Source organism: Bacillus sp. cl96, from assembly GCF_900100505.1.
Lineage (GTDB): Bacteria > Bacillota > Bacilli > Bacillales > Bacillaceae_G > Bacillus_A > Bacillus_A cereus.
This window is the reverse complement of sequence record NZ_FNDM01000012.1, coordinates 115,343-173,013: the sequence shown is the minus strand read 5'-3', so window position 1 is coordinate 173,013 and position 57,671 is coordinate 115,343. Positions and strand designations below refer to the sequence as shown.

Below are 57,671 nucleotides of genomic sequence, written 5' to 3'. Positions count from 1 at the left end.
TATACAGTTCCTACGAGTATTATATTTGCTTTGTTTCTTGCATTGATTGCAAATGGAAAGGTAAGAGGTATTGGGTTATTCCGAGTTCTGTTTTCTTCGACGATGGGAATATCAGTAGCTGCTAGTGCAGTGATTTGGCTATTTTTATTTCATCCAAGTGTAGGATTATTTAATAATATATTAGCCTCTATGAACCTTCCTGCAATCGCATGGTTAACGAGTCCGGACTGGGCACTATTCTCTGTATCAGTTACAACAGTTTGGGTGAATACAGGTTTTGCATTTTTAGTTATATTAGGTGGTTTACAAAATATTGATACGTCTTTATATGAGAGTGCATCTATAGATGGCGCTAGTTATTTATATAAGCTTCGCCGTGTTACATTACCGATGCTATCACCAACTTTATTCTTTATTGTAACAGTAACATTAATTAGTGCGTTCCAAAGCTTTGGACAAATTGATATTTTAACGCACGGTGGACCAAATGATGCAACGAATTTAATTGTGTACTCGATTTACAAAGAGGCGTTTGTGAATCATCAATTTGGAACAGCGAGTGCACAAGCGATGGTATTATTTGTTTTCATTTTCGTTGCTACATTACTTCAATTTAAGTTTGCTGAGAGAAAGGTGCATTATAAATGATTGTTAAACAGTGGAAACAAAATTTCCTATTATACATGCTACTCATTATTAGTGCAGTGATGGTATTTTTTCCTGTACTGTATGCATTTTTAATAAGCTTTATGACACCAGACGATATTCAAATGAGAAGGTTATTTCCGACCCAGTTTACTTTTGATAATTTCATTAATATTTTTCAAAAAGTACCGCTTTTTACATACTTATATAACAGTTTAATTGTATCGACAGTCGTTATGATTGGACAACTTATCGTATCAAGTTTAGCAGCTTATGCTTTTGTTTTTCTTCAGTTTAAAGGGAGAAACTTAATTTTCTTCCTGTTTATTTCAACGATGCTTATTCCGTGGGAAGCAACGATGGTGCCTAACTTTTTAACGATTCAAAACTTTGGCTGGATCAATAGTTTCGCCGGGATGACAGTGCCGTTTTTTGCAACAGCTTTCGGTATTTTCTTGTTACGCCAACATTTTATGACACTCCCGAATGAACTGAAAGAAGCTGCTTTTATTGAAGGGATTGGAAATATAAGATTTTTATTCAGCGTTGTAATACCGTATTGTAAAACGAGTTTTATTACGCTTGGAGTATATAGCTTTTTAACAACATGGAATATGTATTTATGGCCACTTTTAGTGACCACTGATGAAAAAGTAAGAACAGTGCAAATCGGTGTAAAGCAGCTTCAGTCTCAAGAAGTTGCAACTGATTGGGGAAGCGTAATGGCCGGTGTTACGGTTATCGTTATTCCAACATTGATTTTACTATTTTTAGGGCAAAAGCAATTACAACAAGGATTAACAAAAGGTGCAATTAAATAACTAAGAGAAGGTGGGATTTAAATGAGTCTAGTTAAAAAAGGTGCTGCTCTATTAATGGTAGCAACAATGGCATTATCTAGTGCAGCTTGTTCAAATAGTAAAACAGAGGGAAAACCTGAAGCACAGGCAAAAGTAGCACCAGTTGAAAAAAATGGTGATAAAACTGTAATTCGCTTCTGGCATGCGATGGGTGGAAAAACACAAGGAGTATTAGATGGTCTTGTTGCAGACTATAATAAGTCGCAAAATAAATATGAGATAAAGGCAGAGTTCCAAGGGACATATGAAGAGTCTTTAACGAAATTTAGAACGATGTCTGCAACGAAAGAAGCGCCAGCTCTTGTTCAATCGAGTGAAATTACAACGAAATATATGATTGATAGTAAAAAAATCACACCAATTGATAGCTGGATAAAAAAAGATAAGTACGATACGTCAAAATTAGAAAAAGCAATTACAAATTATTATTCAGTTGATGGAAAAATGTATTCTATGCCATTTAATTCATCTACACCAGTATTAATTTATAATAAAGATGCTTTCGCAAAGGCGGGCTTAGATCCAGAGAAAGCTCCAAAAACATATGCGGAATTACAAGAAGCAGCGAAAAAGTTAACGATTAAAGAAGGCGGAAATGTAAAACAATATGGATTCTCCATGCTTAACTACGGTTGGTTCTTTGAAGAATTGTTAGCGACACAAGGTGCTTTATATGTAGATAACGAAAACGGTCGTAAGGATGCTGCAAAGAAGGCGGTATTCAACGGTAAAGAAGGACAGAAAGTATTTGGAATGTTAGATGATTTAAATAAGGCTGGCGCCCTTGGAAAGTATGGAGCAAGTTGGGATGATATTCGTGCCGCGTTCCAATCTGGACAAGTTGCTATGTATTTAGATTCTTCAGCAGGTGTTCGTGATTTAATCGATGCATCTAAGTTTAATGTAGGTGTTTCATATATTCCGTATCCAGAGGATTCGAAACAAAATGGTGTTGTTATTGGTGGAGCATCATTATGGATGACGAATATGGTTTCAGAAGAAACGCAACAAGGTGCTTGGGACTTTATGAAATATTTAACGAAGCCAGACGTACAAGCAAAATGGCATACTGCAACAGGTTATTTCTCAATTAATCCAGATGCATATAATGAGCCATTAGTAAAAGAGCAATATGAAAAATATCCACAGTTGAAAGTAACAGTAGATCAATTGCAAGCGACGAAGCAATCTCCAGCAACACAAGGGGCTTTAATTAGTGTATTCCCAGAATCACGAGATGCAGTTGTAAAAGCATTAGAAGCGATGTATGACGGGAAGAATAGTAAAGAAGCGTTAGATGAAGCTGCCAAAGCAACAGATAGAGCAATTAGCATTTCAGCTCGTACGAGTCAAAAATAAGAGAAAGCCGTATCCTTAAAAGGGATACGGCTTTCTTTATAGGGAGATAAGGGATCAAAGAAATGATGAAGTCTTATCTCTTTTATATGAGTAAAGGGTCTAGAGTGAATGTTGTCCTTTTCATTATTTATTTAACTCCATTGCGACTTGTTTACCATTTACGAAAACCTCTACTACCGCTACTACAACTTCCATTACTTTTTTCATCTCTTATCTCTCCTTATTTTTTGTTTCATTTCTTACTCTCAGTATAAGGAAATACAGTAATTACAACTATCGAATTGGATGACAAGAGACTTACATTGTTGTAAGGATAATAGTTTAGTTTGTAATAAAGTGAAACTGTAATCAGTGGAGGGCTTACTGCCCGTTAATGCGGGATTTCAATTCTGAACTTTCTGTCGTTTTGAACTATAATTAGAAAGAGGGGGGATAATATGAAAAGAATTCTTGTTATTAGTGATATTCATGGAGAGATAGAAAAGTTCGAACAGTTATTGGAAGAAGCTCAATATGATGCGAAACAGGATCAATTAATCTTACTGGGAGATTATGTAGATCGTGGTCCAAATGCGCGTGCTGTAATTGAAAAGGTAAGAGAATTGAAAAAAGAGGGAGCACTCATTTTAAAAGGAAATCATGAAGATATGATGATTAAGGCGTTAACGACAAATGAGGAACGTTCATGGAACCATTGGATAAAAAGAAATGGTGGAGATAAGACATTATATAGCTATGGATTTGTAGAAGAAGATATTGCGGTTAATGAGAAAGACTTCCAAAAACCGATTTTACACTCTCGTGTATTAGAGGAACATATAAAGTTTATTCAAGAATTAGATCATTACATTGAAACAGAAGAGTATATATTTGTACATGCTGGGGTTGAACCGATGAAACGAGTTTCTGAATCTGAACCATATACATTAATGTGGATCCGTAATGAATTTCATAATGGATATAGCGGTGAAAAGGTTGTTGTATTTGGGCATACGGAAACAAAAACGCTTCATGGTAGTGAGGATTGCGGAGTGTATTTTGGTAGTAATCGTATTATTGGGATTGATGGCGGGGCTGTGTATGGCGGTCAGCTAAATTGTTTAGAGTTGCCGAGTAAAAAGGTATATGTAATAAAAAATTGAAAGAGATAAGAGGAATCTTATTTCTTTCAATTTTTTATTAAGCTAAATTTAAGACAAAGTTTTTATAATAAAACTTCAAAATTTTAGAAGGAAATAGTTAAAAATGAAATTACGTAATGTAACTACATTCTTTTGTTATAAAGAGAAGAAATGTAATAATAAATAGAATTGAACTATTTGATGGAAGGTGAGAGCATGCGTTTACTTGTAGTAGAAGATAATGCTTCGTTATTAGAGTCTATCGTACAAATTTTACGTGATGAATTTGAAGTAGATACGGCAATAAATGGAGAAGATGGATTGTTTTTAGCTCTTCAAAATATATATGATGCAATTTTGCTGGATGTGATGATGCCAGGGATGGACGGATTTGAAGTGATTCAAAAAATACGAGATGAAAAGATTGAAACACCAGTCCTGTTTTTGACAGCGAGAGATTCTTTAGAAGATCGGGTGAAGGGATTGGACTTTGGTGGAGATGACTATATTGTTAAGCCATTTCAGGCCCCTGAATTAAAAGCGAGAATTCGTGCTTTACTACGCAGAAGTGGTAGTTTAACAACGCAGCAAACAATTCGTTATAAAGGGATTGAATTATTCGGAAAAGATAAAGACGTTCAAGTAGATGGACAAAGTATTAAGTTGACATTGAAACAATATGAGCTACTAGAGTATCTCATTCAAAATAGCGGGAAGATTTTAATGCGTGAACAAATTTTTGATCGTGTTTGGGGATTTGATTCAGATACTACAGTAGCGATTGTAGAAGTATATGTGCATCATTTGCGTAAAAAATTAGAACCATTCGGTTATCAGAAAGATATTCAAACCGTTCGAGGTATTGGATATATATTAAAAGAACAATGAAAAAAGGAAGTATGTTTCAAAAAACACGCATTCGTTTGACTATAGTGAACTCATTAGTATTTATTCTATTAATAGGTATATTAGGTAGTATTATTTATTCATACACATATAAGCGTATTTATAATGAAGTGGATCAATCTATAAAAATGATGGCTCAGTATAGAGAAAAATTAGATGTTAAAATACCACCAAGAAAACGCATGGAGAATATCCAAATTGGAGATCCGCGAGTAACTAGAATAACTTGGAATGGAAAAATAGTGAAAATAGAGGGCGATAACCGTAAATTCCGTTCTATTTTTGAAGAGAATTTGGAAAGTTTTTCTCCCGAAAAATTAAAGGAGTTACAAGATATTGAAGTACAAGGACGATATTTTAGAGCATTTTCGCTTCAAAAAGATGGAGAAATAGTTCAAATCGTGCGAGATATAACAGCGGAAGAAGGAATGTTAAATACTTTATTTTTAATTCTCGTTATAGGTTGTAGCATAGGAAGCCTCTGTGCGATAGGTATTGGCTTTTTCCTAGCTGGTAGAGCACTTATACCTATTCAAAGTTCATGGGAGAAACAGCAGCAATTCGTTTCTGATGCATCACATGAACTCAGGACACCACTTGCAGTTATTCAATCAAAAACGGATGTTTTATTCCAGTCACCATCCGCTACGATAGAAGAAAAAGCGATGGATATTTCTACAATTTCAAAAGAATGTAGGCGGTTATCGAAACTCGTTAGTAATTTATTATTGCTAGCACGTTCTGATTCTAATCAAATTGAGATGGATAAGAAAACATTTGAACTTGATAAATTGTTAGAAGAAATAGTAGCTCCATATAAAGAGATTGCTTCTTATCAAGAAAAAGAAATGATGCTAAAAGTAGAACGTGGTGTATCTTTTATGGCTGATAGAGAGCGGATTCATCAAATGATGGTCATACAGTTAGATAATGCGATGAAGTATACAAACGAAGGTGGGCATATTCAAATTGATTGCACGCAAACGAGTAGTTCAATTCGCATACAGGTGAAAGATGACGGGATAGGAGTGAAAGAAGAAGATATTCCGAAATTATTTGATCGTTTTTATCAAGGGGATAAAGCAAGAAGTACGTCAGAAGGAGCTGGATTAGGTCTTTCAATCGCAAATTGGATTGTAGAAAAGCATTACGGAAAAATATCAGTAGAGAGCAAATGGGGAGATGGCACTTGTTTTGAAGTGATTTTCCCTAAAAACCAAAAAATATAAGTAAGAAGACGACCTTGTTTTTACAGGGTCGTCTTTTTTTAAGGTAAAGTTAAGAAACTATTTATATTATGTATGGCATCAAGAAAGTTCGTTACATGAAGAAGAGACTAGGTGTATGTGAGTGGGGTTTATCAATCATAATGTTATCTCAAGCAGCGATGAGATGTATGTATAGTATTAAAAAAACTAGGGGAATGATGGGAAAGAAAGTATAAGAGGGAGGAATTAATTTTGAAAAAGAAAATGATGACGGTATTCACTATTGGAGTAATGAGTTTAAGTATATTAGGGGGTGCCTCTCCTTCTGAAACACAAAAAGGAAAGACAGATTACACGCAGCGCAGTAAAGAACAATTGAACAATGGTAAGATACATGCAGTGCATACAGAAGAAAAAGCAGAGAAACTAGGTATTGAAACGGAAGGAAAAGAACAAATTACACTAGAAAAAGAAATTCATGAAACAGAAGTAGGAAGGGAAGCAGAGCAGTTAGGCATATCGATTGAAGGAAAAGATGTTGGGACGCTGTCAGAAGAAATCTATGAAACAAAAGTAAAGCAAGAAGCGTTGAAGCTAGGTATATCTATAGAGAATACATCAATTGTAGATTTAATTACTCAAATTAATGCGATTAAAATTAAAGATGAAGCAGATAAATTAGGTATTTCGACAGATGGAAAAGAAATCGAAGACATCGCGGAAGAAATCTACGGAAAGAAAGTAAGAGAAGAAGCAGAAAAGCTAGACATTTCTCAAAAAGGAAAAGAAATTGAAGAGTTAGCACAAGAAGTGTACGAACAAAAAGTACAAGAAGAAGCAAAAAAACATCATATTGATTTGTATGGTAAAGATATATATCAAATATTAAGAGAAATTAATGAACAAAAGGTGCTACAAATGGCAGATGAGCTTAATATGGATAAAATGAATATGAATATTCAAGAGTTAGCGGAAAAGATAAAAAAAGATCAGCCTGAAAAAGGAAAAGAACTAAATTTTGTACCGATGGTACGAACGGATGCTGACGCATTTTATTCTTATTTAACGAATTAATAAGGGTGTGAAAGCGATAAGAAAATTGAAGTGGTATATATGTACAGCTTTACTAGGTGCAGCAATATGGAGTGTATATACAAATGGAATTCCAAAGTATGTAGAGAAGTTAACATTCTCAAATATACAAAGAGGAAAAGAAACGGAGTTTAGTAATAACGATGAAAAAGTCATCTTATCAAATGTTCCCTTAATTCAGCAGTTACCAGAATTGGATAGAGGCTGTGAAGTGACGAGTTTAGCGATGATGTTACAATACGCTGGTGTTTCAGTGGATAAGATGACATTAGCAAATGAAATAAAAAAAGTTGATTTTATAGACGATGGTGTGCGCGGGAATCCAAATGAAGGATTTGTAGGTAATATTTATACATTTTCTGAATCGGGATATGGTGTATATCATGGGCCACTTTTTCAGTTAGCGGAAAAATATTTACCTAATAAAGCTGTAGACTTAACAGGGAAGAATATAGAAGAAATTTATAAGAGTATAAAAGCAGGGCAACCTGTAGTCATGATCACAAATGCAACATTTGCACCATTAGATGCAGATGAATTTACTACATGGGAAACAAATAGTGGAGATGTTTCTATTACGTATAATGAACATTGTATTGTACTTATCGGGTATGATCAGGAATCTGTATATATTCGAGATCCACTTGAGGGTAGCTTAGATGTAAAAGTACCGAGAGAAACCTTTGAACAGGCATGGGCGCAAATGGGAAGTCAGGCAATTAGTTATGTAAAGAGCGTCAAATAAATTAGGACGAAGAGTTTTAGTAATATGACTATAAGGCGAAGGATAAAGATTTGAGGATTATAAGAGAAGTTTTATAGAGTATAAGCTGTTAAGAAATAAGAGAACTTTAGTATATATAATGCTAAAGTTCTCTTATTTTTATGATTAAAATACGTATAAGGAGTGAATATGCAAAAATGCATAATTGACGAAAAATTTACATGTTATCATTATATATTGTTTTATATATGTTAATTGTATAAAATGACACAAGTATCCACATTACATAAAGGAGGCTTATTATGCAAAAAATATTTAACCGGGTTAAATGTATGAGTATCAAGAAAAAATTAATCATTTCATTTTTTCTAATTTTAACTATACCAGGACTTATTATCGGTGGTGTTTCATATCAAACTGCCAAAACAAATTTTGAACAACAAATCACAGGTAAAGCAAAGGAAAACATTTCGATTTTAAATACTGTTATTTCTCAAAATATAGAAGAGAAATTTGTTGATGCAGCATACTTTGCAGACATCTTAACAGAGGATACATATCCAAACGGACAAGAAGAAATAGTAAGAACGAAGTTAGCGCAATATATAAAACTTCATCCAGAAGTAGAAGGTATTTATATTGGAACAGAGACGGGAAAGTTTATAAGAGAACCATTTATCCAAATGGCTGATGGGTATAATCCAACAGATAGATCTTGGTATAAAGAAGCACATGAAAATAAAGGGAAAGTAATTGTTACTGCACCATATCAATCAGCATCTACAAAAAATATGGTAGTGACAATTGCAAAAGAAGTAAAAGATGGTAAAGGTGTTATAGGAATTAATTTAAACTTAGATAACATCTTAAAAATTTCCAAAATGATTAACATTGGTGAAAAAGGTTATGCAGTTATTTTAGATCAAAATAAGCAAATTGTTAGTCATCCATCTAGAAAACCAGGTGCAAAAGTTACTGATCCTTGGATTAAACCAATTTATGAAGATAAACAAGGAAATGTGTCTTATACAGAACAAGATGATAAAAAGAATTTAATCTTTGCAACAAATGAGAAAACGGGCTGGAAAGTAGTTGGCGTTATGTTCGATGAAGAAATTACCCAAGCTGCCAGTCCAGTGTTTTATAAGACTTTGATTGTCATTGCTATCGCTATTGCATTTGGTAGTATATTAATTTATTTCATTACAAAGTCTATTACAAGGCCATTACGAAAAATAGCTGAATCGGCATATAAAATTAGTAAGGGAGATTTAACAGAGAAAATTACAATCCATTCCAAGGATGACATAGGGAAATTAGGGAATTCATTTAATGAAATGTCTACGTCTTTACAAGATGTTATTACCCAAATTAGCTTTTCAGCAGAACATGTTGCAGCATCGGCAGAAGAGTTAACAGCGAGCGTACAGCAAGCAAATGATGCGACAGATCAAATTACAATTGCAATGGAACAAGTATCAGGTGGGGCTGAATCACAAAGTCAAGGTGTTGAAGAAGGTGCGGCTACATTGCAACAAGTAAATACAGCAATTCAAGATGTAACTGGAAGCGCAGAGTCAATTTCTATTTCCTCATTACATGCGCGAGAAAGAGCTGAAGAGGGAGAAGATTTAGTTGAACAAACTGCAAAACAAATGCAGTCTATTTCTAGGTCGGTATCCGAGTCAGATGCTATTATTAAACTTCTTGATGAGAAATCAAAGCAAGTAGGAGCTATTTCTGAAGCAATTCAAAACATCGCAACTCAAACAAACTTATTAGCTTTAAATGCGGCTATTGAAGCAGCAAGAGCAGGTGAACAGGGACGAGGATTTGCTATTGTAGCAGATGAGGTTAGAAAATTAGCAGAGCAATCAGGAGAGTCATCTGGAGAGATTGCAAATTTAATTGCAGAAATTAAGGCGGATATTGAACATACTGTTAAGGCGATGGATAATGTGAATGGAGAAGTTCAACAGGGCCTTGATGTTGTAACAAAAACGAAAGTAAGTTTTACGGAAATTTTAAGTTCTACTACACATATTGTTTCTCAAGTTAATCAAATGGTAGAAACAACGAAGAGAATTGCTGGAGATGCAAATGAAGTGACAAATGCTATTGATGAAATTGCAGCTGCTGCAGAAGAAAATACAGCTAGTATGCAAAGTGTTGCAGCTTCAACAGAAGAACAGGTTAATTCCATGGAGGAAATTAGTTCAGCTTCGCAAAACTTAGCTGAGATGGCAGAAGAACTACAAGCGATGACTAGTAAATTTAAAGTATAATAACAGCAGATAAGTAAGGTGAAAATAATATCACCTTACTTATTTTTCTATTCAGCAATTAGGGGAGTCATTAACGGGATGAAAAAAAGAAGAAGACTATGGAATTTATGGAAAACGATTACATTGTTAGTTTGTACAGTTGTAATTTTTTCTTTACTTGTGACAGATATATTAATTAGTCATAATGTAGAACGGACGACGGAGGATAGCCAAGCAGAGAAGGCAAAAACAATTGCACACATTGTGGCGAATGATTCGATTGTAATCGATGGTTTGGTTGGGAAAGCAGATACCTCTGCAATCCAAACGTATACAAATAGAATATTACAAAACACAGGTGTTCAGTTTATTGTAGTTATGGACATGAATGGAATAAGAAAGTCACATCCAAATCCTCAAAAAATAGGGCATCATTTTATTGGGGGAGATGAAGGGCCTGCATTGAAAGGAAAAGAACATGTATCGTTAGCAGAAGGAACTTTAGGTATTTCCATGCGAGTGTTTGTACCAATATTTTCTGAAACAGGTGAACAACTTGGAGCTGTGGCTGTTGGTATTTCAGCAGATAATGTAAAAGAGAGAGTTAAGGAAAGTAGACATATCATTTATATTGGTGTCGGAGTTGGTGTATTAGTCGGAATTATAGGAGCAATATTGCTAGCTAGACATATAAAGAAAAGTTTATTCGGTCTTGAGCCGCACAGGATAGCAAAAATTCTTGAAGAAAGAAATACGATGCTACAATCTGTAAAGGAAGGTATTATTGCTGTAGATAAAGAGGCTAGAGTAACATTAATTAATAATGAAGCGAAACGTCTATTTAAAAAAAGCGGACTTGAAGAAGATTTTATCGGTAAAGATGTTGAGTTGTATATGCCAAATTCACGTATAAAAGAAGTATTGCAAACGGGAGAAGTACAATTAAACGAAGAACAAAATATTTATGGAATTACGATTGTGACGAATCGAGTTCCTTTATATGTAAAAGGAGAAATAGTTGGTGCAATTGCAACATTTCGTGATAAAACAGAGATTAGAAAACTAGCAGAGGAACTAACTGGTATTAGACTATATGCAGAAGCATTACGGGCACAATCTCATGAGTTTATGAATAAGATGCATGTCGTATTAGGGCTTACACATATGAAGCAGTATGAAGAATTACAGAAGTATATAAGCGGCATGGTATCAGAGCATCAATATGAAATTGGTGGAGTTATGAAAAGAATAAAAAGTCCAGTATTTGCTGGTTTTTTACTAGGTAAGCTCAGCTATGCTAGAGAGAAAAATATAAAATTAATTATAAGTGAAGATTCTTATATGCCGGAAATAGATGATGAAAGTATTACTCATGAACTTATTACGATTGTCGGAAATTTAATTGATAATGCATTAGAGGCAGTTACGAATTGTGAAAAGAAGCGAGTTGAAGTTAAGATACAACATGGGGATATACTAACTATTACAGTACAAGATACGGGAAAAGGTATACAAGAAAAAGAAATAGAGCAATTATTTACGAAAGGTTATTCCACAAAGGGAGATAACCGCGGTTATGGTTTGTATCTTGTAAAAGAAAGTATACAGCGAATAAATGGGGAAATTCATATGCATTCATTAGTAGGTAAGGGAACAACGATAACAATTGAAATACTTAAAGGTAGGGATGAGAGGCAAATATGATTAAAGTTTTAATTGTAGAAGATGACCCGATGGTAGCAATGCTAAATACGCATTATTTAGAGCAAGTAGGAGGATGTGAACTTGTTCAAGCAGTTAACTCAGTAAAGTCGGCGATCGAAATATTAGAGAAATCACGAGTAGATTTAGTTTTACTTGATATTTTTATGCCTGAAGAGACTGGTTTTGAGCTTTTAATGTATATCCGGAACCAAGAAAAAGAAATTGATATTATAATGATTTCAGCTGTACATGATATGGGAAGTATTAAAAAAGCATTACAATATGGTGTAGTAGATTATTTAATTAAACCATTTACATTTGAACGATTTAAAGAGGCATTAACTATATATCGAGAAAAACTTACTTTCATGAAAGAACAACAAAAAATTAGTCAATCGGAATTAGATTCGTTAATTTTACAAAAAGAAAAAAGGGAGCCTACTGTCACGAAAGAGCTTCCGAAAGGGTTAACGAAGCAAACGTTGCAATTAATTTGGCAGAAGATCGAGTCGTTGAATGGAAGAGTGTTTACAACAGATGAAATGGCACAATTAGTTGGAATTTCAAGAGTTTCTATTCGAAAATATGTAATGTTTTTGACTGACATTGGAGTGTTAGAAAACGAAATGATGTACCAACATGTGGGCAGACCTGTAAGTAAATTAAGATGTGTTGATCAAAAGAAAATAGAGTTTTACGTATAAGCGACTTAATATAAGTCGCTTATACTTTTTTTAATTACAAAATCAATTACAAAACTTACAAAAACTATTTTTACTATTGAAAGCGTTTTAATATTGTTATTAAGAAAACGAGGGGGTGCCATATGGGAATTCAAAAGAATGTGGAAGCGGTATCATTTTCTGAAGGAAATGAAGTACAAAGAGAATCTTTCGCTTCTAAAATTATGAATGTAAAAATCGGTGTTATACCTTTACCGTTATATGTAATATTGGCTGCTATTATTTATGGGGCATCTGTATATAATAAATTGCCAGCAGATATGATTGGTGGATTTGCAGTTATTATGATCATGGGGATTTTCTTAGGCGATATTGGGATGAGAATTCCAATTTTAAAAAATATCGGCGGTCCAGCAATACTTTCGTTATTTATTCCATCATTACTTGTATTTTTTAACTGGATGAATCCAGCTTCAATGGAAGCTGCGACTATGTTAATGAAAAAATCGAACTTTTTATATTTATATATTTCTTGTTTAGTAGTCGGAAGTATTTTAGGAATGAACCGTAAAGTGTTAGTACAAGGTTTCGTTCGTATGTTTATTCCTTTAGTAGTAGGGACGTTAGCTTCTGTAGCAGTAGGGTTATTGGTCGGTTCATTATTTGGATTTGAAATGAAGCACACATTCTTCTTTATCATCGTACCAATTGTGAGTGGTGGTATCGGGGAAGGGATTTTACCATTGTCGCTAGCTTATAGTGATATTTTAAATGAATCATCAGCGACGTTTGTATCACAGCTTATTCCAGCAGCTATTATTGGAAATATGTTCGCAATTGTAAGTGCAGGGTATATGAAGCGTTTAGGTGAGAAGAAACCGGAGCTTAGTGGTAACGGTGTATTAGTGAAAACAGACAATCAAGCAGAATTATTAAAAGAACAAAATACAGAGAAGCCAATTGACTTCTCATTAATGGGAGCAGGTTTATTAATTGCGTGTACGTTCTTCATCTTTGGAGGATTTGCTTCTAAGTTCATCGGTATTCCTGGGGCAATCATTATGATTTTTTCAGCAGCACTTGTGAAATACTTTAAATTAATGCCAGCAAAAATGGAGCAAGGAGCATTCCATTTATATAAATTTATTTCGAAGAATTTAACTTGGCCTTTAATGGTTGGATTAGGATTGCTATATATTCCGTTAAAAGACGTAGCAGCAGTTCTTTCAGTAGGATATGTTGTTGTGTGCGCATCGGTTGTTCTTACAATGGTAGCATCAGGTTTTCTTGTAGGGAAAGTGATGAAGATGTATCCAGTTGAATCGGCGATTGTAACTGGATGTCATAGCGGTTTAGGCGGAACTGGAGATGTTGCTATTTTATCGGCTTCAAATCGTATGGAATTAATGCCGTTCGCGCAAATTTCAACTCGTTTAGGCGGGGCGGCAATGGTTGTAACGGCGACAATATTATTAAAAATGTTTTCATGATCAAACAAGCTAGCTATATTCATATAGCTAGCTTGTCAAATTAAGGGGAGATTATAAGTATGTTAGCAAATCAAATTAATGAAAGATCATTGTTATTGCATAAAGAATTAGTAGGGAAAATTGAAATTACAAGTAAAGTGGAGGTAAATTCAGCGGATGATTTAAGCCTGACGTATACACCAGGTGTAGCGGAGTCGTGTAAAGCAATTGCGGCAGATGAAGAAACAGTGTATGACTATACAGCACGTGGCAATATGGTGGCAGTTGTTTCAGATGGAACAGCGGTACTCGGTTTAGGAAACATTGGACCGAAAGCGGCTATGCCTGTTATGGAAGGAAAAAGTATTTTGTTTAAGAAGTTTGCGAATGTAGATGCTTTCCCATTATGTTTAGGCACAACGGATGTAGATGAAATCGTTACCCTTGTAAAAAATTTAGAGCCTACATTTGCAGGGATTAATTTAGAAGATATTGCAGCACCGCGTTGTTTTGAAATTGAAAAACGATTAAAAGAAGAAACGAATATTCCTGTATTCCATGATGATCAACATGGAACAGCTATTGTCGTTTTAGCAGCTGTTATTAATGCATTAAAAGTTGTTAGCAAACAAATGGATAATGTGAAAATCGTTATTAACGGTGCGGGTTCGGCAGGAATTGCAATTGGAAAATTATTATTAAAGGCTGGTGCAAAGCACATTACGTTAGTTAGCCTAGAAGGTATTGTTTGTGAAGGTGAAACATGGATGAACGAAGCACAAATTGAAGTTTCAAAAAAGACAAATCGTGAACATGTGCGTGGAACGTTAAAAGAAGCAATTCACCAAGCTGATATTTTTATTGGCGTATCTGCTCCTAACGTATTAACGAAAGAACTTGTACAGACGATGAATGAGAAAGCAATTGTGTTTGCAATGGCGAATCCAATTCCAGAAATCTTCCCTGAGGATGCATTAGAGGCTGGGGCAGCTGTAGTAGGAACTGGACGCTCGGATTATGCGAATCAAGTAAATAATGTATTGGCGTTTCCCGGAATATTCCGCGGTGCGTTAGATGTGCGCGCAACTGATATTACAGAAGAGATGAAATTAGCGGCAGCATATGGGATCGCTAACATCATTACTGATGAAGAACGTAATGCGAATTATGTAATCCCGAATCCATTAGATAAAAGAGTTGTTCCAAGTGTTGCAGAAGCAGTAGCGAAAGCAGCTATTGATTCAGGCGTGGCACAAATTACGAAAATACCACGTTATTAATAGCGAAAAGCAGTGCCTAAAAGGCACTGCTTTTTTGAGATAAGAAATCAAAATAATGAAGAAGTGTAGAATTATTTATGTTTCTTCACTATTTATTTAATTCCATTGCAACTTGTTTACCATTCACTAAAACCTCAGTTACTGCTACGATCACTTCTATCATTTTTTTCATCTCTCATCTCTCCTCGTTTCATTTCTTATTTTAAGTATAAGAGAAGAGAGATAATTCAACTATCGAAGTACATGACGTAGAAATTACATTGTTGTAAGAAAGTGGTTTATTTTTGTCACTTTACTCAGCAGTGATTACAAACTGATCATAATATTTTTCATTCACATATATATTTAATAACCATAATCCAGATGAAGGTAGTGACATAGTGAGAGGGAGTTCGTTTGTAGTAGAATCGATTGTATTTGAAGTAGTCCAAGTTTGTTTGGAAGTTTCTTTTTGAAAGAGTACTTGTGTCGGAGTTACAGATCCTTGTTTTAGCGCAATAATAGACAATTTTCCAGTTGGTATTTCAGAATCTAGAAAGTGCCACATTATTTCATTTTGTTCATTTGCGATAATAGGACTATCAGCCATTGCGACTTTACCTTCGATGCCTTTTAAAGGCATTTTTCCTTCTACGAAAGAAGGTGTTTCTTCCCAATTTACATCTTTTAAAACACTAAGGTGAAAGAAGGAAGGTGCGTTCACTTGAGTGGATGACGTTGCTATTACGTCTTTTTTTTGTTCTTTTGAATCCGGTTGCGTTTGTGTGCATCCAGTGATGAGGAAGGAGAGAAGTAGCATAGTTCCGATTTTTTTCATGGTGCCACACTCCTAGTTTTTATTGTTAGTGTAATTGTATTTGCTAGAAGGCGGGACAATTCCTTTAAAGTATAAAAAGAGGTCGTAAGTTTTGTACGACCTCTTTTGACATTTTTATCCCGTAAAAGCCCGATTGGTGTAGGTTAATAATTAGTGGGAGATAGTCCCCACTAATTAAAGTTTCATTTTATATTTGTTCCGTTGTATAGGTTGGTTCGGTTTCTTTTTGAGGCATCGTCAAAAAAATAACGGACAGAACGATACATACGCCGCCTAATAATTGATATGTTCCAAAAGATTCATTTAGCCAAGTGATTGAAACGATGGCAGCTACAAGGGGTTCAATGCTAGATAAAATGCTTGTTTCTGTTGCTGCTAAATATTTAAGACTACCGATATATAGAAGGAAAGAAATGGTACCACTAATAATGATAAGAATAAGCATAGAAAAAGTTTTTAGTGTAAGGGTTTGTGAAAATTGATTCCACCCGAATGAACGATTATAAATAAGTAGTGCAATTCCTCCGATTAACATCCCCCAACCAATTACTACAGTTGTCCCGCATTCTTTAATGAGAGAAGCCGGATGAAGGGTATAAAATGCAAATCCGATTGCTGTTAATAGTCCAAAAATAATAGCTTCTTTGGATAAAACAATATTTTCAATTGAGCCATTTGTAATAATAAAGTATGTTCCTATTAGCGCGGCTATAATTGCGAATAGTTGCATGGAAGCAGGGAATTTTCTTTGTTCAAATGCAACATACATGGTAATAAGAACAGGACCTAGAAATTGAAATAGCGTTGCTGTGACTGCATTACTAATATGAACCGTTTCGATAAAGGCGTATTGCGCACCGAGCATGCCGAGAATAGAAAAAATAATAAGTTGTATAGAATATCTAGGGTGTTTCCAAATTTGAAATATATTTTGTTTCTTTATAAGTAAGAAAGACAAAATAAATATTCCTGCAAGCAACAATCGAATTGTTAAAAAATCAATTGAGGATACATTAGTATGCTGAAATAGCCACTGAATCATTGGACCAGATAATCCCCATAATGTAGCCCCTGTAATAATCATAATAAGTCCGATACGTCTACCATTGTTCATTATCATGTTTCTCCTCTCCGGTATTTGATTTTTTATGTGTGACATGATAATAGGAATTATATATAACTTCTGGTACTGTAAAAAGTATCAGATTTTAGTTTTATTAAGGGGTCAGATACTATGTTAGAATTAACGCCTAATTTAAATATGAATAGTAAAAAGGCATTATATGTGCAATTGTATGAGTATATAAAAAAAGAGATTAAAGATGGATCAATTGTCCCTTTTACGAAATTACCGGCTAAGCGAAAGTTAGCGATACATTTACAAGTAAGTAAAAATACAGTAGAGGCAGCGTACGAACAATTACTGGCAGAAGGTTATATTGAGTCGATATCGAGAAAAGGTTATTTTGTATGCAAGATTGAGCAAATGGCTCATGTAGAGGATAGCGGAGAGAGAATAGAAGAAGTACCGTTTCAGGAGAAGAGTTATAAATTTGATTTTACACAAACAGGAATTGATACAAATGCTTTTCCATTCAATATGTATCGGAAAATTGTAAATGAAATATGGCAGCCGCATAATAACGAACTTCTCTTTCTAGGACACCCTCAAGGAGAAGCGAGCTTAAGAGAAGAGATTACGAATTATTTGTATGAATCTAGAGGTGTACGTTGTTCAGCTAGTCAAATTGTATTAGGAGCGGGAACACAAATATTAGTGAAACTATTGTTTCAATTGTTAAAGGGAAGCAATTATGCAGTTGAAAACCCAGGATATCATAGAAAGATGGTTGTTTTTGAACAGGGAGAAGCAAGAGTCCAAATGTTATCTTTAGATAGAGATGGAATTTGTATTGCAGATTTAGAAAATAGCAATGCGAATGTTGTATTTGTTACACCTTCCCATCAGTTTCCATATGGAATGATTATGCCTATTACGAGAAGGATGCAGCTTTTACAATGGGCCAAGAAAGAAGAGAGCAGGTATATTATTGAAGATGATTATGATAGTGAATTTCGCTATTCTGGAAAGCCTATACCGGCGCTGCAAGGGTTAGATACAGAGGGGAAAGTTATTTATATGGGGACGCTATCTAAAGCATTATTACCATCGCTACGGATGAGCTATATGGTGTTGCCGAAGAAATTAATTAAAAAGTATCAACAGCAATATTTATTTTATACACAAAGTGTTTCAAGAATGGACCAAGAAGTGATTAGAAGATTTTTAAATGAAGGCTATTGGGAAAAACATATTCATAAAATGCGTGTCGTCTACCGAAAGAAGAGAGATCGACTTGTTTTTGAAATAGAGAAGTATTTCTCTAATCGTGTTGAAGTGATAGGAGAAGATTCAGGATTACACATTTTATTAAAAGTGCATAATGGAATGCGGGAAGAAGAATTAATTCAAGAAGCTGCGAAACATAGTATCAAAATATATCCTGTGTCTACGTACTATAAAGACGATACTGCACCTGAAAATGTAGTTTTACTTGGGTTTGCGATATTATCAGAGGAAGAAATTGCGAAAGCGATTCAATTATTACACACGGCATGGTTTACAAGAAAGTAAAAAACATCCTCCAAACATGAGGATGTTTTTTATTATTTATTTTCATCTAAGAATAAGACCATATGCTCTTCGTCCCAATATTGTCCGTTATATTTTAATGAACGTTCTTGTACACCGAATGTTTTAAAACCTAATGATTCATAAAGTTTTTTCGCTCCATCGTTGCCAACAACAACATCAAGCATAACTTGTTCTACTTCTAAAGATTTAGCAAGCTCAAGACATTCTTTAATAAGTGCTTTTCCTGCTCCAAGTCCGCGCGCTTTTGGAGATACATATACAGAACCGATTTTAGCTTTATGTTCTTGTTTTACATATGGTTTCGTTTCCAGTGTTGCAACCCCGATTAATTTTCCATCTTTAAATGCACCTAGCGTATAGTTTTCATCTTGTGCTAATTTTTGTGCTTTATATTCAATCGCACACTCTTTATTAATAATATCTTCATAAGAAGAGCTGAATGCTTCAGGGTTTTGCTTTAATCCTTCTACGCGAAGTTCTAAGTAAATTTCTGCTTCGTCTTTTGTTAATACATGGATATCCAATTATATCACCCTCCAAATCTTTGCAAATGTACCTTTATTTTATATTGAAATAAGAATAATTTCAAAAGCTTAGCTTATATGAGCTGTTTTTATGAACAAAATAACACCAGTAGTGTTTACTACTACTGGTGTTTTCACACGCATATTATTCAAAAGGTAGCTCGATTATAAAGTTTGTTCCCGCTCCTAATTGGCTTGTTACTAGAATAGAACCGTTATGCAATTCTACAATTTCCTTTGCAACAGCTAGCCCGATACCTTTTCCGCCTGTAGCTCGTGTTCTAGATTTATCGACACGATAAAAACGGTCAAATATATGCGGGATATCTTCTTCAGGAATACCTTCACCTTCATCTTGTACACTTATTGTAAAAGAATCTGTTTCCATGAGTACACGTATCGTAATGGCTGTGTTTTCTGGCGAATGTTGATAAGCGTTGTGTAATAAATTTAACATAACTTGTTCCATACGTCTTTCGTCTATACAAACTTCTAAATCATCTTTGCAATATACATGAAGTTGCATTTGCTTATTTGTTAATGTTGTTTTTGTTTTTTCTACCATTCGTTCTAAAAATGGCTGAAGAAGCACTTTTTGTTTTTTTATAACAAATTGGTGTTGTTCTAATTGTACAAGCATAAATAAATCTTGGACGAGATCGGTTACACTATCCGTTTCATCCTCAATAATTTGTAAGTATTCTTCTCGCTCCTCTTTTGTTAAAGAGTCTCTCTTTGCTACCTTCGCATAACCTTTCATATAGGTCAATGGAGTTAATAGTTCATGAGCGACACTAGCGAGAAATTCATTGCGCTCTTTTTTCATATACGTAAGTTCACTCGATAAATCTTCAATTGTTTTTGCTAAACTTCCGAGTTCATCATTTCGTTTAATACCTAATTGAATTGGCTTGTTTAATTTTGACATTTTTTCTGTCGCTCTCTTCATTTTTACAAGTGGTTCTGTAATAACGCGTGAAAAAACAAAGACAGAAATTGTTGTTAAAATAATTGTTAAAACGCTAATGATAAGAAATTGGTTCATGAGTTTAAGTAACATATTTTCTAGGAAAGATGTTTTTAATAACATATATAGCTTTCCTTGAAACTTTGTTGTGTTAAGTGGGCTTACTGTTGTGATGAACTTTGATTTTTTCCAGTTCCTTTCAACGACCAATCCGCCGTCTGGGACAGTTTCTGTTTTACAAGTAAGTTGTTTTTGCATATCTTTTGTTACGGGTTCTGAGGTGGAAATAATTTTGCCGTTATGGTCAGTAATAATGATAGCTATATCGGAGTTAGAAATTGATTCCGATTCAACTAAGTGTGCAGCCTCATTCGTAATATCGAACTCAGGGTACACAGGACGTTTAGGATTTTTATTATGTTCAGCGTGTTTCATTTCTTTATAATATTCATCCCGTCTCTCGCGGCTTTTAATTTTTTTACTATAGCGATTACCTTTCTCTAAAAGAGCATCTGTTTCCTCTACAATACGCATTTTTGAAAGGCTTTTATAAAAAGATACGAAAGCAATTGTTTCAATACATAAAGCTAATATTAAAAAGTATGTCCCAATTTTAAGGGAAAGTTTACTCATTTTTTCACCATACCTTATTCATAATAAAGAGTCAGTGGTATACGATTTCCCACTGACCGAAGTAATTATTCACTTTTCCATTTATATCCGACTTTATAGACCGTTTCTAGGTAATCTTCAATCGGAAATCCTTTTTTGCGTAGTTTATCACGGATATTACGAATGTGTGAGTCAATTGTTCTATATTCGATATCTGTTTCATAGCCCCAAATTTTTTCGATTAAATCATCTCGGCTATAAGCACGGTTTGTATTTTGTAAAAATAGTCCGAGTAACGAAAATTCGATAGGAGTTAATGAGATTTTTTCATCATAAACTGTGACAGTATGTTTCGTTTTATCCCACTCAATACCATTGAAACTAACAAAGCCATCTTTTTTTGTACGGCGTAATATAGCCTCGATTCGTGCGACTAATACATGCTCATCAAATGGTTTTGTAATATAATCATCTGCGCCCATCGTGAGGCCTTTCACCATATCGTAGTTTTGGTTGCGAGCTGTTAACATAATGATAGGAACGTTGGAAATTTGACGAATTTGATAGCAAGTATCCCATCCATCCATACTTGGCATCATAACATCTAATAAAATAATATCGAATTCTTTTTGTTCGATTAATTTTAGTGCTTCAAGGCCAGAGGTAGCTTTCATACAAAAATAGCCGCGAGGGCTTAAGAACAGATCTAATAATCGTAACATACGTTCTTCATCGTCTACTAATAAAATTTTTACCATAATCTTGTGCACCCCAAACTGTTCATTCTACTTGTATAGTTTACATGAAAATAATAAAAAACTCTTTTTATGTGATTGAATGGAGGGCTGATTTTTTCGCTCAGAGTAATTGACATAAAAAATGCACTAGTTTTGCACAACTATTTTTTATAATAGAAAACGTAGCGACACAAAATACCCTATGTTGCGACATAACGTCATGTCATTTTATTTATAAAATGACAATTCCATTCTATTGTGTATGTGAGATAGAGAGGGTTTTCGTATTCACCTCGCATCGGATAAGAAAAATTTCCTATCTCACACTTTTTTTAAAAGGAGATCATACACATGAATTCAAAAGAAGAAATTTCAAAAAAAGAAAAGCAAGATCGTAATACGGTTGTCATGTGCGTTGCCGTATCTATGGTTATTATTATAAGTTGCGTAAATAAAATTTTGGGGATTTTATAATATAAAAAAAGCTGATTGCTTCTTAAGAAGCAACCAGCTTTTTTCATTGTTAGGGGGAGTGTTCATATAATAAACCAAGGTAAAATTGCTAATCCAGAAGTTACAATTGCTGTAGTAAATATTAAAAGCATAGCTCGTTTGTTTTGTTTCATGTCACATTCTCCTCTACATATCAAGTACATGCGATCAGCGTGGGATGTAGTTCCCCACTGAGTAAAGTTTCACTTTATATTTTTAGTATAATGAATGGAAAGGTTTGGTACGATCGATAAAGGTGACATGAAGATTACATTGTTGTAATGAAAAAACATCTTTCTTATTAAGAAAGATGTTTTTGGAAAACTCCCCCACTGAGTAAAGTTTCACCTTATATTGAAGTATTAATCATTTAAGAACAGAACCATATGTTCCTCGTCCCAATATTGACCGTTATGTTTTAATGAACGCTCTTGTACGCCGTAAGTTTGGAAACCTAATGATTCATATAATTTTTTGGCACCAGCGTTACCAACTACAACATCGAGCATAAGTTGTTCTACATGTAATTTATCGGCATTTTCAATAATTGCTTTAATAAGAGCTCGTCCTGCTCCAAGGCCACGCGCTTTTGGGGAAACGAAAACGGAACCGATTTTTGCTTTATGTTCTTGTTTAATAAAAGGCTTTGTTTCTAAAGTAGCAATGCCGATTAAATCATCATCTTTGAAGACCCCTAGAGTATACTTATCCGGATTGCTTAATCGTTTTGCCATAGCAGCTACAGGATCCTCATGTTTCAAAACATCTTCATAGGAAGAGCTAAAAGCTTCCGGGTTCTTCGTTAAACCTTCCATACAAACTTTTAAATATATTTCTGCGTCCTCTGTCGTTAATAAGCGAATTTCCATAGTTGTAACCTCCTTGGTCGATTTCAAATAAAATAAATCCATTACTTTTATAAGAGTGTGTATGTGTTTTGTTAGCAGTCTCTTTTAATTTGTAAAAGAATGAAAAGATATATGCTACAATGTTTTGTTTTTTAATATGTAATGAAATTATATATTAACTTTATTAACTATTCAAGTCTTTAATATATTACATTTTCATAACTAAAATAACTCCTCAATTGAGGAGTTATTTTAGTTATTCGATTGATAACCATCAATTCGATGTGGATGTGTGTAAATATTGCAGGATTCATTTCTGATAAATCCTACGACTGTAATGCCTAAATCGTGAGCGAGTTGCAATGCTAGTTTTGTTGGGGCAGATTTAGATAGAACAATTTCACATCCGATTTTTGAAACTTTGAGTAAAATTTCAGATGAAATACGTCCGCTAAATGCGATAATTTTTCCTTTAACAGATATATCGTTGCGCAAACAATGACCATATATTTTATCTAATGCATTATGTCTGCCAATATCCATTCTTGATAGGAGGATTTTGTTTCGATCACAGAGCGCGGTATTGTGAACACCGCCGGTTTGGCGAAAGGTAGTGGAAGATTGTTGTAACGTATTCATTAAGTAAAAGCATTCTTCAGGAGTCATTTTTACATGTATATCATGTAAGTCTTTTGCTTTTGCCGCATCGTTGACGAAAATAAAACCTTGTCTACCTTTTCCGCAGCAAGAAGTGATGTATCGTTTATTATATAAAGTTTGATAGAGCGGATTCACTTTTGATGATTTTACATGGACAATTCCGTTATCTTTTTGAACCCATATTTCTTCAACATCGTTATAGGAAGAAATAATCCCCTCAGAAATTAAAAAACCAATTACCATATCTTCAATATAATTTGGTGTGCATACGACTGTTACATATTCTTCACCATTCAATTTAATAGTAATAGGAGATTCTGTAACAATCTCATCCAGTTGTTTTGAAAATGTACCAGATTGATAACGTACAATTGTATAAGTCTCTTGCGTAGGCCCCATATTTAATTCCCCTTTTATATGTATTTCTCTCCCACATTTATCATAAAACAATGGGAAAAATAAAAACACCTATTAACAAGAAGATCACAGATTATTTTGGTTATTATTGTATATGTACGATATAATAGAACTGTAGAATAGTGATATTTTCAAGCTTTCGTAGTTATACCTTATAACATCTAGAATCGACTTCATAAGAAAGTATTTGGGTAGAGCGTTTCAAAAATATGTACAGTAATGCGATTTTGAAAACGGATTCATGATTGTGTTGTACAGTTGGTTGTAAGGAGAGGGGAAACTATGGCAGAACAGACAGTCCGTGTAACCGTCGATGGTAAAGAATTTTCTGCATCAGGTGAAAAGACGATACTACAATTATTTAACGAGAGTAATTTGGAACATCCTCAAATTTGTCATGTACCAGAAGTAGATCCAATTCAAACTTGTGATACGTGTATTGTAGAAGTAAATGGAAAGTTATTGCGTGCTTGTTCAACGAAATTAGAGAACGGTATGCATATCGAAAGACAGTCCCAGCGTGCAAAAGAGGCACAGACTGAGGCAATGGATCGAATATTAGAGAATCATCTACTGTATTGTACCGTTTGTGATAACAATAATGGTAACTGTAAAGTCCACAATACAGTACATATGATGGGAATTGAGGAACAGAAATATCCGTATGAGCCAAAAGTAAGTGCGTGTGAAGTGGATATGTCACATCCGTTTTATCGATATGATCCAAATCAATGTATTGCTTGTGGACAGTGTGTAGAAGTATGTCAAAACTTACAAGTGAATGAAACTATATCGATAGACTGGAGCTTAGACCGTCCACGTGTTATATGGGACAATGGTGTAAGTATAAATGACTCATCTTGTGTAAGTTGCGGGCAATGTGTAACAGTATGTCCATGTAATGCGTTGATGGAGAAATCAATGTTAGGTGAAGCTGGATTCATGACAGGATTGAAACCGGATGTGTTAGATCCGATGATTGATTTTGTAAAGGATGTAGAGCCGGGATATAGTAGTATTTTAGCAGTTTCAGAAGTAGAGGCTGCGATGCGTAAGACGAAAGTGAATAAAACAAAAACAGTTTGTACATTTTGTGGTGTAGGTTGTTCATTTGAAGTATGGACGAAAGACCGCCACATTTTGAAAGTGCAGCCTGTTTCAGATGCGCCGGTTAACGGTATTTCAACATGTGTAAAAGGCAAATTTGGATGGGATTTTGTAAACAGTGAAGATCGTATTACAAAGCCATTAATTCGCCAAGGGGATATGTTTGTTGAAGCTTCATGGGAAGAGGCTCTTGAAGTTGTTGCATCCAATATGCAGCATATTAAATCAGAATATGGAAGTGATGCATTTGGGTTTATTTCTTCTTCGAAAGTAACGAATGAAGAAAATTATCTTATGCAAAAACTAGCCCGTCAAATATATGGAACGAATAATGTAGACAACTGTTCCCGTTATTGTCAATCTCCAGCAACAGACGGTTTATTTAAAACTGTCGGTATGGGCGGGGACGCTGGAACAGTGAAAGATATTGCGGAAGCAGGCCTTGTCATTATCGTTGGAGCAAATCCGACAGAAGGACATCCTGTACTTGCAACGCGTGTAAAACGTGCTCATAAATTACATGACCAAAAATTAATTGTGGCGGACCTTCGTAAACATGAAATGGCAGAGCGCGCGGATTTATTCATTCATCCGCGCCAAGGAACTGATTATGTATGGCTCGCTGGTATTACGAAATATATTATTGATCAAGATTGGCACGATAAAAAGTTCATAGCTGAAAATGTGAAGAATTTTGATGAATATAGCAAAATGGTAGAAAAGTATACGCTTGATTATACAGAAGAAATTACGGGGATTTCGAAAGAAAATCTGAAAGAAATGGCTCGTATGGTATATGAAGCAGATGGTACTTGTGTACTTTGGGGAATGGGTGTAACTCAAAATACTGGAGGAAGTACAACTTCAGCAGCAATTTCAAATCTATTGCTTGTTACGGGTAATTATCGTCGTCCTGGTGCAGGAGCATATCCATTACGCGGACATAATAACGTACAAGGCGCTTGTGATATGGCAACATTACCAAACTGGCTTCCAGGTTACCAAGCGGTTTCAGATGATGCGCTCCGTGCGAAATTTGAAAAAGCATACGGTACTACAATTCCGAAAGCACCAGGCTTAAATAATATTGCAATGTTACTTGCGGCAGATGAAGGAAAACTGCGTGGTATGTATGTTATGGGTGAAGAAATGGCTTTAGTAGATTCGAATGCCAACCATGTACAACATATTTTAGCGAATTTAGATTTCCTTGTTGTTCAAGATATGTTCTTATCGAAAACAGCTCGTTTTGCTGATGTTATTTTACCGGCAGCACCAAGCTTAGAAAAAGAGGGAACATTTACGAATACAGAGCGCCGTATTCAAAGATTATATGAAGTATTGAAGCCGCTTGGTGATTCAAAGCCAGACTGGTGGATTTTACAAAAAGTAGCTCGTGCGCTTGGCGGGGACTGGAATTATGAAAGTCCAAGTGAAATCATGGATGAAATTGCATCGCTTGCACCTTTATATTCTCAGGCAACATACGATCGTTTAGAAGGATGGAATAGTTTATGTTGGGGTAGCCATGATGGTAGCGATACACCGCTATTATATGTGGACGGATTTAACTTCCCGGATAAACTAGCTCGTCTATCATTAGATGAATGGGTACCACCAGTTGTAGCGCCAGATGAGTATAATTTACTTTTAAATAATGGTCGTATGTTAGAACATTTCCACGAAGGGAATATGACGAATAAATCGGCTGGTATTTTATCTAAAGTATCTGAAGTGTTCGTTGAAATCTCGCCTGAACTTGCCCTAGAGCGCAATGTGAAAGATGGTGGCCTTGTAGAATTAGCATCACCATTTGGGAAAATTAAAGTACAGGCACTTGTTACAGAGCGTGTAACGGGGAAAGAGCTATATTTACCGATGCATGCAACGGTAAATGAAGAGGCAATCAATATTTTAACTGGAACGGCGACAGATCTTTATACGTGTACACCAGCGTACAAACAAACGATGGTAAAGATGCGTGTACTACGTGAAAAAGGGAATCGTCCGTTACCATCTTCAAACCCGAGAGATAAAAAGCGTAATCCGCAAAACGGTGTTGAAATCCAGCAAAAATGGCAAAGAAAACAATACGTATCACTTGTGGACTAGGGGGCGGAGATAGTGGCGAAAGAAATTACTGTAATTAAAAAGAAAGTTGTAACAGAGGAAGAACAGAAACAGCAAGTAGCAGATGAACTTCTAAATGAGCTATCTAATAATCGTGAAGCAGTAGAAGAAACGATGCAGCTTTTAGCACAGTTGCAGAAGGCTGGTATATTAGATGCGGCAATTAGTTTACTTGCTGCGAAGGAAGATGTTTCAAAAATCGCTGTGGAGCAATTAAATCGTGAACCCGTTAAAAATGCGTTAAATAATATGATGGGGGCAGGAGAAGCGTTATCTTCAGTTGACCCAGAAATAACGAAGCAAATTACGTCAAGTTTAGTTACAGGATTGCAATTTGCAACAGATGAATTAAATAGTGGTAAAAAAACAAAAGTGATGGATTTCTTTAAAGTATTAAAAGATCCAGATATCAATAGAGCTATTACATTCGGTTTTAGCTTCTTGAAAGCATTTGGACAAGGGCTAGAGAAAAAATAGAATAAATGAAAAAGTGATGGGAAGTAGCCATCACTTTTTTCATTATATGTATAAGTGTGTTCATGTTAAGCGGAATATATTATTATTAAAAAGATGGATTAGAACTGGAAATATGGAATCCATCTCAAATACCGTTTTAGAATTTGGAGGAATATATGCAACACCGTAAAAAACTATCTATACCAGGAGTAATGAGACATTCCTTTCAAACAGTTAAATTTGCCTTTTGGAATGTATTAACTTTTCAACTTGCTTATAAATTATTAGCAGCGATTGTGTTTGTTCCGCTATTTGGAATCATTTTTAATAAGTTATTGTATTTTGGTGGTTATGCAAATGCGACAAATGATGAATTATTAGCGTTTTTAAAGACGCCTTATGGCATCTTAGCAATCGTAATTTTATCATTGTTAGCACTGTTTCTTATCTTTACAGAATTTGCGGTGCTTATTATTATTTCGTATTTCGCTCATAAAAGACAGAAGGTGAAATTACGTCCGATTTTATATAAAACGGTAACGTATTTACCTACTCTTTTCACATATTGCTTACCAGGATTTATTTTATATGCTGTCGTATTGTTGCCTCTTTTAAATATGGGATATGAAACGGCATTAATCCCGCAAATTCAAATTCCTAACTTTATTACAGGAGAGCTGTTTAAGACAACGATGGGACAAGTTGGTTATTACACGTTCTTTGCTGTAGTCGCGTATTTGAATCTTAGATGGATTTTCGTTCTACCTATTGTTGTTTTAGAGCAAAAACCATTTCGCGTGGCAGCACGTAAAAGTGCAACTTTAGTAAAGGAAAGCTTTTTTAAAGTACTATTCTTTTTAGTAGGATTTTTTATTTCAATTGGAATTGTATATGTCATGTTTTTGGGAATGTATTTATTGTGCCTATGGGGTGTTTATGAATTTACAAACCCGAAAGGAACATTTGCATTATTAGCTGAATCAACGATTTCTGTATTTTTAACGAGTACATTGTATTTATTCAGCTTTATCGTGACGCCATTTTATATTATGGCGATTACGCGATTATACTTACAAAAGGTTCCAGTTGAGGATGTTTTATTAGAAGAAGGATTAGATTATTCGAAAACGAAAGCAGATAAATGTTTCTTCCAAAAACATCGTTGGAAATTCATTGGCGTATACATTGTAGGGATTATTACTGCGGGAATGGTCGTTGCCTTCATTGTAACGTTTATTTCAAATTCGTATAAAGAACCGATTATTATGGCGCACCGCGGGTATATATCAAAAGGCGTAGAAAATACGAAAGAAGCTGTGCAAGGTGCTATTGATGCAAAAGCAGACTACGCTGAAATAGATGTATTACAAACGAAAGACGGTGAGCTAGCGGTTATACATGATTTGAAGCTGAAACGTCTCGCAAATGCTAATGTGCATGTGTCAGATTTAACGATGGCGGAGTTAAGGCAGCTTCCCCTTAGTCAAGATGGACTTTCAGGACAAATAAGTACACTTGATGAAATCATTAAGCTAGCAAATGGCAAAATCAAACTTAATATAGAAGTGAAGCTTCATGGGGGCGAAAAAGATTTTGTAAACAAAGTCTTAAAAACGATTAAAGATAATGAATTTGAGAAGCAATGTGTAATTCAAACGTTACACTATCCACTTATTAAAGAGTTTAAGCGTGCAAATCCAGATATAAAAGTAGGGTATATACTGTATGCAAGTAGAGCTAACTTAAAGAATGTGAAGGCTGACTTTTACGTAGCAGAAGAATATATGTTAAATAAGAAATTAGTAAAAGAAGCAAGGAAGTTAAACAAACCAATTTACGTATGGACAGTAAATGATATGGAAAATTTAAAGGCATATTATAAGTTAAACGTAGATGGTATTATAACCGATTACCCTGAAGATGCACGTGAAACAATTAAGATGTTAAAAGAGCAAGAAGCGGAAGAAAGTGATCTGTTTGATAAAATTACTGAAACGACAGATGATTTATTTTCTAAGTTATTTATAAGTTACCCAGCTGCTAGCTAAATGCTAGCAGCTGTTTTTTTGTGAAAAGAATATATCTCTAAAGTATTGAGTAAAGTAATAACTGTATATGTATACGTTATCGCTTAGGTTTCTTACATTGTTAAATTATTGTCAAATAATAAATGATTGCTGTTTATTTTGAAGCAGTATAATAAAAATAGAGTGAAAGATAATGGAATGACACGAAACCCCTAATAGAATCAATGTTTTTTATATTTACACTATTCTAAATATAAAAACTTTAGGAAAATGATATGTTAGCGTTTTCATAACTTTTAAGTTATGCTAGAATAAGGACATAAGTTATTAATTATTACAAAAAGAAAAAAGAATCTCTTTTTTCTGTTAATTATAAGGGGGCATTTCATTATGCGTATTGGGGTACCAGCAGAAATTAAAAACAACGAAAACCGTGTGGCAATGACACCAGCAGGTGTTGTACATTTAATTCGTAACAATCACGAAGTATTCATTCAAAAGGGTGCAGGTTTAGGGTCTGGTTTCACAGATGCTCAGTATGTTGAAGCGGGAGCAAAAATTGTTGATACAGCTGAAGAAGCTTGGAATATGGAAATGGTTATGAAAGTTAAGGAACCAATTGAAAGCGAATACAAACACTTCAGTGAAGGCTTAATCTTGTTCACATACTTACACTTAGCTCCAGAGCCAGAATTAACAAAAGCTTTAATCGAGAAAAAAGTTGTTTCTATCGCATATGAAACAGTACAATTAGAAAACCGTTCATTACCATTACTTGCACCTATGAGTGAAGTAGCTGGTCGTATGGCTGCACAAATTGGTGCACAATTCCTTGAGAAAAACAAAGGCGGTAAAGGTATCTTACTTGCAGGTGTTCCAGGGGTTAAACGTGGTAAAGTAACAATCATCGGTGGTGGACAAGCTGGTACAAATGCTGCTAAAATTGCAGTTGGACTAGGTGCGGATGTAACAATCATCGACTTAAGTGCAGAACGTCTTCGTCAATTAGATGACATTTTCGGAAACCAAGTAAAAACTTTAATGTCTAATCCTTACAATATTGCAGAAGCTGTTAAAGAGTCTGATCTTGTAATCGGTGCAGTATTAATCCCAGGTGCAAAAGCTCCAAAACTTGTAACAGAAGAAATGATTCAATCAATGGAACCAGGTTCTGTTGTTGTAGATATCGCGATTGACCAAGGTGGTATTTTCGAAACAACTGACCGTATTACAACTCATGATAACCCAACTTACGAAAAACACGGCGTTGTTCATTATGCAGTTGCAAACATGCCAGGTGCGGTTCCACGTACATCAACTCTTGCATTAACAAACGTAACAGTACCATATGCAGTACAAATTGCTAACAAAGGCTACAAAGAAGCTTGCCTAGGCAACTCTGCATTACTAAAAGGTATTAACACATTAGATGGCTATGTAACATTCGAAGCAGTTGCAGAAGCTCACGGTGTAGAGTACAAAGGTGCTAAAGAATTATTAGAAGCAGAAACAGTATCTTGCTAATAGAAGCATTATACAAAACAAAATCGAACAATATATAAAACAACATGATAAGAGCTAAGAGTGAAGATCTCTTAGCTCTTCTTGGCAAAAGGGGGCATACATCGTGGCCAACCTATTTAAAAAGAAATCCGTTACGCAATTGTTAGGGGAAAGTAAAAGTAAAACTTTGACGAAAACGCTAGGGGCATTTGACCTAACAATGCTAGGGATTGGTGCGATAATTGGTACAGGAGTTCTAGTATTAACTGGATTAGTAGCAGCAAGAGATGCTGGTCCAGCAGTTATTTTTTCATTCATGATTGCAGCCATCGTTTGTGGATTTGCAGCATTATGTTACGCAGAGGTGGCTTCTACACTTCCTGTTTCAGGTAGTGTGTACACATACTCATATGCAACTATTGGTGAGTTTGTAGCTCATTTAATGGGATGGACATTACTATCCGTATATGTTGTAACGACTGCCGCAGTAGCTGGCGGATGGACTGGTTACTTCCATAACTTAGTGAGTGGATTAGGGCTTGAAATTCCAAAAGCACTGCTAACGATTCCGTCTCAAGGTGGTATGGTGAATTTACCAGCAGTTATCGTTACATTAGTTATAACTTGGTTATTATCAAGAGGTACGAAAGAAAGTAAACGCGTGAATAACATAATGGTATTAATTAAAATTGGTATCGTTGTTTTATTCATTGCAGTTGGTGTATTCTACGTGAAACCAGAAAACTGGATACCATTTGCACCGTACGGTTTAAGTGGAGTTTTCGCGGGGGGAGCAGCAGTATTCTTTGCTTTCTTAGGATTTGATGCATTAGCAACTTCTGCTGAAGAGGTAAAAAATCCGCAACGTGATCTACCGATTGGTATTATCGCTTCGTTAGTCATTTGTACAATCATTTATGTTGTAGTTTGTCTCGTTATGACGGGTATGGTTTCTTATAAAGAATTAGATGTACCAGAAGCTATGGCATATGTGTTAGAAGTTGTAGGACAAGATAAAGTAGCAGGTGTAATCGCAATTGGAGCTGTAATTGGTATTATGGCAGTAATTTTTGCTTACATTTATGCAACGACACGTGTATTCTTTGCGATGAGCCGTGACGGTTTATTGCCAGAATCTTTCGCGAAAATTAATAAAAAGACAGAAGCGCCAACATTTACAGTTTGGTTAACAGGAATTGGTAGTGCTTTAATTGCTGGATTTATCGATTTAAAAGAATTGTCGAATTTAGCGAATATTGGAGCGTTGTTAACATTTGCGATGGTTGGTGTGTCAGTTATTATTCTTCGTAAAACACATCCAAAATTACAACGTGGATTTATGGTACCACTTGTACCGATCTTGCCGATTATTTCGATTGCATGTTGTCTATTCTTAATGGTAAATCTACCATTAAAAACATGGATGTACTTCGGTGCTTGGTTAGCAATTGGAGTAGTTGTATACTTTGTTTATTCGAAAAAACATAGTCATTTAAAAGACGATGGAAGTTCGCAGGATAATTTAGAACAAGCTAATTAAAAGCTTAATTAAAAGGGATATAAGTATAGTAAGCCTTGTGCGTCTAGGGAGCGCGCAAGGCTTTTTCTTTTGTTGAAATAAAGGGAATATATATTACTTTGTTGAATTTTTATGTCGGAATATGAAAAAAGGGTGGGAGCAAAATGGAAGAAACAAAAGTTGTAGTTGGAGCAGAGGGTTATAATAATAACCCTGGTTGGTTACATACGAATGAAGAAGAATTAAACTTATTACGGAGAGAAACTTGGCTTGATAAATTTCAACCTAATTCTTTATCAGTAATTTTGGCAGAACATGTATGGGAGCATTTATCATATGAAGAAGGAATTGAAGCTGCAAAAATTTGTTATGAGTTTTTAATGGAGAATGGATATATTCGTTGTGCAGTACCAGATGCATTTTTTCCAGATGAAGAATATCAGCAAGGGGTACAAGTAGGTGGACCTGGTCCATTAGATCATCCTGCAGCAAGCCATAAAATTGTTCATAACTATAAAACAATCACGTCCATGTTTGAATCAGCAGGTTTTCAAGTGAGGCTCTTAGAATACTGTGATGAGAATGGTAAGTTTCACTATAATGATTGGAATGAGAAAGATGGATTTATTTATCGTTCGAAACGTTTTGACCATAGAAATCGGGATAATCAGTTAGGATTTGTTTCTTTAATTGTGGATGCGGTGAAAATGAAAAGTAAGTAAAAAGGGGTGTGCGAATTGTGCATCCTTTTTTGTATGAGAATATAGAGGATGCGAAAAATATGTATACGACTTATTAAAATGTGAACGGAATGTTCATAAAAAAAATTCAGATTTCATTGACACATATGAGTAGGCGCTCATATAATAAGAGTATAAGATATATGAATGATTGTTCATATGTTCAATTAAAGAGGTGAGCTATAATGGCTGGAAATAAAGTAGAAACACCACAAGAGACATGTTCTCAAACGATAATTCATGAAGAAGTTGTAGAGCAAGTAAAACAAACAATTCCAACTGATGAAAGTTTAAGTAAAGTAGCAGAACTATTTAAAGTATTAGGTGACCGTACACGTACGAGAATATTACATGCGCTATTTGAAGCTGAAATGTGCGTTTGTGATTTAGCTTATTTATTAGGAATGACACAATCATCTATTTCGCATCAGCTTCGTGTGTTAAAGCAAGCGAAACTTGTGAAGAATCGTAAAGAAGGAAAGGTTGTTTATTATTCGTTAGCTGACCAGCACGTAATTCATATCTTCGAGCAAGCGTTTGAACACGTAAACGAAGAAGAATAAAAAGAACGCGAGGAGGGAGAACGATGGCTGAAGCGTTAGTGAAAAAGAAACTGATGTTAGAAGGTTTAGATTGTGCGAATTGTGCAATGAAAATTGAAAAAGGTGTTGGGAATATAGAAGGAGTAAATTCTTGCTCTGTAAACTTTGCAACAAAGACAATGATTTTAGAAACGGCACAAAATAAAGAAAACGAAGTTGTTACGGAAGCAAAACAACTCGTTACAAAATTAGAACCGCATATTAAAGTGCAAGAAGAACAAAAAAATAAAATTGCTAAAGAAGTATTTATATTAGAAGGTTTAGATTGCGCGAACTGTGCAATGAAAATTGAAAATAAAGTGAAGGAAATGCCAGCTGTCTCAGAAGCAACTGTTGATTTCGTATCGAAGAAACTACGAGTAGAAGTTGCGAATAAAAGAGAACTAGAAGCGACTGTAGCAAATATAACAAATGTCGTTCAAAAGTTAGAGCCAGACGTGAAAGTTGTTCGTGAAGAGAAGAACGGTCATGACCACGGGCATAGTCATGATCATGGTGAAGCAAATGTGAAAAAGATGGTAGGGAGATTAGTGGTCGGCGGAATTTTGACAGCAATTGCTGCATTAGCGGGCTTACCACAAATGGTAACAATTCCGTTATTCGTCCTTGCTTATTTATTAATAGGTGGAGATATCGTTTGGAGAGCGGTAAGAAACATAACTCGTGGCCAAGTATTTGATGAAAACTTCTTAATGGCAATTGCAACTGTAGGAGCTTTTGCAATTCAACAATACTCAGAAGCTGTAGCAGTAATGCTATTTTATCAAGTAGGAGAACTATTCCAAAGCATTGCGGTAAACCGCTCTCGAAAATCAATTACTTCATTAATGGATATTCGTCCTGATTATGCGAATGTAAAGGTTGGAAATGAAACGAAACAAGTATCACCAGAAGATGTACAAATTGGCGATTATATTATCGTTAAGCCAGGTGAGAAAGTGCCGTTAGACGGAAAAGTAATTGAAGGAACATCAATGGTAGATACTTCAGCATTAACAGGTGAATCTGTACCACGTGAAGTTGAAGTTGGAAATGATGTATTAAGTGGCTTTGTGAACCAAAACGGTGTGTTGACAATTGAAGTTACAAAAGAATTCGGTGAATCAACTGTATCGAAAATTTTAGATTTAGTTCAAAATGCAAGCAGTAAAAAAGCACCAACGGAAAACTTTATTACGAAGTTTGCACGTTACTACACTCCAGTTGTAGTTATTACAGCGGCAATCATGGCGTTTATTCCACCACTTATTTTAGAAGGAGCTACATTCTCTGAGTGGATTTATAGAGCTTTAGTGTTCTTAGTAATCTCTTGTCCATGTGCGTTAGTTGTATCCATTCCTCTTGGATTCTTTGGAGGTATTGGTGGTGCATCTAAAAGTGGTGTGTTAGTAAAAGGTAGTAACTATTTAGAAGCTTTAAATGATGTGAAATATATTGTTTTTGACAAAACAGGAACATTAACAAAAGGTGTTTTCAAAGTTACAAAAATGGAACCGAGCGAAGGCACTACAAGTGAAGAGTTATTAGAGTATGCGGCATTTGCTGAAGTATATTCTAACCATCCAATTGCCCAATCTATTCGAAAGGCATATGGAAAATCAATTGATGAAAAAATAATCGATGATTATAACGAAATTTCTGGTCACGGTACAGTCGTAAAAGTACAAGGAAAAGAAATTTTTGCAGGTAATGCAAAATTAATGAGAAAAGAAAATATTGAATTTAAGCAACCAGAAACAGTAGGTACATTAGTTCACGTTGCTGTAGATGGAAGATATGCAGGTTATATTGTTATCTCTGATGAGGTAAAAGAGGATTCGAAACAAGCGATTCAAAAGTTAAAAGAACTAGGTATTAAAAAGACAGTAATGTTAACTGGTGATGCAAAAACAGTTGGTGAAGCTGTTGGTAAAGAATTAGGCTTAGATGAAGTTCATGCGGAATTACTACCGCAACAAAAAGTAGAAGAGATTGAAAAAATTGATGCAGCGAAGCACGGAAAAGAAAAAATTGCCTTCGTTGGTGACGGTATTAACGATACACCAGTATTAGCCCGTGCAGACGTTGGTATTGCTATGGGTGGTTTAGGGTCAGATGCAGCAATTGAAGCGGCAGACATCGTTATTATGACTGATGAGCCTTCAAAAATTGCGACAGCTGTAAAAATTGCAAAACGCACAAGAAGTATAGTGTGGCAAAATATCATCTTTGCTCTAGGTGTAAAAGGGATCGTTTTATTACTTGGTGCCTTTGGTATTGCAACAATGTGGGAAGCTGTTTTCTCAGATGTTGGTGTGACACTACTTGCAGTGTTAAATGCAATGCGTGTATTACGAGTGAAAGATTTATAAAAAAGAGGACGCGAACCGCGTCCTCTTTTTTATTGGTGATTTTGTTGAAATTGACTCAATAAAATAATATCAAATATTATTTTACTTTAAAATAGTATAATATTAAAATTTACAAATAAAATACATTCGTCTTATTATTTTAATATATTTTTTACAAATATCCATATAGTATTGAAAAAACAGAGAAGGGGAAACTTCTCTGTTTACTTTTGTATGTTTTTTTCAACTTGTTCTCGAACTGTTTGAATGTAATTCATTTTATGATCCCAGCACTCTTGGCTTAAATCGACAGGGTATTCTTCAGGGTTTAAAGTTCGCATATATTCTTCCCAAAATAGAGAGAGGCTCTGTTCATTATATTTTTGAATATCTAATATACTTGGTAGTTCATATGTTCTTTCACCGTTAACGAAAATGTCTTTATGCAGTTCACGGGCTTCAAAGTTTGTTACGAATTTACTTATATATGTGTGAACTGGATGGAACATTTTTAAGCGCTCTTCTTTTCCTGGTTCTTCAGAATCTAACGCAATATAATCGCCTTCTGCATGATCGTTAACCCGATTGATAATACGATAAATTCGTTTCAGTCCTGGAGTGGTAATTTTTTCAGGGTTAGATGAAATTTTAATTGTATCATTTAATTTTCCGTCAGTATCTTCAATCGCAACGAGTTTGTAAACAGCCCCCAATGCAGGTTGCTCAAAGGACGTAATTAATTTCGTTCCAACGCCCCATACGTCAATTTTTGCTCCTTGAGATTTAAGGTGCATAATTGTGTATTCATCTAAATCGCTAGAAGCGATAATTTTTGTATTTGTAAACCCTGCTTCATCTAGTAGTTTTCGTGCCTTTTTCGATAAATAAGCCATATCACCACTATCAAGACGTATGCCATAGAAATCAATACGATCCCCAAATTCTTTTGCAACACGAATCGCATTTGGAACACCAGATTTCAATGTGTCATATGTATCAACGAGAAAGACGCACTTTTTATGAGTTTCAGCGTATTTTTTAAACGCGACGTATTCATCGCGATATGCTTGAACGAAAGAGTGAGCGTGTGTGCCAGCTACAGGAATCCCAAAGCGTTTCCCAGCACGAACGTTGCTTGTAGAGGAGAAACCACCAATAAAGGCAGCACGCGTCCCCCAAAGGGCAGCATCGAACTCATGGGCACGTCTTGTGCCGAACTCTAAAAGCTCATCATTACTTGCAGCATGTTTCATACGTGCTGCTTTTGTGGCAATTAATGTTTGGTAATTCACAATATTTAAGAGGGCAGTCTCAATAATTTGTGCTTCACCAAGTGGTGCATCAACACGTAATAAAGGCTCGTTATTAAATACAACTTCACCTTCTTGCATACTGCGAATCGTCCCAGTGAATTTCATATTTTGTAAATAATGAAGGAATTCTTCTTCGAATTGTAATTCTGCTAAGTAAGCGATATCGCTTTCAGTAAAACTGAAATTTTCTATGTACTCTACAATTTTCTCAAGGCCAGCAAAAACAGCGTAGCCGTTCTCAAATGGAAGCTTTCGAAAATATAAATCAAAAACAGAACGGCGATTATGAATACCATCTTTCCAATATGTATAAGCCATGTTGATTTGATATAGGTCTGTATGTAAGGCATAACTATCGTCTTTATAATGAGTCATCGCAAGAACACCTCCATAATTTGGTTATAGTATACCAATTTTTCACCATTCGTAGCAAAGAAGAGATATTGATGTGAAGTCAAGAGAGAAAAAAATGAAATTATGCATATTTTTTAGAAAATTTATATTTATCAATTTATATTTCTCCAAATTTTATGTATTATTAGAGTAATGGGGGTAATGAGAATGGAGGAGGACAATGCAACAAACATTAGAAAAAATAGGCAAACAAGTCTTTTATAAACGGCTCCAGCAAAAAATGACACAAGAAGAATTATGTCAGGGCATTTGTTCTGTCTCATACTTAAGTAAGATCGAAAATGGAAAGATCGAAGCATCAGAAGAAATTCTACAATTGCTCTGCACAAGACTAGAAATTGCTGTGACGGATTTGAGAGATGTAGAAGAAGATGTGAAGGGGAAGCTAGATGAATGGTTAAATGCACTAGTTCATTTAGACAAGCAACAAGTAGAACGTATATATGAAGAGTTGCAAGGTGAAATGAAGCATGTGTTGGATTTTGAAATTATAAATTATTATAAACTGCTGTATACACGTTATTTAATTATGAAAAGGGATATTTCTGCACTCGAAGAAGAATTAGATAAGTTGAAGAAGGTATATAAAAAATATTCTCCATTTCAGAAGTTGTTATATATGTATAGTAGAGGATTATTGTGCTGTTTACAGTATAGATGGAAGGATGGGCTAGATTACTTATTAAAAACAGAAGTAATGGCCAAAGAACAAGGGTATCATGAAACAGGCTTGTATTATAATATAGCGCTTGCATATACTCATTTAGATATTCATCATCTTGCAATTCATTTTGTAAATATGGCATTAGAAGGATTTCGTAGTGAATATAAGTTTAGAAATATAATTAATTGCCAAATCCTTATTGCGGTAAGTTATACAGAAAAAGGTCAGTATGAAGAAGCTTTAAAAATGTATGAGAGTATATTGAGAGAGGCCACATCTTTTGCTGATAAGGATGTACTATTAGCTATTACTTTAAGTAATATGGGAAGTATCTATTATAAAAAAGGTAAATATCAGCAAGCGAAAAAATATTATTTAGATAGTCTACAACTTCAAAAACAAATAGATTTAAACTATTTAGATACAATATACGAAATGGCATTAGTATGCATTAAATTAGAAGAATTGGAAGAGGCAAGGACATTAATTGATAAGGGAATTGATGCAGCAAAACAGGAAGAGAGATTTAATGCAAAATTATATTTGCTTTTAATGCTTAGATATAAATATTTTGAAGAAGCAAAAGATTATAAAGCATTTTTGGAAAATGAGGCTATCCCGTTGTATAAATCTGCAGGAAATAAAATAGAATTAAAGAAAGTATACGTTGAACTAGCAGAACATTTTTCCAGTTTATCGAGATTTGAAGAAAGTAATCGATATTATAGGTTAGTTATTGATTTAATGAATGATAATAAGGAGGAATAAACATGAAAAAGATGGTATTTGGAGTATTGGCGTTTATATTGACTCTTACAGTTGCTGGAGGAATACATCAATATAGCAGTAAACCTGATATTGTTGGTCAACAAGCTAAAACTGTTGAACAAGTTAATTTATAATCTCCACCCTTTCCAATCGGAAAGGGTTTTTTCAATATTTGTTCCTCAAAATTCTACAAAACTTGAGAAAATAATTATTTGAATTTTTAGTATATTAATAGTGGAAACATAATGCTAATATAAAACTACTCTTTTTCAAAAAAATTTTTTATTAGGGGGAAGGTTCATGAAAAAGAAAAGTTTAGCGTTAGTGTTAGCGACAGGAATGGCAGTTACAACATTTGGAGGGACAGGCTCTGCATTTGCGGATTCTAAAAATGTACTCTCTACGAAGAAGTACAATGAGACAGTACAGTCACCTGAGTTTATTTCTGGTGATCTAACTGGAGCGACTGGTAAGAAAGCGGAATCTGTTGTGTTTGATTACTTAAATGCAGCAAAAGGTGATTACAAGCTAGGGGAAAAGAGTGCGCAAGATTCTTTCAAAGTGAAACAAGTGAAGAAAGATGCTGTAACTGATTCAACAGTAGTACGTATGCAACAAGTTTACGAAGGAGTACCTGTATGGGGTTCTACTCAAGTAGCTCACGTAAGTAAAGACGGTTCTTTAAAAGTATTGTCTGGAACAGTTGCACCTGATTTAGACAAGAAAGAAAAGTTGAAAAATAAAAATAAGATTGAAGGCGCAAAAGCGATTGAAATCGCGCAGCAAGATTTAGGGGTAACACCGAAATATGAGGTAGAACCAAAAGCGGACTTATATGTATATCAAAATGGTGAAGAAACAACATATGCATACGTTGTAAATCTAAACTTCTTAGATCCAAGTCCAGGAAACTACTACTATTTCATTGAAGCAGACAGCGGTAAAGTATTAAATAAATATAATAAATTGGATCATGTAACAAATGAAGATAAATCACCAGTTAAGCAAGAGGCTCCTAAACAGGATGCGAAAGCAGTAGTAAAACCTGTAACAGGAACAAATAAAGTAGGAACTGGTAAAGGTGTATTAGGAGATACAAAATCACTTAATACAACGTTATCTGGTTCATCTTACTACTTGCAAGATAATACGCGCGGGGCAACAATTTTCACATATGATGCGAAAAATCGTACTACATTGCCAGGAACTTTATGGGTAGATGCAGATAATGTTTTCAATGCAGCGTATGATGCAGCAGCAGTAGATGCTCATTACTATGCAGGTAGAACATATGATTATTATAAAGCTACATTTAACAGAAACTCTATTAATGATGCAGGAGCTCCGTTAAAATCGACAGTTCATTACGGAAGTAAGTATAATAATGCATTCTGGAATGGCTCACAAATGGTATACGGAGATGGTGATGGTGTAACATTCACTTCATTATCTGGTGGAATTGATGTAATTGGTCACGAATTAACGCATGCTGTTACTGAAAATAGCTCGGACTTAATTTATCAAAATGAATCAGGAGCGCTAAATGAAGCAATTTCTGATATTTTTGGTACTTTAGTAGAATTCTATGATAACCGTAACCCGGATTGGGAGATTGGTGAAGATATTTATACGCCTGGTAAAGCAGGAGATGCGCTTCGCTCTATGAGTGATCCAGCGAAATACGGTGATCCAGACCATTATTCTAAGCGTTACACTGGTACTAGTGATAACGGTGGGGTTCATACAAACAGTGGTATCATTAACAAACAAGCTTATTTATTAGCAAATGGTGGTACGCATTCGGGTGTAACTGTAACGGGCATTGGTAAAGATAAGTTAGGTGCAATTTATTACCGTGCAAATACACAATATTTCACGCAATCTACTACATTTAGCCAAGCTCGTGCTGGTGCAGTACAAGCTGCAGCTGATTTATATGGTGCGACTTCTGCGGAAGTAGCAGCAGTTAAGCAATCATTTAGTGCTGTTGGTATTAACTAAGGATTTAAAGGATAGCTATTAATAAAATACCTCAAAAATAAAGAAGGAGCCTATGCTCCTTCTTTATTTTTTTCTCCATTTTTTCCACAAATAATATAATCCGATACAACCTGCAATTGTCACAATCCACTTTGCTTCATTTGTTCCGTTCATGACATGATAGGCAGAATATACTTCGATTAACAATGCCGGTATTTTCCCTATTGTGCTGGCAATACTGAAGGAGAGTAATGACATCTTACCTAGAGCCGCAAATAAAGTCACAATACTTGATGGGATGAAAGGTATCAAGCGAAACGATAGAACGAGTAGAAAGGCCTCTCTACCTTCTACATAAAGAAGACGCTCTACCTTTGGGTATTTATTTACTTTATCGTGAGTGAACTTTTGAAGGCCCATGCGGTAAATATAAAACGAGATAATAGCCCCTAATGCTTCGCCTGCGATCGAAATAACAGTACCATTTGTTACGCCAAAGAGCTGTATATTAATGGCGGTTAAAAAAATACTAGGGATAAAACCTAAAAGACTAATGATGATGTTAATTAAGATACTAAGTGGAATTGCGATTGAATAGTATTCTGTTAAGAAATTTTGAATCGTTTCAGCCATTGTTTAAAATCCTTTATCTTTTTTTGCATTACACCACATTTCGTTTGTATAGGCAAGGGTAAATTTACATAATGTAGAAAAACGTTGATAAGAAGGTGTCTTTATACCTTATATGGGTATTAGGTATATGAAAATAGGGGTATTTTAAAATATTTTTAAAAATACTATAAAAACCTTTGTATAAAAGAGTTTTATAGTTATGTTATCTGTGATTTCATCTGGGAAATAATCGAAAAATATAGGGGGTATATATTATAAAAGGCAAAAATAGAGGGTTGATGAAATTGCTGGGGTAAATATGGAAAAATAGATGAAAAAAATGAAAACTGATAGATTTTTTCGTTGTGAAATTGACTTTTAGTGAAGTTGCGATAATAATCATGGAAGAGGTGATATGATGAAACGAATAAGTAGTCTTTTCTTCAGTAGTTTATTGGCATTAATGCTGATCTTAAGCGGATGTGCAGGAAAAGAACAAAAAACAGAGAAACAGACAGGGAATCAAGCTACATCGGTAGAAAAAATTAGTGATAATATTTTAGATGAAATGGAAGGACCACCTAAAAATGGTCATACGATTGAAAGACATGTAGGCAAGTCAGAAGAGGATTTGAAGAATCGCTTGAAGACAGATAAAGTGTCAGCCGCAAGTACATACTATGATAAAGAAACAGCGACGAAAGCTGTAAAAGATAGCTTGAAGCAACATGACAAGGAAATTCAAGATTGGTTAAAAAATTCTAAAGAGGCTCGTCTCGTATTAAATACAACTCATTCATTTCCTGTTGGAAAAACGGTAATAAAGAAAAATATGAGTGTAAAAGACAAGTTAGTAAAAACTGTTACTGTTTTAGCAAGAGATAAGTCAGGAGAATTAGGGTTTAAGATTATTACTTCTTATCCATCTGATAAATAAGAAGGGGGAGTACATTATGTATACGACATTACAATACTTTCTTAAATCGTACTGTACGTTAAGTATTCATGAGGATGAAATAGTAAGCGTGATGGAAGAGTTTATTGAACAAGAAGACGAAGAAATTGTTTTGAAATTACGTGATGAATTAATAAATATGAAGAAAAAGAACGCGTGGGAAGAGGCGTGTGTATTAGCTGCGAAGCAAGGAAATCGTATGTGGTCTTTAGAAGAAACGAAAGACCATCTTGAAACTTTTTTACTATTACTGCAAAAGAAAAAGGCGTGATTAAATCACGCCTTTTTCTTTATGCTATTCGGTTGATATTATCTATTCTTTTGGAGCGCTTTTATATACGCTTTTTGAAATTTGTCCATTTGATATTACTTCCCCGTTTTGTGTTACTTTTTTATACGTAACCGCGGTGATTTTATCACTAGTTCTACTAATTACTTGAGAAGAAACTTCAACATTTTTACCAGTATTTGTACCGAAAATGCGTGTAGTAATACTACCTCCATTTGAAAATGCTTGAATATAAATATGATTGCCTGTATTATTTTTAAATTTTAAATCTGGACCATAATCTGCTACTGCTGCATCTTGTCCAAGTGGTAAATAATTTACTGGCATAGAATGATTGCTTCGAGAAACAATGCCTAAATCTGCCCTTAAAGCTGCACTGTATAATGTACTACTGACTTGGCAAACTCCTCCGCCTGCACTTTGTATTACTTTACCTTGTGAATATACTGCTGCAGATTTATAACCATGTGCAGCATCAGTTACGCCAACGCGACCGTTAAAACTAAATGTTTCATCAGGTGCGACAATAACCCCACTTAAAGTATTAGCTGACTTATTTACGTTAAATGATTGATTTCCGTTACGGCCAGCCATTGGAGTAGAATATTCAGCAATGACTTCTTTAATACCCATTTTCTGTATGTCTTCTGTAGAACGTTCTGGTTTTATGAATGTAACTGGTAATGTAACATCTGATTTACCAGTAGTAATAGCTTCATTTGTTAAACCGCTTAGTTTCCCTTTATCAATTTTTTCTCCGTTTTGGCTTTGACTAATATTTACTGTTGAGCCTTCAATACTTAATTCTGCGTTAACAGGATTTTTTAATGTTTCATTATATTTATCTTTTATAAAGGTTTCATAAGCTGTTGCATTTAATTGTGGTGTTAATTTATAGTCACGTTTTAATTCACCGTTTTCAGCTTGCTTACGCATTTTGTAACGATTCATTACGTTTCCTTCTTGTTCTTTGAAGATTTTGTCAATAATATCTTTCTCTTTATAATTTATCCCTAAATCTTTCCATGTGTAAGTTTGTTTATCGTTTTGGAATATGTAGGTAAGGGATTTTTGATCTAACTCAGTTACCTTTTGATTAATAATTGCTTGAATATCCTTCTTATTTTTTCCGTCGAGAGAAATACCTTCAAATGTAGTATTTGGTAATGCAGTAGTATCTAATTGATTATTTAATTTGGATACATATTGATATCCCCCAACACCGCCTACACAAAGTAATATGCCCCCAGCAATTGCAGAACCAATCAGTATTTTACTTAGCTTCATTTATTTCCCCCCAGAAATTTATGTATAAATATATGTATTACATTTTTTGTATAAAAATGATGAAAATAACATTATGTACGTACTAGTATACTATTATTTTCACTGTGTGTGTAATGTTTTCATAAAAAATGTTACACCGCTGTAATAATTGTCACTTCTTGTCACAATGTGTATGAAAAATATGTTGAAAAATATAATAAAAAGGCTGTCTAGAAAGATCTAGCAGCCTTTTTATTATAATTTTTTATGTTCATTTTTATTCGTAACACCGAGATGTTTTTGAAGGATAGTTGAAATAGTATCGACGCTTTTTTCATTTGGAACGTAATAATAAATACCACCTATATATTTATCTGTACCCTCTACTTGCATTTTTTCCATTTTTAAATTTGAATCCATTGAATTTTTTGTAATTGTCATCATATCATCAAAAGTTAAATTAGTTTTTAAATCTTTATCGACAGCGTCTAGTAGGCCACCGATTTTATTAATGGAATTAAGAGATAGTGCCTTTTCAGCAATGGCCTCTAATACAAGCTGTTGACGTTGACCACGCATATAATCACTATCGATATGACGAGTTCTAGCTAGTGCCAGTGCCTCTTCTCCATTTAAATGTTGACGTCCTTTTTTTAGATGAATGGCATCTGCTTCATCTTTACTATTTTGCTCTGTGAACTCAACTGGAACGTCTACAGTAATACCACCAAGAGAATCAACAATTTTAATAAAGGATTTAAAATTGAATTTTACATAGTAGTCAACTGGAACATCTAAAAAGTTCTCTACCGTATCAATTGTGCTGTCTACACCACCGAATACGTGCGCATGTGTGATTTTATCGTATTTATCACGTGATTTAATGTAGACGCGTGAGTCACGTGGAATGCTTACAAGTTTAACGGATTTATCGTTTTTATTAATTGTTGCAAGTAATAACGCATCTGTTCGAGTTGCTTTTCCATAACCTTTTTCCCTAATATCACTTTCATCAACACCCATAATTAGTACGGAAATATTGTCGGTCATAGGTTTAACAGCTTTTTCACGTTTACTGGACTTATCTCCTCGACCTAGTTCAGCATAAGCGTTATTTAAGACGGACTTTGCTTTACTGTATATATGGAAGGAGTAGCCTCCTGCTCCAAGTGCTACAATTAGTAATGGAATAAGAAGGAACCAAAGTAGGCGTTTTTTCTTTGAGCGTCCTTTTTTGGCTCGCGTATTGTTGTTCGTGTCGGATTTCATCATTTTTTCTCCTTTAAAACTATCAAAGTGTATACATTTAGAAGTGTATTCAAACACATAAAAAATATTTTACGCTAAATAAAAGCGATTGTACATGTATAAAAAATAGATGTCTTGATTATTTATAAGACACCTATTCGTTATTGTATACAAAAGATAGGGATAAGAAAATGATAAAATTTTACCTAATTACAACATAATGCTTACGATAATTGCAGATAAAATACTAACGAGAGTAGCTCCATATAGTAATTTAAGGCCAAACCTCGCAACAACGTTTCCTTGTTCTTCGTTTAGTCCTTTTACCGCACCTGAAATAATACCAATGGAAGAAAAATTGGCAAAAGATACAAGGAAAACAGAAATAATACCAACTGTACGGGGAGAAAGGCTATTAGAAATTTTACTAAGGTCCATCATTGCGACAAATTCATTCGTTACAAGCTTCGTTGCCATAATGCTGCCAGCCGCGACAATTTCAGAACTGGGTACACCGATAAGGAATGCGATAGGTGCAAATACATAGCCGATTAATTGTTGGAACGTAATACCGAATATAATGAGGAACAGGTCATTAATACAACTAATTAATGCGACGAATCCGATGAGCATAGCGCCGACAACAATGGCTACACGAAAACCATCAAGAATGTATTCTCCAAGCATTTCAAAAAAGCTTTGTTTTTCACCTTTGATTTCTAAAATATCTTCGTCATCTTTAACGTCGTAAGGGTTAATGATGAGTATGATAATAAAACCGCTAAATAAATTGAGAACGAGTGCAGTTACTACATATTTAGGTTCAATCATTGTCATATAGGCACCTACGATAGACATAGATACGGTTGACATAGCAGAGGCACAAAGTGTATAAAGACGGTGTTTTGGAATTTGAGCTAATTGTTTTTTCACTGTAATAAAAACTTCTGATTGGCCGACAATGGCAGAGGCGATAGCGTTGTAAGATTCTAATTTACCAAGACCATTTATTTTACTAAGAAAGTACCCGATCCAACGAATAAAAAATGGTAATATTTTGAAATGTTGTAATATACCAATTAAAACAGAAATAAAGACGATTGGTAATAATACAGTAAGGAAAAATGGCATTTCACCTTTATTTGCAAGACCACCAAATACGAAATTTATTCCATCAGCAGCATACTCGAGTAGCTTGGTAAACAAACTGGAAATGATTCTAATAAGTATGAGGCCGATTTCTGTATTTAATAGTAAATAGGTTAAAATTAACTGTATAATAAGCATGATAAAAATTGGTTTAAATTTAATATGCTTCTTATTATTGCTAGCAATATAAGCGAGCAAGAAAACAACAATTAGTCCGACGAAAAAAGTAATGAATTTCATGGTAAGCCCCCTAAAAGAGATATTCTGCTATATATGTTTTTCATTTCAAGGGAGAATATGCATCTTTGGTAAAGAAAGGAATAGAGAGAGCATGAATATATGTAGAGTGCATCACGTTGCAATTATTTGTTCGAATTATGAGACGTCAAAGGATTTTTATACTAGGATATTAGGGTTTAAAGAGATAAATGAAGTATATAGAAAGGAACGAGATTCTTATAAATTAGATTTATGTGTAGGAGAAGAGTATCAAATCGAATTATTTTCATTTCCAAATCCGCCTGAGCGTAAAAGTTTTCCAGAAGCAGCCGGTCTTAGACATTTAGCATTTGCTGTTACAAATATAGAAGAAGCTGTGAAGCATTTAAACCAATGTGGTGTTGAGACGGAACCGATCCGTATTGATGAAATAACGGGGAAGAAATTCGTCTTTTTCCAAGATCCTGATGGTTTACCTTTAGAATTGTATGAGGTTTGAAAATTGGTGGATTTTATATAGAGTTGCTTTCCAATAATTGAAGAAACTAAAGTGAAACTTCTTTTTAAAAGGAGGTGTAACTTTAGCTAAGAAAGCTAAAGAGCATATGTGGATATTTTAAAATTATTGATGGTAGTCATTCTTATTGGGTTAACAGCATTTTTTGTGGCTGTTGAATTTGCAATTATTAAGGTACGTAGCAGTCGTATTGATCAACTCGTTAGCGAAAAAAGACGAGGTGCACTGGCAGCTAAAAAGGTAACTTCAAATTTAGATGAATATTTATCGGCCTGTCAGCTAGGTATTACAATTACTGCTTTAGGGCTTGGGTGGTTAGGGGAACCAACCATTAAACATTTACTCGAGCCGTTGTTTTTAAAATTAAAATTCTCACCTGCAATTTCCAGTACAGTTTCATTTATTATTGCCTTTGCAGTAATTACATTTTTACATGTTGTCATTGGGGAACTTGCTCCAAAGACATTTGCTATACAAAAAGCAGAACAAGTTAGCTTATTGTTATCGAAACCACTTATTTATTTTTACCGAGTTATGTATCCGTTTATTTGGGCTTTGAATGGTTCAGCGAGGGTTGTAACTGGTTTATTGGGATTACATCCAGCTTCTGAACATGAAGTAGCTCATTCAGAAGAAGAATTAAGGTTAATCTTATCTGAGAGCTATGAGAGCGGAGAGATTAACCAAAGGGAATTTAAATATGTAAATAATATTTTTGAATTTGATAATAGAGTAGCAAAAGAAATTATGGTACCTCGTACGGAAGTTGTAGGCTTATATGAGGACGAACCATTTGAAACACATATTAAAGTAATCGCGCAAGAAAAGTATACGAGATATCCTGTATTTGGTGAAGATAAAGATGAAATTATTGGGATGGTTAATGTAAAAGATTTATTTATTCGTTATATGGATGGTAATCGGGATGAAGAGTGCTCAATTATGCCATATACAAGGCCAGTTATTGAAGTGCTAGAAAATATTCCAATTCATGATTTACTATTACAAATGCAAAGAAAACACATTCCATTAGCTGTATTGTATGATGAATATGGTGGTACAGCTGGGATTGTTACACTAGAAGATATTTTAGAAGAAATTGTTGGAGAAATTCGAGATGAATACGATGAAGATGAGAATCCTCCTATAGAGCATATAAGTGAAGGTTATAAAATCGTAGAGGGAAAAGTGCTTATTAGTGAAGTAAATGATTTGCTTGGCATACATTTAATTGCTGATGATGTAGATACAATTGGTGGCTGGATTATGGTACAAAAACAAATCGTTGCTGAAGGAGATATTATTGAGAAACACGGTTTTTATTTTAAAGTCCTTGAAAAGGATATGCATCAAATTAAACGAGTGGAAATAAGGAAAGTAGAAGAATGATTTTCTATAAACTTTAATAAAAAGGATATACAGAAAAATAAATGTTTGCGCTTTCAAAAAAGGTGCTATATAGTGAAGGTGGATACTGAAAAATTCTTCTGAATGATACTCGTGTTTTTAGAGGGCGGATTTTTTGGATAAGGATTTAGAATGAAAAAGTATAGGTGATAAAAATGATAGCAACGAAGGATATACGTATAGAAAAAGATTTTTTAGGTGAAAAAGAAGTACCAAGTGTAGCTTATTATGGTGTACAAACATTACGTGCCGTAGAAAACTTCCCAATTACAGGATATCGCATTCATCCATCACTCATTACAGCAATGGCAATTGTGAAAAAAGCGGCGGCGCTTGCGAATATAGATACTGGTTACTTAGCTAAAGACATTGGACATGAAATTGCAGAAGCAGCGCAAGAAATTGTTGATGGAAAGTTTCATGATCAATTTATCGTGGACCCTATTCAAGGTGGAGCCGGAACTTCTATTAATATGAATACAAATGAAGTAATTGCGAATAGAGCGTTAGAACGTATGGGATATGAAAAAGGGGCGTATGCGAAAATTAGCCCAAACACTCATGTGAACATGGCCCAATCAACGAACGATGCGTTTCCAACAGGGATTCATATTGCAACTCTTATGATGTTAGAAAAGCTTCTTATTACAATGGAAGAACTTCATTCTGCTTTTCGTAAAAAAGCAAAAGAGTTTGATCATGTTATTAAAATGGGACGCACACATTTACAAGATGCAGTTCCAATTCGCCTTGGACAAGAATTTGAAGCGTATAGCCGAGTGCTTGCGCGTGATATAAAAAGAATTAAACAGTCTCGTCAACATTTATATGAAGTGAATATGGGCGCGACAGCTGTTGGTACAGGATTAAATGCAAATCCTATGTATATTGAACAAGTGGTAAAACATTTAAGAACGTTTAGTGGATTCCCACTTGTTGGTGCAGAGCATTTAGTTGATGCAACGCAAAATACAGATGCATACACAGAGGTATCTGCAGCACTTAAAGTATGTATGATGAACATGTCTAAAATTGCAAACGATCTTCGTATTATGGCGTCTGGTCCACGTGTTGGGTTAGCTGAAATTCAATTGCCAGCACGTCAGCCAGGTTCATCGATTATGCCAGGAAAAGTAAATCCAGTTATGGCAGAAGTGATTAACCAAGTCGCATTCCAAGTAATCGGAAACGATCATACAATTTGCTTAGCATCAGAAGCAGGACAATTAGAGTTAAACGTAATGGAGCCTGTGCTTGTATTTAATTTAATTCAATCTATTAGTATTATGAATAATGGATTCCGTGTATTCCGTGAATATTGTATTGAAGGAATTACGGCAAATGAAGAATTGCTGAAGCAATATGTTGAGAAAAGTGTTGGAATTATTACAGCAGTTAATCCTCATATTGGTTATGAAGTAGCATCTCGTATTGCACGTGAAGCAATTGAAACAGGGAAATCTGTTAGGGAGTTATGTTTAGAATATGGTGTACTGACAGAAGAGGAATTGGATATTATTTTAGATCCATTCGAAATGACTCACCCTGAAATTGCTGGAGCTTCTTTATTAAAAAATAAAAAAATGTAATGTGAAAAACACCGATCCACTTGGATCGGTGTTTTATTTTTAAAAGATATTAAATACAGCGTTTAATTGAAGTAAGCTAATAACAGCTAAGAAGATTAAACTGTATTTCATTGCTGTTTTAAATAGAGCAGATTCTTTACCAACTAGTCCAACTGCGGCACAAGCAACTGCTACAGATTGTGGTGAAACCATTTTTGCCATTGTACCACCTACTACGTTTAAGGCAACGAGTGTAGAAGGAACGATGTTTAATTGGTCTGCTGTTACTGCTTGAAGTGGTGCGAATAAAGAACCACTTGAAACTACTGAACCTGTAATGAATACGCCGATCCATCCTAAGATTGGAGAAAGAACTGGGAATGCATTACCAGTAGAAGAGAATGCAAGTCCAAGTGTAGATGACATACCAGAGTAGTTTTCTACGTAAGCTAAAGCGATAACGCTACAAATTGTATATACTGGAGCTTTTAATTCTTTCATTGTTTCAATCATTAATTCTTTAACCATTTTACCTTTTACGCGGTAAACGATAAGTGAAACGATAATTGCTAGTACAATCGCAGTAGTTGTAGAAGAGAATACATCAAATTTGAAAACAGCTGCGAAAGGTGTATCAGCTTTTGTAATTGGTGTAGTTTTCATAACAGCATTATGAAGACCAGGGAACTGAATGTTAAATACTAAGTTTGCTAACGCACCATCTGGAGCAAATAAAGCTTTAATCGGTTTTAAGTTAAAGATTGTTACAAATGCAGTTAAGAATACGAATGGAGACCAAGCGTATAAAATTTGATTGAATGTATGTGATACTTTAGTTTCTTGTTTTTCTTCTTTAGTAGAAGATTTTGGTTGCCAAACACGTAAGAATAATGCAAGAGCAATCATACTTACAACTGCTGCGAAAATATTAGTAAGTTCTGCACCTAAGAAGTAAGTCACAGCGAATTGAGTAATAGCGAAAGAAACACCACTTACAAGAATACCTTGCCAAGTTTCTTTAATACCTTTAATTCCATCGACCATTGAAACAAGTAAGAAAGGTAAAATAATACTAATGAAAGGTAAAATAAGAACAGTTTGACGACCAATAGTTAATGCGTCAAGTTGAGTTAATTGTGCTGGCACTGTAACTGGAATACCCATAGCACCCATAGCACCACCAGCAATATTAGCTACTAAACAAATACCTGCTGCTTTTAATGGATTAAAGCCCATACCTACAAGTAGTGCGGCTGTAATAGCAACTGGAACCCCTAGACCAGCTGCACCTTCTAAGAAAGCACCGAAAGAATAAGCGATTAATAATACTTGTAAACGTTGATCATTTGTAATGCTTGAAATACTATCGCGAATAATATTGAATTGCTCTGTTTTAACAGTTAATTTGTAAAGGAAAATTGCGGCGATAACGATAGTACAAATTGGATAAAATCCAGATAAAACACCGAATCCAGCAGATGCTACAGCTACTGTTGCTGGCATTTTATAAACAAATATTGCAAGGATAATAGCGACAATCACACTATAAAGACCAGCCATGTAACTTTTCATTTTGAATCCCATTAAACAAATGATGAAACAAAAGATTGGAAGTGCTGCGATTAGTGCAGATAACCAAATATTGTTTAATGGGTCATAAATTTGTGTCCAAGTACTCATAATAATGACAACTCCTATCTATTATATGTGAAGAAATTCACATTATTTGTGAAACTATTCACAATCAACTTACAAGCTTAGTATATTCTCCTTCAACACTATTGTCAACGTAAAAAAGTATAATTATTCCATAATAGTGTTAAAAGAAAAGCTTTGTTCATAAAGTAGACAAAAAACACACTCAAATGAATTTAAGTGTGCTGTATAAACTATTTGCATATTATTTTGCTTATTCAGCTGGCATGTTTCCTATAAGTGTATATTAGATGCCATCTTTTATATCGAGTATAAAGTTTGATATATGAACTGATCTGTCCTATTTGATCTAGTGTGAGGGAGGATTGGTGAGTGGATTTAAATAGGAAGTTTTGCACAACAGTCCAACCGCTTGCAATACGAATAAAAAATTAGAAACAAATTTTTAATATCACATCATCTCTTTTTACTGAAAATTCCTTTTAGCGTAACAAAGAGGTTAATTATAGTTCAACTACATTACGATAGGTTATCAATTATAGACGGTATTTTACAATACCGTTACTGTGCGTTTCAATGAGGTGAAAATATAACAAAAAGCTTGATAAAACAACGTTTGCAAGCAAAGTATTCGTAGGCCATTATTTTGCTTTTTCGTTATATCATATAGTATAATATTCAAAATCAGCAAGGATTTTTTCCTGAATTTTTGCTGATAAAGATGGAAAAATTTTTCGGCTTTATAGGTTGATAAAGTTATGTCGTAACAGGAAATATAAGAACAGATATATAAATAAATAAAAAGAACATAAAAACGCAAATAAAAACGAAAATGAGGGGAACTTTATGAGCCAAAATCAATTCGAATGTCGTATTTCAGAAGAAGATGTACAAATGTTAAGAGCGTTAGCTCACCCACTTCGTCTACGTCTAGTAATGGAACTTATGCAAAGAGGAACATGTAATGTAACACAACTACAGGAAGTATTAGAAATTCCGCAATCAACGGTTTCACAACATTTAACGAAGTTAAAGCAAAATAAAGTAGTGCGCTTTGAAAGACGAGGATTAGAAGTGTATTATCAAATCCATAATGATAAAGTAAGTGCGGTAGTAAAAACATTATTTTCTTAAAATTTGAATATTATGGAAAAAGACGTATGGAATATACGTCTTTTTTTATTTGTCAGAAAGGTAGCGAGAGAGTAAATATTAGCATGTGAGGAAGAAATGACTATCAATCAACATGCTGCCTTACGGAATATATTCTAAAAGGAAAAGAAAAAATAGAAAGGAGTGTAGTAAGCAAAAGGAGGGACAGTAGTATGGATGTGAAACGTGTGAAACAAATTTTATCTTCTTCAAGTAGAATTGACGTTACATATGAGGGCGTACCAGTATGGATTGAGAGCTGTGATGAGCAGAAGGGGAGTGCTCAAGTGTATGATGTATCTAATCCTGGTGAGAGCGTTCATGTGGACGTGACAGCTTTAGAGGAGAAATAATAAAAAAGACGCTTCTCAATTGAGAAGCGTCTTTTTGTTATTCCATCATATGTGCAATTTTCTTAGAGAACATAAGAAGTACTAATCCCAGTACAATTACGATAATACCGATACTTGCGAATACTTCTAAATATCCTAAAGATTGAGTGAAAGCAGCTAATTGTCCTGCTAATAAGTTTGCGAAGCCAGTACCAGCTAACCATACACCCATTAATAATGATGCTAATTTAACAGGAGCAATTGCACTTACCATAGATAATCCGATTGGTGATAAGAATAACTCACCGATTGTGTGGAACATGTAAGTGAATACAATGAATAGTAAGTTTGCTTTCATTGTAATGTTACCTTCATCGCTACCAGTTTTTAAAACAGCTAAAGTTAGAACTAAATATCCAATCCCTAGTAAAATCATGCCTAATGCCATTTTTGTTGGGATTTTCAAATCGCCATTTTTTGTTTTTGAAAGCTTAATCCATAACGCAGAAACAGGTAATGCTAGTAAGATAATGAATAGTGGGTTTACAGATTGGAACCAAGGTGTTGGAATTGTAAATCCACCAATTGTACGATCGACGAACTTATCTGTGTAAAGTGTTAAAGAACTACCAGCTTGCTCAAATCCTGCCCAGAAGAATACTACGAAACAAGTTAAAATTAAAATTGCAGCAGTACGTTTTTTCTCTTGTGTTGTTAAAGGTTTTTTCTCAATTGCTTTTGCATTTTTTTCTTTAGATTGTTTACCTACAACAGTTGTTCCGATAGACCCTAAGTAACGAGGTGCTAAGAAATTAAAGGCAAGCTGCCCAATAATCATACCGATACAAGCTGTTAAGAAACCGTATCTATAATCTGCAAAGTAACCGCAAATGAATGGAGCGATAAGAGCTCCTAAGTTAATCCCCATGTAGAAGATAGTGAAGGCACTATCACGACGAGAATCATTTTCGCTATATAATTGACCTAATAAAGTCGAAATATTTGGTTTGAAGAATCCGTTACCAATAACTAATAATCCTAATCCTAAGAAAAGTCCAGTTTTTGTGTTCATTGAGAATAATACAAAGTTACCAATTGCCATGATGATACCACCAATAGTAATGGCATGTCGCTTCGTAATGAAATGGTCAGTTAACCAACCACCGATAATAGGTGTGAAGTAGACTAACATTGTGAAAATACCGTAAATTTGAACTGCAACTGCTTTATCAAATCCTAAACCGCCGCTTACTAAGCTCGTTGTTAAATAAAGAACTAATAAGCCACGCATTCCGTAATAACTAAATCTTTCCCATGCCTCTGTAAAGAACAACAAGTATAACCCTGGTGGATGTTTTTTTGGTGATTGTTGCTCTCCAGCTTTGTCTAATTTTAAAGCTGCATCCATTTTTGTTTCCCCCTAATCCTGTATAACGGATATTTATGTAATCATTTTAATTTACAAAATATTTAGAAGTCAATAGAATTATATGGAAATAGAAAGAAAATTTCTAAAAAAGTTCTATTTTTCTTCGACCGTTACTGTATTTTGCCCTGAAAACGAGATGATAAGCGTTTTCAAATGTAATAATTGAATTCTAAAAGAAAATAAAATAGTGATTAATCAGAAAATTTAGATTAAAACATTTATTCTGATATAAAGAAAATATATTCTATTTACTTTCTCAATATAACATATTGGGAATAAAAATACAAAACGAAATAATGTGACATTTAAGTGAATTGAAAAATAACCAGCTCCACAGAAGGGAGCTGGTTAAGGAAATATTATTTAACAAAGCGTTTTTCGATGTCATCTAGTAATAGGTTAGCAGCAATTACACCGCCAGCTGTATTCCAAATAACATCGTCGACTTTGTATGCTTTACCATTCTTTACGGCATTTAAATTTTTAAATAGAGGATCGTTTATATATTCTTTTTCTAGTTCAGATCCTTTTTTCTCATTTCCTTTATCGAATGTGAAGTAGAATAATACGTCACCATCCATAGCAGAAATACGCTCTTTAGATACGTTACGCTCTGCAAAATCATCTTTGTTTTGATCTCCAGGACGTTTAAATCCAAGTTCTTTTAAAATAACACCAGAGAATGTATCGCCATGATAAATACGAACATCACCAGGCATGAAACGAACCATAGAGATTTCTTGATTTACTTTATCGCCAAGTTTGCCTTTTAAATCTTTCATACGTGATTCGTAATCAGCTACAACTTTTTGACCTTCTTTTTCTTTATTTAATGCTTTTGCATAAAATTTGAAGTTATCTTTCCATTCACCACGTAATGTTTCTGAGAACACAGTAGGTGCAATTGCTTTTAATTGTTCGTACACTTTTTCGTGGCGCATTTTGTTACCGATAATTAAGTCTGGTTTTAAAGAAGCGATTGTTTCAACGTTAACTTGTCCTTCATCACCAACAACTTTTACATCTTTCATTTTATCCTTAATATGTGGATACCATGGGTCACCAGTCCAAGACTTTACAGCACCAACTGGTTTCACACCTAATTCAAGTAAAGCTTCAGTTCCTTCATTTGTTAAGATAACTACACGTTTTGGATTAGCAGGAACTTCTGTTTTACCCATTGCATGTTCTACAGTAACCACTTCTTTTTTATTATCTTCTTTTGTAGATTCTTCTTTGTTATTTGATTTTCCACAAGCGCTTAAAAGCATTGAAAATGCTAGTAAAAATACAAATACTGTAAACGATTTCTTCCGCATGAAATTCATTATGTACCCCCTATATGTTGAGAATATTTTTCAATAGCAAGCATGATATTAAGCCTTTATCTTTTGATTGTCAATACATATGGGTGAAAATAATTCTCATTTCCGTTGACAATGAGAATTAAGTTGAAATACACTAACAACGTATCATTATACATTGAAGGGGAAACGCTGCATGTTATTAAAAACAAATCGAGCAAAATGGATTGGATTATTTGTTGGAATCATTGCAGTCGTTATTTGTATTTGGGGAAGTATTATTTTCGGATATACAAATACGAGTTGGAAACTAGCATTGGATGCTTTTTTCCATTTTAACGGTTCCAATGAACATATTATTATTCAAAATGTACGTCTGCCTAGGGCGTTAATTGCAGCTAGTGTTGGTGCTAGTTTAGCCATTGCTGGTTGTCTTATGCAAACTTTAACTAAGAATCCACTTGCTTCTCCAGATTTTATTGGATTAAATTCAGGTGCTGCGTTCTTTATAGTTGTAGCAATTGTAATCTTTTCAGTAACATCATTATCAGCTTTCACATGGATTGCCTTTTTAGGAGCGGCGGTTGCAGCTGTACTTGTATTTGCTTCTAGTTCTTTAGGAAAAGAAGGGACTACTCCTCTTAAGTTAACTTTAGCAGGGGTCGCAATTAGTGCATTATTTTCATCATTAACACAAGGATTACTTGTGTTAAATGAAAAAGCACTTGAAGAGGTATTATTTTGGCTTGCTGGATCTGTGCAAGGGAGAAAGTTAGAAATTTTACAATCTGTATTCCCATATTTATTAATAGGATGGATTGCATCTCTTATGATGGCAGGGAAAGTAAATACATTGATGATGGGAGAAGACGTCGCGAAAGGACTTGGACAACGAACAATTTTAATGAAATCATTCGTGTTACTTATTATTGTACTGTTGTCTGGTGGTTCAGTTGCGGTTGCTGGCCCA

At 34.6% G+C, this 57,671-nt stretch carries 49 protein-coding genes (2 of these 49 running past the window's edge); 34 read left to right on the top strand and 15 right to left on the bottom strand.

Annotated elements, in window-relative coordinates; all coding sequences use genetic code 11:
- The 13 genes from BLT20_RS23195 to BLT20_RS23135 all read left to right on the top strand — a co-directional run.
- On the top strand, positions 1 to 648 hold the 3' portion of the coding sequence (locus BLT20_RS23195; RefSeq protein ID WP_000573797.1) for a carbohydrate ABC transporter permease. Its footprint begins 285 nt before the window's first position; only the last 648 of its 933 coding nucleotides appear in the window; its start codon lies off the left edge, out of view; the stop codon is at positions 646 to 648.
- Positions 645 to 1,466, top strand: coding sequence for a carbohydrate ABC transporter permease (locus BLT20_RS23190; RefSeq protein ID WP_000635946.1), 822 nt, complete (start codon positions 645 to 647; stop codon positions 1,464 to 1,466). Before BLT20_RS23195 ends, BLT20_RS23190 begins: the two co-directional genes overlap by 4 nt.
- Before the next feature lie 21 nt (positions 1,467 to 1,487).
- Complete coding sequence (locus BLT20_RS23185; protein ID WP_000060602.1) at positions 1,488 to 2,864, top strand: ABC transporter substrate-binding protein; 1,377 nt, start codon at positions 1,488 to 1,490, stop codon at positions 2,862 to 2,864.
- Between the two features lie 437 nt (positions 2,865 to 3,301).
- Positions 3,302 to 4,006, top strand: a complete 705-nt coding sequence (locus tag BLT20_RS23180) for a metallophosphoesterase family protein (RefSeq protein WP_000821973.1) — start codon at positions 3,302 to 3,304, stop codon at positions 4,004 to 4,006.
- A 195-nt stretch (positions 4,007 to 4,201) separates the two neighbouring features.
- Positions 4,202 to 4,873, top strand: coding sequence for a response regulator transcription factor (locus BLT20_RS23175; RefSeq protein ID WP_001238623.1), 672 nt, complete (start codon positions 4,202 to 4,204; stop codon positions 4,871 to 4,873).
- Positions 4,870 to 6,120, top strand: a complete 1,251-nt coding sequence (locus BLT20_RS23170; RefSeq protein WP_000715833.1) for a sensor histidine kinase — start codon at positions 4,870 to 4,872, stop codon at positions 6,118 to 6,120. Before BLT20_RS23175 ends, BLT20_RS23170 begins: the two co-directional genes overlap by 4 nt.
- Before the next feature lie 231 nt (positions 6,121 to 6,351).
- Entirely contained in the window at positions 6,352 to 7,173 is an 822-nt protein-coding gene (locus tag BLT20_RS23165) for a hypothetical protein (protein WP_000728587.1), read from the top strand.
- Positions 7,174 to 7,180: 7 nt separating this feature from the next.
- Positions 7,181 to 7,936 (top strand): C39 family peptidase, encoded by a 756-nt coding sequence (locus tag BLT20_RS23160; RefSeq protein WP_002023225.1) that lies wholly within the window; start codon positions 7,181 to 7,183, stop codon positions 7,934 to 7,936.
- A 422-nt stretch (positions 7,937 to 8,358) separates the two neighbouring features.
- Positions 8,359 to 10,200 (top strand): methyl-accepting chemotaxis protein, encoded by a 1,842-nt coding sequence (locus tag BLT20_RS23155; RefSeq protein WP_370684814.1) that lies wholly within the window; start codon positions 8,359 to 8,361, stop codon positions 10,198 to 10,200.
- A 78-nt stretch (positions 10,201 to 10,278) separates the two neighbouring features.
- Entirely contained in the window at positions 10,279 to 11,883 is a 1,605-nt protein-coding gene (locus BLT20_RS23150; protein ID WP_000747346.1) for a sensor histidine kinase, read from the top strand.
- A complete protein-coding gene (locus BLT20_RS23145; RefSeq protein WP_000598649.1) occupies positions 11,880 to 12,587 on the top strand; it encodes a response regulator in 708 nt (235 codons plus the stop codon). Before BLT20_RS23150 ends, BLT20_RS23145 begins: the two co-directional genes overlap by 4 nt.
- Positions 12,588 to 12,709: 122 nt before the next feature.
- On the top strand, positions 12,710 to 14,056 hold the full coding sequence (locus tag BLT20_RS23140; RefSeq protein ID WP_000512717.1) for a 2-hydroxycarboxylate transporter family protein: 1,347 nt from the start codon (positions 12,710 to 12,712) through the stop codon (positions 14,054 to 14,056).
- Between the two features lie 59 nt (positions 14,057 to 14,115).
- Positions 14,116 to 15,315, top strand: a complete 1,200-nt coding sequence (locus BLT20_RS23135; RefSeq protein WP_000880780.1) for an NAD(P)-dependent malic enzyme — start codon at positions 14,116 to 14,118, stop codon at positions 15,313 to 15,315.
- A 292-nt stretch (positions 15,316 to 15,607) separates the two neighbouring features.
- On the opposite strand, the gene BLT20_RS23130 is transcribed toward BLT20_RS23135, so the two are convergent.
- Together BLT20_RS23130 and BLT20_RS23125 are read right to left on the bottom strand one after the other, a co-directional pair.
- The gene (locus BLT20_RS23130; protein WP_000719692.1) at positions 15,608 to 16,132 is read right to left on the bottom strand and encodes a DUF4871 domain-containing protein; all 525 of its coding nucleotides are present in this window, start codon (positions 16,130 to 16,132) and stop codon (positions 15,608 to 15,610) included.
- Positions 16,133 to 16,319: 187 nt separating this feature from the next.
- The gene (locus tag BLT20_RS23125) at positions 16,320 to 17,246 is read right to left on the bottom strand and encodes a DMT family transporter (RefSeq protein WP_001059053.1); all 927 of its coding nucleotides are present in this window, start codon (positions 17,244 to 17,246) and stop codon (positions 16,320 to 16,322) included.
- A gap of 120 nt (positions 17,247 to 17,366) precedes the next feature.
- Between BLT20_RS23125 and BLT20_RS23120 the strand changes: the two genes are divergently transcribed.
- Positions 17,367 to 18,767 (top strand): MocR-like pyridoxine biosynthesis transcription factor PdxR, encoded by a 1,401-nt coding sequence (locus BLT20_RS23120; protein ID WP_000891873.1) that lies wholly within the window; start codon positions 17,367 to 17,369, stop codon positions 18,765 to 18,767.
- Positions 18,768 to 18,799: 32 nt separating this feature from the next.
- On the opposite strand, the gene BLT20_RS23115 is transcribed toward BLT20_RS23120, so the two are convergent.
- The 3 genes from BLT20_RS23115 to BLT20_RS23105 all read right to left on the bottom strand — a co-directional run bounded on the left by BLT20_RS23115 (position 18,800) and on the right by BLT20_RS23105 (position 21,649).
- Entirely contained in the window at positions 18,800 to 19,312 is a 513-nt protein-coding gene (locus BLT20_RS23115) for a GNAT family N-acetyltransferase (RefSeq protein ID WP_000351212.1), read from the bottom strand.
- A 145-nt stretch (positions 19,313 to 19,457) separates the two neighbouring features.
- Positions 19,458 to 20,912, bottom strand: coding sequence for a HAMP domain-containing sensor histidine kinase (locus tag BLT20_RS23110; protein ID WP_000041022.1), 1,455 nt, complete (start codon positions 20,910 to 20,912; stop codon positions 19,458 to 19,460).
- 65 nt (positions 20,913 to 20,977) lie between these two features.
- The gene (locus tag BLT20_RS23105; RefSeq protein ID WP_000238957.1) at positions 20,978 to 21,649 is read right to left on the bottom strand and encodes a response regulator transcription factor; all 672 of its coding nucleotides are present in this window, start codon (positions 21,647 to 21,649) and stop codon (positions 20,978 to 20,980) included.
- A gap of 330 nt (positions 21,650 to 21,979) precedes the next feature.
- Between BLT20_RS23105 and BLT20_RS31145 the strand changes: the two genes are divergently transcribed.
- Positions 21,980 to 22,102, top strand: coding sequence for a hypothetical protein (locus BLT20_RS31145; protein WP_001085006.1), 123 nt, complete (start codon positions 21,980 to 21,982; stop codon positions 22,100 to 22,102).
- Positions 22,103 to 22,482: 380 nt separating this feature from the next.
- Here BLT20_RS31145 and BLT20_RS23095 read toward each other — a convergent pair whose 3' ends face one another.
- Together BLT20_RS23095 and fdhD are read right to left on the bottom strand one after the other, a co-directional pair.
- A complete protein-coding gene (locus BLT20_RS23095; RefSeq protein WP_000405868.1) occupies positions 22,483 to 22,989 on the bottom strand; it encodes a GNAT family N-acetyltransferase in 507 nt (168 codons plus the stop codon).
- Between the two features lie 231 nt (positions 22,990 to 23,220).
- A complete protein-coding gene (gene fdhD, locus BLT20_RS23090; protein WP_000529234.1) occupies positions 23,221 to 24,027 on the bottom strand; it encodes a formate dehydrogenase accessory sulfurtransferase FdhD in 807 nt (268 codons plus the stop codon).
- 300 nt (positions 24,028 to 24,327) lie between these two features.
- Between fdhD and fdhF the strand changes: the two genes are divergently transcribed.
- From fdhF to BLT20_RS23050, 8 genes are all read left to right on the top strand, one after another.
- Positions 24,328 to 27,264, top strand: a complete 2,937-nt coding sequence (gene fdhF / locus BLT20_RS23085; RefSeq protein ID WP_000840664.1) for a formate dehydrogenase subunit alpha — start codon at positions 24,328 to 24,330, stop codon at positions 27,262 to 27,264.
- 12 nt (positions 27,265 to 27,276) lie between these two features.
- Positions 27,277 to 27,759 (top strand): helical membrane plugin domain-containing protein, encoded by a 483-nt coding sequence (locus tag BLT20_RS23080; protein WP_001040540.1) that lies wholly within the window; start codon positions 27,277 to 27,279, stop codon positions 27,757 to 27,759.
- 155 nt (positions 27,760 to 27,914) lie between these two features.
- Positions 27,915 to 29,786 (top strand): glycerophosphoryl diester phosphodiesterase membrane domain-containing protein, encoded by a 1,872-nt coding sequence (locus tag BLT20_RS23075; RefSeq protein WP_001164715.1) that lies wholly within the window; start codon positions 27,915 to 27,917, stop codon positions 29,784 to 29,786.
- A 369-nt stretch (positions 29,787 to 30,155) separates the two neighbouring features.
- On the top strand, positions 30,156 to 31,289 hold the full coding sequence (gene ald, locus BLT20_RS23070) for an alanine dehydrogenase (protein WP_001219745.1): 1,134 nt from the start codon (positions 30,156 to 30,158) through the stop codon (positions 31,287 to 31,289).
- A gap of 103 nt (positions 31,290 to 31,392) precedes the next feature.
- Entirely contained in the window at positions 31,393 to 32,808 is a 1,416-nt protein-coding gene (locus BLT20_RS23065; RefSeq protein ID WP_001284893.1) for an amino acid permease, read from the top strand.
- Between the two features lie 143 nt (positions 32,809 to 32,951).
- Positions 32,952 to 33,509, top strand: coding sequence for a class I SAM-dependent methyltransferase (locus tag BLT20_RS23060; RefSeq protein WP_000393177.1), 558 nt, complete (start codon positions 32,952 to 32,954; stop codon positions 33,507 to 33,509).
- Between the two features lie 203 nt (positions 33,510 to 33,712).
- Positions 33,713 to 34,090, top strand: coding sequence for an ArsR/SmtB family transcription factor (locus tag BLT20_RS23055; RefSeq protein ID WP_000918378.1), 378 nt, complete (start codon positions 33,713 to 33,715; stop codon positions 34,088 to 34,090).
- A 23-nt stretch (positions 34,091 to 34,113) separates the two neighbouring features.
- Positions 34,114 to 36,480 carry a heavy metal translocating P-type ATPase gene (locus tag BLT20_RS23050; protein ID WP_000796570.1) on the top strand — a complete coding sequence of 789 codons (2,367 nt, stop codon included), beginning with the start codon at positions 34,114 to 34,116 and terminating at the stop codon, positions 36,478 to 36,480.
- A gap of 203 nt (positions 36,481 to 36,683) precedes the next feature.
- Here BLT20_RS23050 and BLT20_RS23045 read toward each other — a convergent pair whose 3' ends face one another.
- Positions 36,684 to 38,147 carry a nicotinate phosphoribosyltransferase gene (locus tag BLT20_RS23045; RefSeq protein WP_000150184.1) on the bottom strand — a complete coding sequence of 488 codons (1,464 nt, stop codon included), beginning with the start codon at positions 38,145 to 38,147 and terminating at the stop codon, positions 36,684 to 36,686.
- 199 nt (positions 38,148 to 38,346) lie between these two features.
- Here BLT20_RS23045 and BLT20_RS23040 point away from each other — a divergent pair, with 199 nt between their 5' ends.
- The 3 genes from BLT20_RS23040 (at position 38,347) to BLT20_RS23030 (ending at position 41,619) form a co-directional block, all read left to right on the top strand.
- The gene (locus BLT20_RS23040; RefSeq protein ID WP_001187961.1) at positions 38,347 to 39,618 is read left to right on the top strand and encodes a tetratricopeptide repeat protein; all 1,272 of its coding nucleotides are present in this window, start codon (positions 38,347 to 38,349) and stop codon (positions 39,616 to 39,618) included.
- Positions 39,619 to 39,620: 2 nt separating this feature from the next.
- Positions 39,621 to 39,752, top strand: coding sequence for a quorum-signaling peptide NprX (gene nprX / locus BLT20_RS23035; protein ID WP_000738910.1), 132 nt, complete (start codon positions 39,621 to 39,623; stop codon positions 39,750 to 39,752).
- 166 nt (positions 39,753 to 39,918) lie between these two features.
- Positions 39,919 to 41,619, top strand: coding sequence for a M4 family metallopeptidase (locus tag BLT20_RS23030; RefSeq protein ID WP_000730383.1), 1,701 nt, complete (start codon positions 39,919 to 39,921; stop codon positions 41,617 to 41,619).
- A gap of 63 nt (positions 41,620 to 41,682) precedes the next feature.
- Here the strand turns inward: BLT20_RS23030 and BLT20_RS23025 are convergent, their stop codons facing one another.
- The gene (locus BLT20_RS23025) at positions 41,683 to 42,231 is read right to left on the bottom strand and encodes a TVP38/TMEM64 family protein (protein WP_000852222.1); all 549 of its coding nucleotides are present in this window, start codon (positions 42,229 to 42,231) and stop codon (positions 41,683 to 41,685) included.
- A gap of 397 nt (positions 42,232 to 42,628) precedes the next feature.
- On the opposite strand from BLT20_RS23025, the gene BLT20_RS23020 reads away from it, so the two are divergent.
- The gene (locus BLT20_RS23020; RefSeq protein ID WP_000822694.1) at positions 42,629 to 43,147 is read left to right on the top strand and encodes an RNase A-like domain-containing lipoprotein; all 519 of its coding nucleotides are present in this window, start codon (positions 42,629 to 42,631) and stop codon (positions 43,145 to 43,147) included.
- Positions 43,148 to 43,163: 16 nt separating this feature from the next.
- Entirely contained in the window at positions 43,164 to 43,436 is a 273-nt protein-coding gene (locus tag BLT20_RS23015) for a hypothetical protein (protein WP_000288803.1), read from the top strand.
- A gap of 42 nt (positions 43,437 to 43,478) precedes the next feature.
- On the opposite strand, the gene BLT20_RS23010 is transcribed toward BLT20_RS23015, so the two are convergent.
- The 3 genes from BLT20_RS23010 to BLT20_RS23000 form a co-directional block, all read right to left on the bottom strand.
- The gene (locus BLT20_RS23010) at positions 43,479 to 44,741 is read right to left on the bottom strand and encodes a VanW family protein (protein ID WP_000777355.1); all 1,263 of its coding nucleotides are present in this window, start codon (positions 44,739 to 44,741) and stop codon (positions 43,479 to 43,481) included.
- Positions 44,742 to 44,975: 234 nt separating this feature from the next.
- Positions 44,976 to 45,992 carry an LCP family protein gene (locus BLT20_RS23005; RefSeq protein ID WP_033684262.1) on the bottom strand — a complete coding sequence of 339 codons (1,017 nt, stop codon included), beginning with the start codon at positions 45,990 to 45,992 and terminating at the stop codon, positions 44,976 to 44,978.
- A gap of 186 nt (positions 45,993 to 46,178) precedes the next feature.
- Positions 46,179 to 47,357 (bottom strand): NupC/NupG family nucleoside CNT transporter, encoded by a 1,179-nt coding sequence (locus BLT20_RS23000; RefSeq protein ID WP_000668866.1) that lies wholly within the window; start codon positions 47,355 to 47,357, stop codon positions 46,179 to 46,181.
- A gap of 91 nt (positions 47,358 to 47,448) precedes the next feature.
- Between BLT20_RS23000 and BLT20_RS22995 the strand changes: the two genes are divergently transcribed.
- The 3 genes from BLT20_RS22995 to aspA all read left to right on the top strand — a co-directional run bounded on the left by BLT20_RS22995 (position 47,449) and on the right by aspA (position 50,849).
- Complete coding sequence (locus BLT20_RS22995; RefSeq protein WP_001017675.1) at positions 47,449 to 47,835, top strand: SMU1112c/YaeR family gloxylase I-like metalloprotein; 387 nt, start codon at positions 47,449 to 47,451, stop codon at positions 47,833 to 47,835.
- 108 nt (positions 47,836 to 47,943) lie between these two features.
- Complete coding sequence (locus BLT20_RS22990; RefSeq protein ID WP_000353317.1) at positions 47,944 to 49,242, top strand: hemolysin family protein; 1,299 nt, start codon at positions 47,944 to 47,946, stop codon at positions 49,240 to 49,242.
- Positions 49,243 to 49,415: 173 nt separating this feature from the next.
- Complete coding sequence (gene aspA, locus BLT20_RS22985) at positions 49,416 to 50,849, top strand: aspartate ammonia-lyase (RefSeq protein ID WP_000562157.1); 1,434 nt, start codon at positions 49,416 to 49,418, stop codon at positions 50,847 to 50,849.
- Between the two features lie 39 nt (positions 50,850 to 50,888).
- Here the strand turns inward: aspA and BLT20_RS22980 are convergent, their stop codons facing one another.
- The gene (locus tag BLT20_RS22980; protein WP_000109096.1) at positions 50,889 to 52,508 is read right to left on the bottom strand and encodes an L-lactate permease; all 1,620 of its coding nucleotides are present in this window, start codon (positions 52,506 to 52,508) and stop codon (positions 50,889 to 50,891) included.
- 822 nt (positions 52,509 to 53,330) lie between these two features.
- Between BLT20_RS22980 and BLT20_RS22975 the strand changes: the two genes are divergently transcribed.
- The gene (locus BLT20_RS22975) at positions 53,331 to 53,618 is read left to right on the top strand and encodes an ArsR/SmtB family transcription factor (RefSeq protein WP_000081428.1); all 288 of its coding nucleotides are present in this window, start codon (positions 53,331 to 53,333) and stop codon (positions 53,616 to 53,618) included.
- Positions 53,619 to 53,809: 191 nt separating this feature from the next.
- On the top strand, positions 53,810 to 53,989 hold the full coding sequence (locus tag BLT20_RS22970; RefSeq protein WP_000382679.1) for an acid-soluble spore protein H: 180 nt from the start codon (positions 53,810 to 53,812) through the stop codon (positions 53,987 to 53,989).
- Between the two features lie 37 nt (positions 53,990 to 54,026).
- Here the strand turns inward: BLT20_RS22970 and BLT20_RS22965 are convergent, their stop codons facing one another.
- Positions 54,027 to 55,376, bottom strand: a complete 1,350-nt coding sequence (locus BLT20_RS22965; protein WP_000338314.1) for a peptide MFS transporter — start codon at positions 55,374 to 55,376, stop codon at positions 54,027 to 54,029.
- Between the two features lie 380 nt (positions 55,377 to 55,756).
- Entirely contained in the window at positions 55,757 to 56,725 is a 969-nt protein-coding gene (locus tag BLT20_RS22960) for an ABC transporter substrate-binding protein (protein ID WP_001010276.1), read from the bottom strand.
- A gap of 172 nt (positions 56,726 to 56,897) precedes the next feature.
- Between BLT20_RS22960 and BLT20_RS22955 the strand changes: the two genes are divergently transcribed.
- Positions 56,898 to 57,671, top strand: partial view of a FecCD family ABC transporter permease gene (locus BLT20_RS22955; protein WP_000925232.1) — the 5' portion only. The gene runs 231 nt beyond the window's last position; the window shows 774 of its 1,005 coding nt (coding positions 1–774); its start codon is at positions 56,898 to 56,900; the stop codon falls past the right edge of the window.

Excerpts from the sequence above, each read along its gene's own strand:
- BLT20_RS23190 (WP_000635946.1), top strand. The coding sequence starts at position 645 with ATGATTGTTAAACAGTGGAAACAAAATTTCCTATTATACATGCTACTC.
- BLT20_RS23185 (WP_000060602.1), top strand. The coding sequence starts at position 1,488 with ATGAGTCTAGTTAAAAAAGGTGCTGCTCTATTAATGGTAGCAACAATG.
- BLT20_RS23180 (WP_000821973.1), top strand. The coding sequence starts at position 3,302 with ATGAAAAGAATTCTTGTTATTAGTGATATTCATGGAGAGATAGAAAAG.
- BLT20_RS23175 (WP_001238623.1), top strand. The coding sequence starts at position 4,202 with ATGCGTTTACTTGTAGTAGAAGATAATGCTTCGTTATTAGAGTCTATC.
- BLT20_RS23170 (WP_000715833.1), top strand. The coding sequence starts at position 4,870 with ATGAAAAAAGGAAGTATGTTTCAAAAAACACGCATTCGTTTGACTATA.
- BLT20_RS23150 (WP_000747346.1), top strand. The coding sequence starts at position 10,279 with ATGAAAAAAAGAAGAAGACTATGGAATTTATGGAAAACGATTACATTG.
- BLT20_RS23145 (WP_000598649.1), top strand. The coding sequence starts at position 11,880 with ATGATTAAAGTTTTAATTGTAGAAGATGACCCGATGGTAGCAATGCTA.
- BLT20_RS23140 (WP_000512717.1), top strand. The coding sequence starts at position 12,710 with ATGGGAATTCAAAAGAATGTGGAAGCGGTATCATTTTCTGAAGGAAAT.
- BLT20_RS23135 (WP_000880780.1), top strand. The coding sequence starts at position 14,116 with ATGTTAGCAAATCAAATTAATGAAAGATCATTGTTATTGCATAAAGAA.
- BLT20_RS23130 (WP_000719692.1), bottom strand. The coding sequence starts at position 16,132 with ATGAAAAAAATCGGAACTATGCTACTTCTCTCCTTCCTCATCACTGGA.
- BLT20_RS23125 (WP_001059053.1), bottom strand. The coding sequence starts at position 17,246 with ATGAACAATGGTAGACGTATCGGACTTATTATGATTATTACAGGGGCT.
- BLT20_RS23120 (WP_000891873.1), top strand. The coding sequence starts at position 17,367 with ATGTTAGAATTAACGCCTAATTTAAATATGAATAGTAAAAAGGCATTA.
- BLT20_RS23110 (WP_000041022.1), bottom strand. The coding sequence starts at position 20,912 with ATGAGTAAACTTTCCCTTAAAATTGGGACATACTTTTTAATATTAGCT.
- BLT20_RS23105 (WP_000238957.1), bottom strand. The coding sequence starts at position 21,649 with ATGGTAAAAATTTTATTAGTAGACGATGAAGAACGTATGTTACGATTA.
- BLT20_RS31145 (WP_001085006.1), top strand. The coding sequence starts at position 21,980 with ATGAATTCAAAAGAAGAAATTTCAAAAAAAGAAAAGCAAGATCGTAAT.
- BLT20_RS23095 (WP_000405868.1), bottom strand. The coding sequence starts at position 22,989 with ATGGAAATTCGCTTATTAACGACAGAGGACGCAGAAATATATTTAAAA.
- fdhD (WP_000529234.1), bottom strand. The coding sequence starts at position 24,027 with ATGGGGCCTACGCAAGAGACTTATACAATTGTACGTTATCAATCTGGT.
- fdhF (WP_000840664.1), top strand. The coding sequence starts at position 24,328 with ATGGCAGAACAGACAGTCCGTGTAACCGTCGATGGTAAAGAATTTTCT.
- BLT20_RS23075 (WP_001164715.1), top strand. The coding sequence starts at position 27,915 with ATGCAACACCGTAAAAAACTATCTATACCAGGAGTAATGAGACATTCC.
- ald (WP_001219745.1), top strand. The coding sequence starts at position 30,156 with ATGCGTATTGGGGTACCAGCAGAAATTAAAAACAACGAAAACCGTGTG.
- BLT20_RS23060 (WP_000393177.1), top strand. The coding sequence starts at position 32,952 with ATGGAAGAAACAAAAGTTGTAGTTGGAGCAGAGGGTTATAATAATAAC.
- BLT20_RS23055 (WP_000918378.1), top strand. The coding sequence starts at position 33,713 with ATGGCTGGAAATAAAGTAGAAACACCACAAGAGACATGTTCTCAAACG.
- BLT20_RS23050 (WP_000796570.1), top strand. The coding sequence starts at position 34,114 with ATGGCTGAAGCGTTAGTGAAAAAGAAACTGATGTTAGAAGGTTTAGAT.
- BLT20_RS23045 (WP_000150184.1), bottom strand. The coding sequence starts at position 38,147 with ATGACTCATTATAAAGACGATAGTTATGCCTTACATACAGACCTATAT.
- BLT20_RS23040 (WP_001187961.1), top strand. The coding sequence starts at position 38,347 with ATGCAACAAACATTAGAAAAAATAGGCAAACAAGTCTTTTATAAACGG.
- nprX (WP_000738910.1), top strand. The coding sequence starts at position 39,621 with ATGAAAAAGATGGTATTTGGAGTATTGGCGTTTATATTGACTCTTACA.
- BLT20_RS23030 (WP_000730383.1), top strand. The coding sequence starts at position 39,919 with ATGAAAAAGAAAAGTTTAGCGTTAGTGTTAGCGACAGGAATGGCAGTT.
- BLT20_RS23025 (WP_000852222.1), bottom strand. The coding sequence starts at position 42,231 with ATGGCTGAAACGATTCAAAATTTCTTAACAGAATACTATTCAATCGCA.
- BLT20_RS23020 (WP_000822694.1), top strand. The coding sequence starts at position 42,629 with ATGAAACGAATAAGTAGTCTTTTCTTCAGTAGTTTATTGGCATTAATG.
- BLT20_RS23015 (WP_000288803.1), top strand. The coding sequence starts at position 43,164 with ATGTATACGACATTACAATACTTTCTTAAATCGTACTGTACGTTAAGT.
- BLT20_RS23010 (WP_000777355.1), bottom strand. The coding sequence starts at position 44,741 with ATGAAGCTAAGTAAAATACTGATTGGTTCTGCAATTGCTGGGGGCATA.
- BLT20_RS23005 (WP_033684262.1), bottom strand. The coding sequence starts at position 45,992 with ATGATGAAATCCGACACGAACAACAATACGCGAGCCAAAAAAGGACGC.
- BLT20_RS23000 (WP_000668866.1), bottom strand. The coding sequence starts at position 47,357 with ATGAAATTCATTACTTTTTTCGTCGGACTAATTGTTGTTTTCTTGCTC.
- BLT20_RS22995 (WP_001017675.1), top strand. The coding sequence starts at position 47,449 with ATGAATATATGTAGAGTGCATCACGTTGCAATTATTTGTTCGAATTAT.
- aspA (WP_000562157.1), top strand. The coding sequence starts at position 49,416 with ATGATAGCAACGAAGGATATACGTATAGAAAAAGATTTTTTAGGTGAA.
- BLT20_RS22980 (WP_000109096.1), bottom strand. The coding sequence starts at position 52,508 with ATGAGTACTTGGACACAAATTTATGACCCATTAAACAATATTTGGTTA.
- BLT20_RS22975 (WP_000081428.1), top strand. The coding sequence starts at position 53,331 with ATGAGCCAAAATCAATTCGAATGTCGTATTTCAGAAGAAGATGTACAA.
- BLT20_RS22970 (WP_000382679.1), top strand. The coding sequence starts at position 53,810 with ATGGATGTGAAACGTGTGAAACAAATTTTATCTTCTTCAAGTAGAATT.
- BLT20_RS22965 (WP_000338314.1), bottom strand. The coding sequence starts at position 55,376 with ATGGATGCAGCTTTAAAATTAGACAAAGCTGGAGAGCAACAATCACCA.
- BLT20_RS22960 (WP_001010276.1), bottom strand. The coding sequence starts at position 56,725 with ATGAATTTCATGCGGAAGAAATCGTTTACAGTATTTGTATTTTTACTA.